The 56,005-nt window shown below is 66.2% G+C and carries 53 protein-coding genes (2 of these 53 only partly in view); 21 read left to right on the top strand and 32 right to left on the bottom strand.

Annotated elements, in window-relative coordinates; genetic code table 11:
• From Q9Q95_RS02545 to Q9Q95_RS02510, 8 genes are all read right to left on the bottom strand, one after another.
• Positions 1-2,414: the 5' portion of a 2-oxoglutarate dehydrogenase E1 component gene (locus Q9Q95_RS02545; protein WP_306093489.1), read on the bottom strand. 517 nt of this gene lie to the left of the window's left edge; 2,414 of the gene's 2,931 nt are visible here — the first part of the coding sequence; the start codon lies at positions 2,412-2,414; its stop codon lies off the left edge, out of view.
• A gap of 168 nt (positions 2,415-2,582) precedes the next feature.
• Positions 2,583-3,467 (bottom strand): succinate--CoA ligase subunit alpha, encoded by an 885-nt coding sequence (gene sucD / locus Q9Q95_RS02540; RefSeq protein WP_306093488.1) that lies wholly within the window; start codon positions 3,465-3,467, stop codon positions 2,583-2,585.
• A 4-nt stretch (positions 3,468-3,471) separates the two neighbouring features.
• Entirely contained in the window at positions 3,472-3,762 is a 291-nt protein-coding gene (locus Q9Q95_RS02535; protein ID WP_306093487.1) for a hypothetical protein, read from the bottom strand.
• Positions 3,763-4,725, bottom strand: a complete 963-nt coding sequence (gene mdh, locus Q9Q95_RS02530) for a malate dehydrogenase (RefSeq protein WP_306093486.1) — start codon at positions 4,723-4,725, stop codon at positions 3,763-3,765.
• Between the two features lie 310 nt (positions 4,726-5,035).
• Positions 5,036-6,148 carry a cell division protein ZapE gene (gene zapE, locus Q9Q95_RS02525; RefSeq protein WP_306093485.1) on the bottom strand — a complete coding sequence of 371 codons (1,113 nt, stop codon included), beginning with the start codon at positions 6,146-6,148 and terminating at the stop codon, positions 5,036-5,038.
• 121 nt (positions 6,149-6,269) lie between these two features.
• Positions 6,270-6,722 (bottom strand): PaaI family thioesterase, encoded by a 453-nt coding sequence (locus Q9Q95_RS02520; protein WP_306093484.1) that lies wholly within the window; start codon positions 6,720-6,722, stop codon positions 6,270-6,272.
• On the bottom strand, positions 6,719-7,501 hold the full coding sequence (locus tag Q9Q95_RS02515) for a succinate dehydrogenase iron-sulfur subunit (protein ID WP_306093483.1): 783 nt from the start codon (positions 7,499-7,501) through the stop codon (positions 6,719-6,721). Before Q9Q95_RS02515 ends, Q9Q95_RS02520 begins: the two co-directional genes overlap by 4 nt.
• 83 nt (positions 7,502-7,584) lie before the next feature.
• Complete coding sequence (locus Q9Q95_RS02510) at positions 7,585-7,878, bottom strand: helix-turn-helix transcriptional regulator (protein WP_306093482.1); 294 nt, start codon at positions 7,876-7,878, stop codon at positions 7,585-7,587.
• 139 nt (positions 7,879-8,017) lie between these two features.
• Between Q9Q95_RS02510 and Q9Q95_RS02505 the strand changes: the two genes are divergently transcribed.
• Positions 8,018-8,761, top strand: coding sequence for an SDR family NAD(P)-dependent oxidoreductase (locus tag Q9Q95_RS02505; protein ID WP_306093481.1), 744 nt, complete (start codon positions 8,018-8,020; stop codon positions 8,759-8,761).
• A 127-nt stretch (positions 8,762-8,888) separates the two neighbouring features.
• Here Q9Q95_RS02505 and Q9Q95_RS02500 read toward each other — a convergent pair whose 3' ends face one another.
• Both Q9Q95_RS02500 and Q9Q95_RS02495 read right to left on the bottom strand, forming a co-directional pair.
• Positions 8,889-9,464, bottom strand: a complete 576-nt coding sequence (locus Q9Q95_RS02500; protein ID WP_306093480.1) for an ATP-dependent Clp protease proteolytic subunit — start codon at positions 9,462-9,464, stop codon at positions 8,889-8,891.
• Between the two features lie 38 nt (positions 9,465-9,502).
• Positions 9,503-10,474: a C13 family peptidase gene (locus Q9Q95_RS02495; RefSeq protein ID WP_306093479.1), complete on the bottom strand. Its 972-nt coding sequence runs from the start codon at positions 10,472-10,474 to the stop codon at positions 9,503-9,505.
• Positions 10,475-10,610: 136 nt separating this feature from the next.
• On the opposite strand from Q9Q95_RS02495, the gene Q9Q95_RS02490 reads away from it, so the two are divergent.
• A complete protein-coding gene (locus Q9Q95_RS02490; protein WP_306093478.1) occupies positions 10,611-10,862 on the top strand; it encodes a hypothetical protein in 252 nt (83 codons plus the stop codon).
• Positions 10,856-11,176: a type II toxin-antitoxin system PemK/MazF family toxin gene (locus Q9Q95_RS02485; RefSeq protein WP_306093477.1), complete on the top strand. Its 321-nt coding sequence runs from the start codon at positions 10,856-10,858 to the stop codon at positions 11,174-11,176. Before Q9Q95_RS02490 ends, Q9Q95_RS02485 begins: the two co-directional genes overlap by 7 nt.
• 40 nt (positions 11,177-11,216) lie before the next feature.
• Here the strand turns inward: Q9Q95_RS02485 and Q9Q95_RS02480 are convergent, their stop codons facing one another.
• Genes Q9Q95_RS02480 through sdhC form a run of 4 tightly spaced genes read right to left on the bottom strand, consistent with a single transcriptional unit; the run spans position 11,217 to position 14,203 of the window.
• Positions 11,217-11,570, bottom strand: a complete 354-nt coding sequence (locus tag Q9Q95_RS02480) for a hypothetical protein (protein WP_306093476.1) — start codon at positions 11,568-11,570, stop codon at positions 11,217-11,219.
• Between the two features lie 26 nt (positions 11,571-11,596).
• Entirely contained in the window at positions 11,597-13,399 is a 1,803-nt protein-coding gene (gene sdhA / locus Q9Q95_RS02475) for a succinate dehydrogenase flavoprotein subunit (RefSeq protein WP_306093475.1), read from the bottom strand.
• Positions 13,399-13,788, bottom strand: a complete 390-nt coding sequence (sdhD, locus tag Q9Q95_RS02470) for a succinate dehydrogenase, hydrophobic membrane anchor protein (protein WP_306093474.1) — start codon at positions 13,786-13,788, stop codon at positions 13,399-13,401. Before sdhD ends, sdhA begins: the two co-directional genes overlap by 1 nt.
• Positions 13,781-14,203 (bottom strand): succinate dehydrogenase, cytochrome b556 subunit, encoded by a 423-nt coding sequence (sdhC, locus tag Q9Q95_RS02465; protein ID WP_306093473.1) that lies wholly within the window; start codon positions 14,201-14,203, stop codon positions 13,781-13,783. Before sdhC ends, sdhD begins: the two co-directional genes overlap by 8 nt.
• Positions 14,204-14,408: 205 nt before the next feature.
• Here sdhC and Q9Q95_RS02460 point away from each other — a divergent pair, with 205 nt between their 5' ends.
• The 4 genes from Q9Q95_RS02460 to Q9Q95_RS02445 all read left to right on the top strand — a co-directional run bounded on the left by Q9Q95_RS02460 (position 14,409) and on the right by Q9Q95_RS02445 (position 18,911).
• Entirely contained in the window at positions 14,409-15,734 is a 1,326-nt protein-coding gene (locus Q9Q95_RS02460; protein WP_306093643.1) for a methyl-accepting chemotaxis protein, read from the top strand.
• A gap of 11 nt (positions 15,735-15,745) precedes the next feature.
• Complete coding sequence (locus Q9Q95_RS02455; RefSeq protein WP_306093472.1) at positions 15,746-17,110, top strand: methyl-accepting chemotaxis protein; 1,365 nt, start codon at positions 15,746-15,748, stop codon at positions 17,108-17,110.
• A gap of 171 nt (positions 17,111-17,281) precedes the next feature.
• On the top strand, positions 17,282-17,980 hold the full coding sequence (locus Q9Q95_RS02450; protein ID WP_306093471.1) for an SDR family NAD(P)-dependent oxidoreductase: 699 nt from the start codon (positions 17,282-17,284) through the stop codon (positions 17,978-17,980).
• Positions 17,970-18,911 (top strand): 50S ribosomal protein L11 methyltransferase, encoded by a 942-nt coding sequence (locus tag Q9Q95_RS02445; RefSeq protein ID WP_306093470.1) that lies wholly within the window; start codon positions 17,970-17,972, stop codon positions 18,909-18,911. The genes Q9Q95_RS02450 and Q9Q95_RS02445 overlap by 11 nt, the downstream gene beginning before the upstream one ends.
• 35 nt (positions 18,912-18,946) lie before the next feature.
• Here Q9Q95_RS02445 and phhA read toward each other — a convergent pair whose 3' ends face one another.
• On the bottom strand, positions 18,947-19,813 hold the full coding sequence (gene phhA, locus Q9Q95_RS02440; protein ID WP_306093469.1) for a phenylalanine 4-monooxygenase: 867 nt from the start codon (positions 19,811-19,813) through the stop codon (positions 18,947-18,949).
• Between the two features lie 43 nt (positions 19,814-19,856).
• On the opposite strand from phhA, the gene Q9Q95_RS02435 reads away from it, so the two are divergent.
• Entirely contained in the window at positions 19,857-20,486 is a 630-nt protein-coding gene (locus Q9Q95_RS02435) for a TIGR02117 family protein (protein WP_306093468.1), read from the top strand.
• Complete coding sequence (locus tag Q9Q95_RS02430) at positions 20,477-21,223, top strand: triacylglycerol lipase (protein ID WP_306093467.1); 747 nt, start codon at positions 20,477-20,479, stop codon at positions 21,221-21,223. The genes Q9Q95_RS02435 and Q9Q95_RS02430 overlap by 10 nt, the downstream gene beginning before the upstream one ends.
• Here the strand turns inward: Q9Q95_RS02430 and Q9Q95_RS02425 are convergent.
• Both Q9Q95_RS02425 and Q9Q95_RS02420 read right to left on the bottom strand, forming a co-directional pair.
• On the bottom strand, positions 21,199-21,483 hold the full coding sequence (locus Q9Q95_RS02425) for a hypothetical protein (RefSeq protein WP_306093466.1): 285 nt from the start codon (positions 21,481-21,483) through the stop codon (positions 21,199-21,201). The genes Q9Q95_RS02430 and Q9Q95_RS02425 overlap by 25 nt on opposite strands.
• Positions 21,484-21,488: 5 nt before the next feature.
• Positions 21,489-22,475 carry a glycerophosphodiester phosphodiesterase gene (locus Q9Q95_RS02420; RefSeq protein ID WP_306093465.1) on the bottom strand — a complete coding sequence of 329 codons (987 nt, stop codon included), beginning with the start codon at positions 22,473-22,475 and terminating at the stop codon, positions 21,489-21,491.
• Positions 22,476-22,600: 125 nt separating this feature from the next.
• On the opposite strand from Q9Q95_RS02420, the gene Q9Q95_RS02415 reads away from it, so the two are divergent.
• Positions 22,601-23,515: an XdhC family protein gene (locus Q9Q95_RS02415; RefSeq protein WP_306093464.1), complete on the top strand. Its 915-nt coding sequence runs from the start codon at positions 22,601-22,603 to the stop codon at positions 23,513-23,515.
• Complete coding sequence (locus tag Q9Q95_RS02410; protein WP_306093463.1) at positions 23,502-24,095, top strand: nucleotidyltransferase family protein; 594 nt, start codon at positions 23,502-23,504, stop codon at positions 24,093-24,095. The genes Q9Q95_RS02415 and Q9Q95_RS02410 overlap by 14 nt, the downstream gene beginning before the upstream one ends.
• Positions 24,096-24,137: 42 nt before the next feature.
• Here Q9Q95_RS02410 and Q9Q95_RS02405 read toward each other — a convergent pair whose 3' ends face one another.
• The 4 genes from Q9Q95_RS02405 to Q9Q95_RS02390 all read right to left on the bottom strand — a co-directional run bounded on the left by Q9Q95_RS02405 (position 24,138) and on the right by Q9Q95_RS02390 (position 29,061).
• Positions 24,138-25,343 (bottom strand): ABC transporter permease, encoded by a 1,206-nt coding sequence (locus Q9Q95_RS02405; protein ID WP_306093462.1) that lies wholly within the window; start codon positions 25,341-25,343, stop codon positions 24,138-24,140.
• Positions 25,344-25,456: 113 nt separating this feature from the next.
• Complete coding sequence (locus Q9Q95_RS02400) at positions 25,457-26,146, bottom strand: ABC transporter ATP-binding protein (RefSeq protein WP_306093639.1); 690 nt, start codon at positions 26,144-26,146, stop codon at positions 25,457-25,459.
• Positions 26,147-26,162: 16 nt separating this feature from the next.
• The gene (locus Q9Q95_RS02395; protein WP_306093461.1) at positions 26,163-27,584 is read right to left on the bottom strand and encodes an efflux RND transporter periplasmic adaptor subunit; all 1,422 of its coding nucleotides are present in this window, start codon (positions 27,582-27,584) and stop codon (positions 26,163-26,165) included.
• Complete coding sequence (locus tag Q9Q95_RS02390; RefSeq protein ID WP_306093460.1) at positions 27,574-29,061, bottom strand: efflux transporter outer membrane subunit; 1,488 nt, start codon at positions 29,059-29,061, stop codon at positions 27,574-27,576. Before Q9Q95_RS02390 ends, Q9Q95_RS02395 begins: the two co-directional genes overlap by 11 nt.
• 167 nt (positions 29,062-29,228) lie before the next feature.
• Between Q9Q95_RS02390 and acs the strand changes: the two genes are divergently transcribed.
• On the top strand, positions 29,229-31,166 hold the full coding sequence (acs, locus tag Q9Q95_RS02385; protein WP_306093459.1) for an acetate--CoA ligase: 1,938 nt from the start codon (positions 29,229-29,231) through the stop codon (positions 31,164-31,166).
• A 111-nt stretch (positions 31,167-31,277) separates the two neighbouring features.
• On the top strand, positions 31,278-33,317 hold the full coding sequence (locus Q9Q95_RS02380; RefSeq protein ID WP_306093458.1) for a M13 family metallopeptidase: 2,040 nt from the start codon (positions 31,278-31,280) through the stop codon (positions 33,315-33,317).
• 494 nt (positions 33,318-33,811) lie between these two features.
• On the opposite strand, the gene Q9Q95_RS02375 is transcribed toward Q9Q95_RS02380, so the two are convergent.
• Both Q9Q95_RS02375 and Q9Q95_RS02370 read right to left on the bottom strand, forming a co-directional pair.
• Positions 33,812-34,216 carry a GFA family protein gene (locus tag Q9Q95_RS02375; protein ID WP_306093457.1) on the bottom strand — a complete coding sequence of 135 codons (405 nt, stop codon included), beginning with the start codon at positions 34,214-34,216 and terminating at the stop codon, positions 33,812-33,814.
• Position 34,217: 1 nt separating this feature from the next.
• Entirely contained in the window at positions 34,218-36,011 is a 1,794-nt protein-coding gene (locus tag Q9Q95_RS02370; RefSeq protein WP_306093456.1) for a peptide MFS transporter, read from the bottom strand.
• Positions 36,012-36,354: 343 nt separating this feature from the next.
• Between Q9Q95_RS02370 and Q9Q95_RS02365 the strand changes: the two genes are divergently transcribed.
• Together Q9Q95_RS02365 and Q9Q95_RS02360 are read left to right on the top strand one after the other, a co-directional pair.
• A complete protein-coding gene (locus Q9Q95_RS02365) occupies positions 36,355-36,954 on the top strand; it encodes a nitroreductase (protein ID WP_306093455.1) in 600 nt (199 codons plus the stop codon).
• Between the two features lie 18 nt (positions 36,955-36,972).
• Complete coding sequence (locus tag Q9Q95_RS02360) at positions 36,973-37,329, top strand: GntR family transcriptional regulator (RefSeq protein WP_306093454.1); 357 nt, start codon at positions 36,973-36,975, stop codon at positions 37,327-37,329.
• A gap of 133 nt (positions 37,330-37,462) precedes the next feature.
• Here the strand turns inward: Q9Q95_RS02360 and Q9Q95_RS02355 are convergent, their stop codons facing one another.
• Entirely contained in the window at positions 37,463-38,671 is a 1,209-nt protein-coding gene (locus tag Q9Q95_RS02355; RefSeq protein ID WP_306093453.1) for an LL-diaminopimelate aminotransferase, read from the bottom strand.
• 127 nt (positions 38,672-38,798) lie between these two features.
• Between Q9Q95_RS02355 and phaC the strand changes: the two genes are divergently transcribed.
• The 3 genes from phaC (at position 38,799) to clpS (ending at position 41,908) form a co-directional block, all read left to right on the top strand.
• Positions 38,799-40,532, top strand: coding sequence for a class I poly(R)-hydroxyalkanoic acid synthase (phaC, locus tag Q9Q95_RS02350; RefSeq protein WP_306093452.1), 1,734 nt, complete (start codon positions 38,799-38,801; stop codon positions 40,530-40,532).
• 114 nt (positions 40,533-40,646) lie between these two features.
• On the top strand, positions 40,647-41,399 hold the full coding sequence (locus Q9Q95_RS02345; RefSeq protein WP_306093451.1) for a phasin family protein: 753 nt from the start codon (positions 40,647-40,649) through the stop codon (positions 41,397-41,399).
• Between the two features lie 176 nt (positions 41,400-41,575).
• Positions 41,576-41,908, top strand: a complete 333-nt coding sequence (gene clpS / locus Q9Q95_RS02340) for an ATP-dependent Clp protease adapter ClpS (RefSeq protein ID WP_271240972.1) — start codon at positions 41,576-41,578, stop codon at positions 41,906-41,908.
• Positions 41,909-41,912: 4 nt separating this feature from the next.
• Here the strand turns inward: clpS and Q9Q95_RS02335 are convergent, their stop codons facing one another.
• Positions 41,913-42,623 (bottom strand): Crp/Fnr family transcriptional regulator, encoded by a 711-nt coding sequence (locus Q9Q95_RS02335; RefSeq protein WP_306093449.1) that lies wholly within the window; start codon positions 42,621-42,623, stop codon positions 41,913-41,915.
• A 151-nt stretch (positions 42,624-42,774) separates the two neighbouring features.
• Between Q9Q95_RS02335 and murA the strand changes: the two genes are divergently transcribed.
• Positions 42,775-44,058: a UDP-N-acetylglucosamine 1-carboxyvinyltransferase gene (gene murA / locus Q9Q95_RS02330; RefSeq protein WP_306093448.1), complete on the top strand. Its 1,284-nt coding sequence runs from the start codon at positions 42,775-42,777 to the stop codon at positions 44,056-44,058.
• 223 nt (positions 44,059-44,281) lie between these two features.
• Here the strand turns inward: murA and Q9Q95_RS02325 are convergent, their stop codons facing one another.
• The 3 genes from Q9Q95_RS02325 to Q9Q95_RS02315 form a co-directional block, all read right to left on the bottom strand.
• Positions 44,282-45,778: an OprO/OprP family phosphate-selective porin gene (locus Q9Q95_RS02325; protein WP_306093447.1), complete on the bottom strand. Its 1,497-nt coding sequence runs from the start codon at positions 45,776-45,778 to the stop codon at positions 44,282-44,284.
• Positions 45,779-46,134: 356 nt separating this feature from the next.
• Complete coding sequence (locus Q9Q95_RS02320) at positions 46,135-46,989, bottom strand: outer membrane protein (RefSeq protein WP_306093446.1); 855 nt, start codon at positions 46,987-46,989, stop codon at positions 46,135-46,137.
• Positions 46,990-47,308: 319 nt separating this feature from the next.
• A complete protein-coding gene (locus Q9Q95_RS02315) occupies positions 47,309-49,633 on the bottom strand; it encodes a GH92 family glycosyl hydrolase (protein WP_306093445.1) in 2,325 nt (774 codons plus the stop codon).
• Positions 49,634-49,827: 194 nt separating this feature from the next.
• Here Q9Q95_RS02315 and Q9Q95_RS02310 point away from each other — a divergent pair, with 194 nt between their 5' ends.
• Both Q9Q95_RS02310 and Q9Q95_RS02305 read left to right on the top strand, forming a co-directional pair.
• Positions 49,828-50,721, top strand: a complete 894-nt coding sequence (locus Q9Q95_RS02310) for an iron-containing redox enzyme family protein (RefSeq protein ID WP_306093444.1) — start codon at positions 49,828-49,830, stop codon at positions 50,719-50,721.
• Between the two features lie 60 nt (positions 50,722-50,781).
• Positions 50,782-52,524 carry a bifunctional UDP-sugar hydrolase/5'-nucleotidase gene (locus Q9Q95_RS02305; RefSeq protein ID WP_306093443.1) on the top strand — a complete coding sequence of 581 codons (1,743 nt, stop codon included), beginning with the start codon at positions 50,782-50,784 and terminating at the stop codon, positions 52,522-52,524.
• Positions 52,525-52,614: 90 nt separating this feature from the next.
• Here Q9Q95_RS02305 and Q9Q95_RS02300 read toward each other — a convergent pair whose 3' ends face one another.
• The 4 genes from Q9Q95_RS02300 to Q9Q95_RS02285 form a co-directional block, all read right to left on the bottom strand.
• Positions 52,615-53,925 carry a cystathionine gamma-synthase family protein gene (locus Q9Q95_RS02300; protein ID WP_306093442.1) on the bottom strand — a complete coding sequence of 437 codons (1,311 nt, stop codon included), beginning with the start codon at positions 53,923-53,925 and terminating at the stop codon, positions 52,615-52,617.
• Between the two features lie 94 nt (positions 53,926-54,019).
• Complete coding sequence (gene pgeF, locus Q9Q95_RS02295) at positions 54,020-54,781, bottom strand: peptidoglycan editing factor PgeF (RefSeq protein ID WP_306093441.1); 762 nt, start codon at positions 54,779-54,781, stop codon at positions 54,020-54,022.
• On the bottom strand, positions 54,778-55,290 hold the full coding sequence (locus Q9Q95_RS02290) for a GNAT family N-acetyltransferase (RefSeq protein ID WP_306093440.1): 513 nt from the start codon (positions 55,288-55,290) through the stop codon (positions 54,778-54,780). Before Q9Q95_RS02290 ends, pgeF begins: the two co-directional genes overlap by 4 nt.
• 110 nt (positions 55,291-55,400) lie before the next feature.
• Positions 55,401-56,005 carry the 3' portion of a class I SAM-dependent methyltransferase gene (locus tag Q9Q95_RS02285; protein ID WP_306093636.1) on the bottom strand. It continues 385 nt past the right edge of the window, so 605 of the gene's 990 nt are visible here — the last part of the coding sequence; the start codon falls outside the window, past its right edge; its stop codon occupies positions 55,401-55,403.

Below are 56,005 nucleotides of genomic sequence, written 5' to 3'. Positions count from 1 at the left end.
GGAGTCATCTGCACCAGAGGCTTGCGGAAGTTGCGATGCATCTGGCGGCGCAGCAGGTGGAAATAATTCGACGGGGTCGTGATGTTGACCACCTGCATATTGTCCTGCGCGCACAGCTGGAGGAAACGCTCGGGACGTGCCGAGCTGTGCTCGGGACCCTGGCCTTCATAGCCGTGCGGCAGCAGCATCACGAGCCCGTTGGCGCGCAGCCACTTGGCCTCGCCCGACGCGATGAACTGGTCGATCATGATCTGCGCGCCGTTGACGAAATCGCCGAACTGCGCCTCCCAGAGCACCAGCGCCTTGGGATCGGCCGAGGCATAGCCATACTCGAAGCCGAGCACGCCATATTCGCTGAGCGGGCTGTCGAGCACTTCGAAATTGCCGTGCGGAATCGTCTGGAGCGGCACATATTTGTGCTCGTCCTTCTGATCGACCCAGACGGCGTGACGCTGGCTGAACGTGCCGCGACCCGAATCCTGCCCCGAGAGGCGGACGCCGAAGCCTTCGGAGAGCAAAGCGCCGAACGCGAGCGCCTCGCCGGTCGCCCAGTCGAAATTCTCGCCCGACTTGAACATCTCGCGCTTGGCGTCGAGCACGCGGCCGAGCGTCTTGTGGATCTCGAGGTCGGCGGGGACCTCGGTCAGCGTGCGGCCGAGGCTGTCGAACAATTTCTTCTCGATGCCGGTATCGACGCTGCGCCGCGCGGTCTCGGCATCGACCGGCGCGCCGAGGCCCGACCAGCGGCCGGCGAACCAGTCGGCCTTGTTGGGCAGATAGGACTTGCCCGCCTCGAACTCGCCTTCGAGCAAATTGGTGAACTGCGTGGTCTTTTCGTCGACGAAGCCCTGATCGGCGACGCCCTCGGCGGCGAGGCGCTTCGCATAGACTTCGCTCACCGGCGGGTGCTGCTTGATCTTGGCGTACATCAAGGGCTGGGTGAACGAGGGCTCGTCGCCTTCGTTGTGGCCGAAGCGGCGATAGCACCACATGTCGATCACGACGTCGCGCTTGAACTTCTGGCGGAACTCGATCGCGACCTTGCAGGCGAAGGTCACAGCCTCGGGATCGTCGCCGTTGACGTGGAGGATCGGCGCCTGGACGCCCTTGGCAACGTCCGACGGATAGGGCGAGGAGCGCGCGAATTGCGGGCTCGTCGTGAAGCCGATCTGGTTGTTGATGACGAAGTGGATGCAGCCGCCGGTATTGTAGCCGCGGATACCCGAGAAGCCGAGGCACTCCCAGACGATGCCCTGGCCGGCAAAAGCGGCGTCGCCGTGGATGAGGACGGGGAGGACCTGCTCATGCTCGGCGAGATCGCTGCGCAGCGTCTGGAGCGCGCGCGACTTGCCGAGGACGACGGGATTGACCGCCTCGAGGTGCGAGGGATTGGCGACCAGCGACATATGGACGCTGATTCCGTCGAATTCGCGATCGGTGCTGGTGCCGAGATGGTATTTCACGTCGCCCGAGCCGGCGACGTCGTCGGGATTGGCGCTGCCGCCGCCGAATTCGTGGAAGATCACGCGAAACGGCTTGGCCATCACGTTGGCGAGGACGTTCAACCGGCCGCGATGCGCCATGCCGTAGACGATCTCGCGGATGCCGAGCTGGCCGCCATATTTGATTACCGCCTCGAGCGCGGGGATCATCGATTCGCCGCCGTCGAGCCCGAAGCGCTTGGTGCCGACATATTTCTTGCCGAGGAAGCGCTCCCACTGCTCGGCTTCGATCACCTTGGAAAGGATCGCCTTCTTGCCGTCGGGCGTGAACTGGATGGCCTTGTCCTTGCCCTCCATCCGCTCCTGGAGGAACCGCCGCTCCTCGACATCGGCGATGTGCATATATTCGAGGCCGACATTGCCGCAATAATTGGCGCGCAGGATGTCGACGATCTCGCGGACCGTGGCGAATTGCAGGCCGAGCACGCCGCCGAGATAGATCGGGCGATCGAGATCGCTGTCGGGGAAGCCGTGATATTCGGTGCGCAGATCTTCGGGCAGATCCTGGCGGGCAAGGCCGAGCGGATCGAGATTGGCGGCGAGGTGCCCGCGCACCCGATAGGTGCGGATCAGCAGCATCGCGCGGATCGAATCGCCGGCCGCCTTGACGATGTCGTCCTGCGAGGGGGCCGCCGCTACGGGCTTGGCCGCGGCGCCGGGCCTGGCCGGCTTCGGTGCGGGCTCCATCTGGGTCGGATCGAGCCCGGCGGTGAGCGCGTCGGTATCGGTCAGCGGCCAGCGCGGATTGGCCCAGCTCGGGCTGGAAGCGGTGTTCTCGAGGCCCTCGAACCATTGCCGCCAGCCCGGCTCGATCGCATTGGGATCGGTCTGGTAGCGGCGGTACAATGTCTCGACGAAGGCGGGGCTCACGCCGCCGGCGATGTCGTCGAAGTCGAGGCCCTCATAGCCCATAACGTCTCTTCCTCTTTTCCCTCTCCCCTTGTGGGAGAGGGAGGGGCCCATCGCGCCAGCGATGGGGGGTGAGGGGGATTTTGGAAACGAAGTCCCCCTCATCCAACTCCGGCCAGGCAGCAAGCTGCAAGCCTTCGCATCCTTCTCCCACAAGGGGAGAAGGTTTGTTTAACCCTTCAGCACCTCGACCAGCGTCTCGCCGAGCAGCGAGGGGCTGGCCGAGACGCGGATTCCGGCGGCTTCCATCGCCGCGATCTTGCTCTCGGCGTCGCCCTTGCCGCCCGACACGATCGCGCCGGCATGACCCATGCGGCGGCCCGGAGGCGCAGTGCGGCCCGCGATGAAACCGGCCATCGGCTTCTTGCGGCCGCGCTTCGCCTCGTCGATCAGGAACTGCGCGGCCTGCTCCTCGGCGTCGCCGCCGATCTCGCCGATCATGATGATCGACTTGGTCGCTTCGTCCGCGAGGAACAGTTCGAGCACGTCGATGAAGTTGGTGCCGTTGACCGGGTCGCCGCCGATGCCCACCGCAGTGGTCTGGCCGAGCCCGGCATTGGTGGTCTGGAACACGGCTTCATAGGTAAGCGTGCCCGAACGGCTTACAACGCCGACGCTGCCCTTGGAGAAGATGCTGCCCGGCATGATGCCGATCTTGCACTCGCCGGGGGTGAGCACGCCGGGGCAGTTCGGGCCGATCAGCCGCGACTTCGAGCCGGAAAGCGCGCGCTTGACCTTGACCATGTCGAGCACGGGGATGCCTTCGGTAATCGCGACGATCAGCGGGATCTCGGCGTCGATCGCCTCGAGGATCGAGTCCGCGGCGAAGGGCGGCGGCACGTAGATCACCGACGCGTCGGCGCCGGTCTTCGACTTGGCCTCGGCGACGGTGTTGTACACCGGCAGCCCGAGATGCTCGGTACCGCCCTTGCCGGGCGTCACGCCGCCGACCATCTGCGTGCCGTATTCGAGCGCCGCCTTGGTGTGGAAGCTGCCGGTCTCCCCGGTCATGCCCTGGGTGATGACCTTGGTGTTCTTGTCGACGAGGATGCTCATCGGGCTATTCTTCCTTCGTTACGGTCCACGTCATCAAGAAGTCCGGGTCGGTTATGACCTCGCCGGTGCTTCTCAACCTGTACTCGCCCGGCGCAGCCCGCTCCAACGAGCGGGCATCGAACGGGTAGTTGCGCGTTTCGCCATCGTTGCACACCAACGTGACGAGGCTGTACGAGCCCTTGTCGCTGATACTGGCAGTGCCGGCATATTGTTCCTGCGCGTGGCTGCCATCGTCCGTCACACGCGTGATGCCGATCAGAAGGGTTTGCCCTTCCAGTTCGGCAGGCTCGATCACTTAGTTCAGGCTCTCGTCGATACCCTTGCACGCGACCAGCAATTCCTTGACCGCGTCGACCGAGACCGTGAGATTGGCCTTGGCTTCGTCGCCGAGCTTGATCTCGACCACCTTCTCGACGCCGCCCGCGCCGATGATCACCGGCACGCCGACATAGAGATCGTCGACGCCATACTGGCCGGTGAGATGCGCCGCGGCGGGCAGGACGCGCTTCTGGTCGTAGAGATAGCTCTCCGCCATCGCGATGCCCGAAGTGGCGGGCGCGTAGAAAGCCGAGCCGGTCTTGAGCAGGCCGACGATCTCGCCGCCGCCGCTGCGGGTGCGCTGGACGATCGCGTCGATGCGCTCCCGGGTCGAGAAGCCCATCTCGATCAGATCGGGGACGGGGATGCCCGAGACGGTCGAATATTCGATCACCGGGACCATCGTGTCGCCATGCCCGCCGAGCACGAAACTGGTCACGTCCTTGACCGAGACCTTGAACTCCTCGGCGAGGAAGTGGCTGAACCGCGCGCTGTCGAGCACGCCGGCCATACCGACGACCTTCTGGTGCGGGAGCCCCGAGAACTCGCGCAGCGCCCAGACCATCGCGTCGAGCGGGTTGGTGATGCAGATCACGAAGGCGTCGGGGGCGTTGGCGGCGATGCCTTCGCCGACGGCCTTCATCACCTTCAGATTGATGCCGAGCAGATCGTCGCGGCTCATGCCGGGCTTGCGGGCGACGCCAGCGGTGACGATGATCACGTCGGCGCCGGCGATGTCGGCATAGTCGTTGCTGCCGATGATCTTCGCGTCGAAGCCTTCGACCGGGCCGCACTGGCTGAGATCGAGCGCCTTGCCCTGCGGAACGCCCTCGACCACGTCGAACAGAACGATGTCGCCGAGCCCCTTGAGTGCGGCGAGGTGGGCGAGCGTGCCGCCGATGTTACCGGCGCCGATCAGCGCGATCTTCTTGCGAGCCATGGAATCTCCTTAGCGCTAGTCAAGCAACCGCGGGGTGCAGCTGGGGCACCCCAGAAACGCGGGCGGCTTAGGCCCATAATAGAGCGGCCGCAACCCGAGACTGGCGTCGTCAGGAGATTATCTTTGCAACTAATTCGCAACTGCAATAAGCGGTTGGCCGAACTGCCGCGCGCGCCGCGTCCGCAGGGGCGCGCGCGTGCCGGTGCGGGTTCAACTCGCAGGCGCGTCGGTTGGATCCTGATGAAGACGGGATGCCGGGGTTGCCGGGCGGGCACGGAACGGAACGGGGGCGCGGCTGGGCGCGCATCGTCTAATGCTCGCCATGCCCTTCGGCCAGATAGGCGTCGGAGGCCATTTCGTGGAGCCGAGAGGCGGTGCGCTCGAACTCGAATGCGCCATCGCCGGCGATGTAGAGATCGTCGGGCGCGGCATCGGCGGCGGCGAGCAATTTGACCCGGTTCTCGTAGAGCGCGTCGACCAAGGTGACGAAGCGTGCCGCCTCGTTGCGATTCTCCGGGCCGAGCCGCGGGATGCCGACGAGGATGATCGTATGGAAGCGGTGGGCGATCGCGAGGTAATCGGGCGCCCCCCGCGCCTCGCCGCACAACCGCTTGAACGAGAAGACCGCGACGCCCTTGAGGCATTTCGGCACATGGATCTCGCGGCCGCCCTGCACGGGCAGGTCGCACGCCGGTACCCGCGCCGCGTCCTCGACCGGATAATCGGTGAGTCGGAAAAAGGCGGCGGAAAGCTGGGCGGTCGCCTCGGGGCCGTTGGGGACCAGCCAGGTCTGCATGCTGCCGAGCCGATCGAGCCGGTAATCGACCGGGCCGTTGAGCGTGCGCACGTCCATCCGCGATTCGATCAAGGCGATAAAGGGCAGGAAGAGCTGGCGGTTGAGCCCGTCCTTGTAGAGATCGCCGGGCGCGCGGTTCGACGTGGCGACGATCGTCAGGCCGTGCCCCATCATCTCGGTGAACAGCCGCGACAGGATCATCGCGTCGGCGGGATTGTTGACCACCATCTCGTCGAAGGCGAGCAGGCGGATGTCCTCGGCCAGCGCATCGGCGACCGCGACCACGGGATCGGCGGTCTCCTTCCGGCGCTCGGCGTTGAGGCGCGCATGCACCTCAAGCATGAATTCGTGGAAATGGACGCGGCGCTTGCGGCGAATTTGGACGCAGTCGAACAGCAGGTCCATCAGCATGGACTTGCCGCGGCCGACTCCGCCCCACAGATATACGCCGCGCGGCGGCTCGGGCCGGCGGCCCAGCGCGCGCCACAGGATGCTGCCCTTTTTGGGGACCGCCTCGAGCTGCTGCGCGAGCTGGTCGAGCCGCTCGGCGGCCGCTTCCTGCTCGGCATCGGCGCGGAGCTCGCCGGCGGCGACGAGCTCGTTATATTGAGCGAGGACCTTGCTCACCTATTTCCCTCGTCATCCCCGCGAAAGCGGGGACCTATCTCGGAGCGCACCGGACCTATTCCACCGCGCCTTTCGGAGATGGCCCCCCGCTTTCGTGAGGGCGACGGAAGGGAGGGGTATGTCATCTGGCGCTCGGCTTGCGGATCGTGCCGAGGAAGCTGGCGACCATCACGTCTTGCTGGACCACCACGCCGCGCAGGAACAGCAGCCGGCCGGTCTCGCGGAGCAGCTCGATATGCGCCTCGGTCGCCACCCCGATCGCGCCGCCGGTGATGAACTGAATCGACATGTCCAATGTCGAGGCCGGGCCGCTGAGCACCCCGAAGCTACGCCCCGCGGCGAACAATGCCATGTCGATGAAACCGGCGAGCGCGCCGCCGTGGACATGATCGCGCAGGTTCGAATGCTGGTGGGCGAAGGTCGTGCGCACCCGCGCGACCTTGCCGTCGAGCCGGACCGACAGCGCGCCGATGAAGCTGTTGAAGCGGCCAGAGTCGAGGATCTGCCAGCGTTTCCAGCCGGGCAGATCGGGATCATCGTCGTAACGGAAATACGTCTCGACGAATTCGCTCAAAGCGCCCGCTCGGCTTCCATCTTCTTGATCTCGGCGATCGCCTTCGCCGGATTGAGGCCCTTCGGACAGACGTTCGCGCAATTCATGATCGTGTGGCAGCGATAGAGGCGGAACGGATCCTCGAGCTGGTCGAGCCGCTCGCCGGTCATCTCGTCGCGGCTGTCGGCGAGCCAGCGATAGGCCTGCAGCAGGATCGCCGGGCCGAGGAACTTGTCGCTGTTCCACCAATAGCTCGGGCACGAGGTCGAGCAGCAGGCGCACAGGATGCATTCGTACAGGCCGTCGAGCTTGTCGCGCTGCTCGGGGCTCTGGAGGCGCTCCTTGCCCGAGGGAGTGGTGCTGACCGTCTGCAGCCACGGCTTGATCGAGCTGTATTGCGCATAGAAATGCGTGAAATCGGGGACGAGGTCCTTGATCACGTCCATGTGCGGCAAGGGCGTGATGCGGATGTCGCCCTTGATGTCCTCGATCGCGGTGGTGCAGGCGAGGCCGTTGCGGCCGTCCATGTTCATCGAGCACGACCCGCAAATGCCTTCGCGGCACGAGCGGCGGAAGGTCAGCGAGCTGTCCTGCTCGGACTTGATCTTGATCAGCGCGTCGAGGACCATCGGGCCGCAGGCGTCGAGATCGACTTCGAAATTATCGTAGCGCGGGTTCTCGCCGCTGTCGGGATCATAGCGGTAGATCTTGAACTTCTTGACCCGCGTGGCGGACGCGTCGGCCTTGTGATCCTTGCCCCTGGTGATGCGGCTGTTCTTGGGCAGGCGGAAGTCGGCCATTCCTGAGAGTCCTCGAGACACGTGTTCGCTGCGCGGGCTATGCCTTTCGCAATCGCAGCGCAACCCCGTAGGATGCGCGAGGGTCAGGCTTTGTTGGCGAGCACCGATTCGAGCAGGCCCGGAAAGCGCGCGTTGAAATCCACGCACCGCAGCCGATTGATCCGCTCGCGGCCTTCGACCGAGGTCTCGATTAGCCCCGCGGCGCGGAGCACGTTGAGATGGTTGGAGATCGTGCTCTTGGGCGTTCCCTGCGCGCAGGCCGTGCTGGCATTGAGGCACGGGCATTCGACCAGCTTGGCGACGATGTCGAGCCGCACCGGGTCGGCGAGCGCGTGCAGCGCCGCCGCCAGGCTCACATCCTTCAGGTCGGGGTGCACCAAGCGATCCATGCCCCCGATATAGAAACACTTTGTCGTTTCCATAGTTCGGGAATATTGAACTATCTTTGTCGTTCCCCAAGTTTCGCTTCGTCCCGGCAGCCGGCGAAGCGATCGGCTGGGGACCGGAGATTTGAACATGTCGAAGAAACTCGCAGGCAAGCGCGCACTGGTGACCGGCGGATCGCGTGGGATCGGCGCGGCGATCGCCAAGCGGCTCGCCGCCGACGGCGCCGATGTCGTCATCACTTTTGCCGGCAATCATGACGGCGCCAATGCGACCATCGCCGCGGTCGAGGCCGAAGGCGTGAAGGGCAAGGCGATCCAGGCCGACGCCGCCGATCCTGTCGCGGTCAAGGCGGCGGTCGACGAAGCGGCGGCGGCGCTGGGCGGGATCGACATCCTCGTCCACAATGCCGGCGTCGCGGAACTGGCGCCGCTCAGCGAGGAATCGCTCGAAAGCTATCGCCGCGTCTTCGGCGTCAATGTCGAAGGGGTGCTGGCGGGAACGGTCGCGGCGCTGCCGCATCTGAGCGACGGCGCGCGCGTGATCCTCGTCAGCTCGGTGAGCGGCTTCACGGCCGGCTTCGCCGGAAACAGCGTGTACGGCGCGAGCAAGGCCGCGGCGTCGATGTTCGCCAAGGCCTGGGCGCACGATCTGGCGCCGCGCGGCATTCTGGTGAATGCGATCCAGCCCGGGCCGGTCGGCACCGACATGAACCCCGACGACGGCGAATTCGCCGATCAGATCCGGGCGCTGACCGTGCTCAAGCGCTATGGCCGGCCCGAAGAGATCGCCGGCGTCGCCTCGTTCCTCGCGAGCGACGACGCGTCGTACATCACCGGCGCGACCATCGACGTCGGCGGCGGCATCTTCGTCTAGCGCCATCGATCCTCCCCGCCAGGGGGAGGTGTTGGTGCAGCCCGGCGGAGGGGGCGGAATCACCGAGGTAGTGATTCCGCCCCCGCCGTCGCCTTCGGCGCCACCTCCCCCCTGGGCGGAGGATTCTCTAGATCAGATCGAGCACGAGGCCGAGGTCGCGCGCCTCCTCGGCCTCGATATACCAGTTCGAAGACGCGCGCTTCTGGACTTCCTCGAAGGTGACGTGCGAGCCGGCGATGATGTCGCGGAATCCCTCTTCCTCGATGCGGACCGATTCCTCGATCTCGTGCAATTTGGCCTTGAGATTGGCGACCTGCATCTTGAGCGGTCCGGACAGATCCACCGACGCCGTCATCTGGCGCTCGTGGATCATGATCCGCGTGCCGCGGGTAAGGAAGCGCCGGTCGACCGGGAAGGTCGCCATGAAAGTGGCGCCGGCCGAATAGACCGCGACCTTGCCGAGGAACAGCGTTTCGCGACCGGTATAGTCGCGCAACAGCCGGAGTTCGTCGCCCATCAGCCGCGCGACCTCGGGATCGCCGCCCAAAGTCGAGATCGCGATCACCAGCGGCCCCTCGGCCGGGGCATCGGCGAGTTGCTGGCGGAAACGCGCATACATGTCGTGATCGACCGTGCCTTGCAGGGCGATGTGCGGTTGGCTGAGCAGCGGGTAGCGGGTGGCGCGGTTCTCTGTGTCGGTCATCGCCTGCGCAACCGCTGTCGCGCGCCGCGGTTCCGTGGTCAGGGTTTGAGCGCGTCGGTCGCCGGCGCGCCGACGCGCGGCGTGGCGGTCCTGGGCATGCGCGCCTCGAGCGGGCGGAGCCACGCCTCGACGCCTTCGCCGACGGTCACCTGTGGATTGGAGGAGGGCAGGCGGTTCGATGTCTCCCAGTCGCTGATCAGTTCGCGGGCCTCGATCATCGCATCGTCGAGCGGCTGGGGCTTCCGGAGCGCATGGTTGATCAGCGCGTCGCCGAAAAAGGTCCAGTCGTTCTCGGCACGACAGCCGAACGAGGTGCGGTCCGACGAAGCGGCAGTGAACAGCGCGGTCTCGTGGTTCGACAGCAACGGCACGAACACCCCCGAATAGCAGGCCGAGAGGATCAGCAGCCGGTTGCGGATGCCGAGCTCGTCGAGGATCCCGGCGAGGCGATCGGGCGAGAGGATGCCATAGCCTTCGTCGCCGTCATGATAGGCGATGCCGATCTTGGCGCCGTGACTGGTGACGTAGAGGACGAGTACGTCCTGCTTCTTGTCCATCAACTCGGCGACGCGCGCGAGGGCGAGGGAAAGCGCTTCGAGACTGCCGGCGGGCGCGTCGCCGTTGCGCGCGAGCAGGAGCGTGCGGCCGGCCGCGTCGTAGCGGCGCGAAAGCACCCTGGCGGTCTCGCGGGCTTCGCGGCCGAACACCGGATCGCTGTCGAGCGCGATCGACACGACATAGGCATCGACCAACCCGGCGCGTTGCGGCTGGAGCGCGTCGAGCGCGCGGGCCAGCTTGCGCCGGTCGGCGAGCAGCCATTGTGCCGGCCGCCCACGCTCGAGCTGCGGCCCGAGCGCCAGCGCCGCGGCCATTTCGGACTGGCTCGCGCCGCCGAGGATCTGGGGCCATTCCTTGGTGTGGGAGGCCTGGGTCAGTTGGGCCGGCGCGGGCGCGGCCCCGAGCGACATCATCGCGCCGGCGGCAAACCATGTTTGGAACGCAAAACGCATACGCCTGCCCCCTATACTTTGGCCAATCTCGCTAGGGTCCGGCGCAAGGTCAAGGCGGTCTTTACCTCAGGTACGAATGTTATAACATTGTGCTTACGGTGACGGGGCCCTAAATCCGTACCGAAAGGATTTGCGCATGCAAACGTCGCTTCGGAAAATGGGCAATTCGACTGGCTTGATCGTGCCGCGCGTATTGCTGGACGAGATCGGGGTCACCACCGGCGCCACGATGGAGTTACGCGTCGAGGACGGCAGGCTGATTGCCACGCCCGTCGTGACGCCTCGGCGAGCGGATTGGGCGGTTGCCGCGGAGCGGCTCGCGAGCGAGGACGCGGCGGACGAATGGCGCGGCTTCGCCAATGAGAGCGACGCAGACCTGACATGGTGAAGCGAGGCGAGATCTGGCTCGCGGCGCTTGACCCGACGGTCGGCAGGGAGATTCAGAAGGCGCGGCTCTGCGTGGTGGTTTCGCCGGACGAGATGAACGCGCACCTGCGCACGGCGATCGTCGCACCGATGACAACGGGCAGCCGGCCCGCGCCGTTTCGGGTCGCCATGACCTTCCAGAAGAAGCAGGGTCTGATCCTGCCCGATCAGGTGCGTACGATCGACCGGGCCAGGCTGGTGAAGCGAATGGGCAGGCTGGATGCCGCGACGATGCGGTTGGTGCTCGACGTCCTGGGCGAGATGTTCGCTCCCTGAGACCAGGGGACGCGGCAACGCAAACCACCACTTCGGCCCTCTAGGTTCGGATGAGGACGACCAGAAGCATGACGACCTGCAACAGCCCAAGTGCGGATGTCGCCCAGATCAAGCGCTGCTGACGCAGAGCAAAGCCCGCCTGAAGTACCGTAAAGGCCTGCGCCATTTCCTCACGCGTAACGCTCGCCAGACTCAACGCGTCGATCTTCTCGTGCAGTGCTGCCACCGGATCTGGCGCCGCTGGTCCAGCAACCTCCGGTGCTTGCGTTTCGGCGCCGAAAATCTTGCCGTAGATGCCGCCGCCTAATCGACGCGCAGCGGCTATAGCCCATTGCTGCGCCGTTTCATTCTGCGCGACAGCCTGCGCTGCCGTCAGAATTGCCCCCAATGCCATCGATGCCTCTCCCCGATAGAGGCCTTTTAATACACCCGCTTCTTCGGCTTGATATACTCGATCTCGTCGGTGAGCGTGTAATCGTGCACCGGGCGATAGTCGATCGCGACGCCGCCCTGTTTGCCGCCCCAGCCCTCGAAGGTGGCGACGGTGTGCTTCATCCAGTTCGCGTCGTCGCGGTTGGGGAAGTCCTCGTGCATGTGTGCGCCGCGGCTTTCCTTGCGGTTGGCGGCGCACTGGATCGTCACCACTGCCTGACCGATCAGATTGTCGAGCTCGAGCGTCTCGACCAGATCGGTGTTCCAGATCAGCGAGCGATCCTGGATGCCGACATCCTGGAAGCTCTTATAGACCTCGTCCATATGAGTGACGCCCTCGGCGAGCAAAGCGCTGTCGCGAAACACGGCGCAGTGGCGCTGCATCGTCTTCTGCATCTCGCGGCGCACATCGGCGGTCGGGCGCGCGCCGCTCGCGTTGCGGAAATGGTCGAGCCGGGTGAGCGAAAGCTCCTCCGAACCCGCGGGCAACGCCGCGTGCGCGGTGCCGGGCTTGATGATCTCCTTCAGGCGAAGGCCGGTGGCGCGGCCGAACACGACGAGGTCGATCAGCGAATTCGAGCCTAGGCGATTGGCGCCGTGGACCGAGACGCAGGCCGCCTCGCCGACCGCGAACAGGCCGGGGACGACGCTGTCCGGATTGCCGTCCTTGTTGCGGACGACCTCGCCGTGATAATTGGTAGGGATGCCGCCCATGTTATAGTGCACGGTCGGGACCACCGGCAGCGGCTGTCGGGTCAGGTCGACGCCGGCGAAGATCTTGCCGGTCTCGGTGATGCCTGGCAGACGCTCGTGCAGGATCTTCGGGTCGATATGGTTGAGGTGAAGGAAGATGTGATCCTTCTCCTTGCCGACGCCGCGGCCCTCGCGGATCTCCATCGCCATCGAGCGCGCGACGACGTCGCGGCTGGCGAGGTCCTTCGCGCTCGGGGCATAGCGCTCCATGAAGCGCTCGCCCTCGGAGTTGGTGAGGTAGCCACCCTCGCCGCGCGCACCCTCGGTGATCAGCACGCCCGCGCCGTAGATGCCGGTCGGGTGGAACTGGACGAACTCCATGTCCTGGAGCGCGATGCCCGCGCGCAGCGCCATGCCGTTGCCGTCGCCGGTGCAGGTGTGCGCCGAGGTCGCCGACTGGTAGACGCGTCCGCCGCCGCCGGTGGCAAGGACCACGGCGTGGCTGCGGAAGCGGTGGATGCTGCCGTCTTCCATGCAGAGCGCGATCACGCCGCGGCACTTGCCGTCTTCCATGATCAGGTCGAGCGCGAAATATTCGACGTAGAAGTCGGCGTCGTACTTCAGGCTCTGCTGGTAGAGCGCGTGGAGCATCGCATGGCCGGTGCGGTCGGCGGCGGCGCAGGTGCGCTGCACGGGCGGGCCTTCGCCCATATTCTGCATATGGCCGCCGAACGGGCGCTGGTAGATCGTGCCGTTTTCGTTGCGGCTGAACGGCACGCCGGCATGTTCGAGCTCGTAGACCGCGGCGGGCGCCTCGCGGACCATATACTCGATCGCGTCCTGGTCGCCGAGCCAGTCCGATCCCTTGACCGTGTCGAACATGTGCCACGACCAGTGATCGGGGCTGTTGTTGCCGAGGCTCGCGGCGATGCCGCCCTGCGCGGCGACGGTGTGGCTGCGCGTCGGGAATACCTTGGTGATGCACGCGGTCTTCAGGCCCGCCTCGGCGCAGCCCATCGTCGCGCGCAGCCCCGAACCGCCGGCGCCGACGACGACGGCGTCATAGGTGTGATCGATGATCTTGTAGGCAGCAGGCATCAGAGCGTCGCTCCGGCAGTGAAGGCGATCTTGAGGATCGAGAAGATCGCCAGCGTGGCGGTCGCGATCGTGAAATATTTGAGCAGGAGCAGCAGCACGAAGCGGGTGTGATCGTGCTGATAATCCTCGATCACTACGGTCAGGCCGTGGTGGAAGTGATAGAAGACGCTGAACACCAGCAGGATCAGCGGCACTGCGGCGAGGGGCTGGGCCAGCCATGCGCTGATCGTGGCATAGTCGTAAGCCGGCAGCAGCGCGATCGAGAGCATGAACCACAGGACGAGCGCGAGATTCGATCCCGCGCTGATCTTGTGGTGCCACCAGCCATGAGCGCCCTCATGCGCCGAGCCGAGACCACGGACGCGGCCGAGTTCGGTGCCGTTACCCATTGCTCTTCTCCAGCAGGAATGCCCAGAAACCCGCGGTCAGGACGATCGCTACGACGAAGGTCGCCAATGCGGTGCGCTTGTTGGCGCCGAGCTCGAAATTGGCACCGGCATCGAGGAACAGGTGCCGCACGCCCGATGCCATGTGCTGGAAGAACGACAAGGTCAGCCCGATCCCGAACACATAGCCGGCGATGTTGAGCGCGCCCGATTGCAGCGTGAACAGGTCGACGAACGCGCCATAGGCGGCCGGCCCCGAAGCCAGTGCGCTCAGCCACCAGACGAACAGGATCGTGCCCACGGTCGCCATGCCCGAACCGGTGGCGCGATGGACGATCGAGACCGCCATCGAGGGGCCCCATTTCCAGATCGAGAGGTGCGGCGAGAGCGGTCGCGCGGAGTTGCGGACGTTGGCCAAATGGCATTCCTTTCGGGTCGACGCCGCTTCCTTAGTCCCCGATGCAACGGATGCAAGTCGGATGCGCAGATCTGGCGGGGTCCTAACCCGCTCTTAACCACTCCCGCGGCATAGCGGAGGGGATAGCGGCCAAGCGTTTCCGCGGCCGCTCCAAGGGGACCTGTTTACTGTGGCTTCGACCAAGGACCTGCCGGCACCCGGCACGATGAGCGCCCGGATCGACATTCGCGCACGGCTGCGCGTGTTCGACGTCGAGGGATCGCTGGTGCGTTCGAGCCGCGAGGCCTGGGAAGCGCTCGAGCCCGAGATCCATGCGGTGTCCGAGGCATATTGGCAGCAATGGCTGCGCTGCTTCGCCGACGAGCGCAGCTGGGCGACCGACGACACCGCCAAGATGATCGATGTCGGCGTGATCTTCCTCAAGAACCGCTTCCTCGACACCCAGGGCAGCGCGTGGATCGAATCGATCGAGCGCTCGGTCGCCGCGGCCTATGATTCGGATGTGCCGCCAATGGCCTTGCTGTCGATGATCAGCGCCAGCGACCGCGCCGCATTGCAGGTGCTGACGCGCCGGCTCGCATCGGACGATGCCCGCCTCGTCGGGCTGATCGATACGCTGATGCGTCTCTCCGCGCTCGAGGGCGACATCACCGTCGAGCTCTACAACATGTATCGCGAGCACAGCGCGCAGACCGCGCGCGACCGGCTCGCCGCCGAATTCCGCGACTCGATCGGGATGACCGTCGAGAGCGCGTCGCGCGAGGGCGATCAGCTCCGCGTCCAGGCGGTGCATACTTCGGCATCGGCGCGCGGGATGCTCGGCAAGGCCAGCGAAGTCGCCGCCGCCGCCGAGCAATCGGCCGTGGCGATGCGCGAGGCGGCGCAGACCGCCGCGGGCCTGATCCGCGCGATCGAGGATGCCCGGATGGAAGTCGAGGCCGCGGCCGAAATCGCGACGCGCGCCTCGGGCCAGGCCGGCGCCGCGGTCGGCATGTCGGAGATGCTCTCCGATCACGCCAAGTCGATCGAATCGATCCTCGGATTGATCCGCGACATTGCCGGCCAGACCAATCTGCTCGCGCTCAACGCGACGATCGAGGCGGCGCGCGCCGGCGATGCCGGCCGCGGCTTCGCGGTGGTCGCGCAGGAAGTGAAGAGCCTCGCCAACCAGACCGCACGCGCGACCGACGACATCGCCGCCAAGATCGCCTCGATCCAGTCGGCGACGCGCAGCACGGTCGAGACCAACGCCTCGATCCGCGAGACCGTGAGCGAGGTGCAGGAAAGCGCCAACCGCATCCGCACCGCGATGGAAGTCCAGGCCCAGACCGTGACTGCGATCACCGCCGCGGTCGACGAGACCGCGCTCGCCGCCGATTCCATGTCGGCGACGATCGGCGCGATCCGCGAGGACACCGAGACCGTGGCTTCCGAAATCGACCGGGTGGGTCAGGGCTTCGCCGCTCTCGATAGCCAGCTCGGCACCCTGAAAGGCAGCGCCAGCGACTTCGTATCGAAAGTCGCGGCCTAGGAGAGACGCACATGGTGGGACGGCGCGAACCGGGACGTTGGAGCGGGGGCACCCGCTCGGTCGAGGAGCATCGGCGGGTCTATGATTGGGACGAGGCGGTATTGCCCGCCTGCGCGGAGATCAGCCAGCTGCTCGAAGGGCATCACGAGGATATCGCACGGGCTTTCTGGAAGCATTTTCTCGTCATGCCGGCGAGCGCGCCGATGCGCGCCGCGTTCGAGGACGCACGGGCTTTCGAGGAGCAGGTCCAGCTCGGCGCGCGTTATGCGCGGCTGAAATTCGGCGCGCCCTTCACCGAAGAATGGGTCGAGATGGCGTGCGGCTATGCCGCGCAGACCTATGCCGGCGGCGTGCCATTGCCCGCCGTGCTCGCCTCCTTCGCTTATGCGCACAGCGCGACGATGGCGGTGCTGCGCGAGAAGATCAGCGACGCCGATCGACTCGGCCGGTTCTGCGACGTGGTCCAGCGGCTCGCAATGGCCGAGGCCGATCTGATGGCGGGCCATCTCGGCGCGACCGATGCGGCCCATGTCAGCGAGGAGCGGCGCGACAGCTCGGCGCGCTTCCGGGCGAGCATCAGCGAATCGATCGAAGGCGCGACCGCGCTCGGCAACCGCATCCGCATCCAGGCGCAGGGCGCATCGAGCTCGGCGCGCGGGATGCTCGGCAAGGCCAGCGAAGTCGCCGCCGCCGCCGAGCAATCGGCCGTGGCGATGCGCGAGGCGGCGCAGACCGCCGCGGGCCTGATCCGCGCGATCGAGGATGCCCGGATGGAAGTCGAGGCTGCCGCCGATATCGCGACGCGCGCCTCGGGCCAGGCCGGCGCTGCGGTCGGCATGTCGGAGATGCTCTCCGATCACGCCAAGTCGATCGAATCGATCCTCGGGCTGATCCGCGACATCGCCGGCCAGACCAATCTGCTCGCGCTCAACGCGACGATCGAGGCGGCGCGCGCCGGCGATGCCGGCCGCGGCTTCGCGGTGGTCGCGCAGGAAGTGAAGAGCCTCGCCAGCCAGACCGCACGCGCGACCGACGACATCGCCGCCAAGATCGCCTCGATCCAGTCGGCGACCAGATCGACGGTCGAGACCAACGCGTCGATCCGCGAGACGGTCAACGAAGTCCAGGAAAGCGCCAACCGCATCCGCACCGCGATGGAGGTCCAGGCGCAGACCGTGACGGCGATCACCGCCGCGGTCGACGAGACCGCGCTCGCCGCCGATTCCATGTCGGCGACGATCGGCGCGATCCGCGAGGATACCAAGACGGTGACCAGCGAGATCGACACGCTCCAGCACGACGTCGCCGAAGTCGACGACCGGCTCGGCCAGCTGCGCGCCGCGGCGGAGACCTTCTCGAATTCGGTCGCCGCCTGAATCTGTTCTCCTCCTATCCTGTTCCCTTCCCGCTTGCGAGAGGGGCTAGGGGAGGGCCTGGCGTGCGTGAGTTAGCCTCCCCGTCGGCCCCTCCCCCGACCTTTCTCGCAAGCGGGAGGGGAGCGCATGACCGAGGGTGACGGACTTCGCCGCACCGGCTAGTGCCGCCCGATGACCAATATCCTTCTCACCGGCGCCAGCCGCGGGATCGGTGCCGCCATTGCCGAATCGCTCTCGGGCGAAGGCCTCCGCCTCGTCGGACAGGGCACGCGCAGCGGCATTCCCGCCGACTTCACCGATCCCGCCGCGCCGCACGCGCTGTGGGACAAGGCGCTCGACGCGCTCGACGGGCGGGTCGACGTGTTGATCAACAATGCCGGCATCTTCGAAGCCACGCCGCTCGACCTCGATCACGACGATTGGGTCCATGGCTGGGAGAAGACGATGCGGGTCAATCTGACCGCATCGGCCGAATTGTGCCGTCTCGCGGTGCGCCACTGGCAGGCTGCGGGACATCCCGGCCGGATCGTCAACATCGCCAGCCGCGCGGCGTATCGCGGCGACAGCCCGGCGCACTGGCATTATGCCGCGTCCAAGGCCGGGATGGTCGGCATGACCAAGAGCATTGCCCGCGGCTATGCCGGCCAGGGTATCCTCGCCTTCGCGATCTGCCCGGGCTTCACCATGACCGGCATGGCCGAGGACTATCTGGCGAGTCGCGGCGGCGACAAATTGCTCGCCGACATTCCGCTCGGCCGGGTCGCCGATCCCGAGGAGGTCGCGAAGCTCGCCCGCTTCTGCGCGCTGGAGGCACCGCCTTCGATGACCGGCGCGGTGCTCGACATCAACGGGGCCAGCTATGTCCGTTGAGATCGACAGCTGGAAAGTGACCTTGCCGTGTACCCGCGCCGAAGCCGAGGCGATCGATGCCGGCGCGTTCGCGCTCGACGCGGTGCTGATGACCACCGAGGAGGTCGAGGACGACAAGGAGCGCTGGCGGCTCGACGCCTATATGGAGCACGAGCCCGATGCGGCGATGCTCGATGCATTGCGCGCGCTTGCGCCCAGCGCGGCGGGCGTCGCGCCGGCGATCGAGGCGCTGACCGCCGAGGACTGGGTGAAGATGAGCCAGGCAGGGCTCGAGCCGATCCATGAGGGACGCTTCGTCGTCCATACCAGCGCGCACCCGATCGAAGCGCCCGAGGGCGGCCGGGCGTTCCTGATCGACGCCGGCCGCGCCTTCGGCACCGGGCATCACGCGACGACCTCGGGATGCCTGCGGATGCTCGATTCGATGGCGGCGCGCGAATTCGCCAGCGTGATCGACGTGGGGACAGGCACCGGGCTGCTCGCCTTCGCCGCGGCGCATCTCTGGCCTGACGCGAAGATCGCCGCCACCGACATCGATCCCGCCGCGATCGACGTGACCCGTATCAACGCCGCCGACAATCATATCGAGGGACTTGAGCTGATTGTCGCCGACGGTGCGCTCAGCGATGCGATCGCCGCGCTGGCGCCCTATGATCTGGTGATCGCCAACATCCTTGCCGGGCCTTTGGTCTCGATGGCGCCCGAGCTTGCCGCGATCGCCGATGCGGGCGCGACGATCGTGCTGGCGGGGCTGCTGGAAACGCAGCGCGAGCAAGTGGTGGCGGCGTTTGCGGATTGCGGATGCGCATTGGCGGAAGTCGATCGTCGCGGCGACTGGACGATCCTGCGGCTGACCGCCGGCGAGACCCGCTACGTGCCCGCCTCGCCGCCCGACCCCAAGGGCCGGGACGGCTGGGCGCTGGATATTTAGCCTATAGTGCTCCTGCGAAAGCAGGAGCCCGGAGATCAGCCTTTCGACCGCGCATATTCCTGCGTGCCGCGGGTGATCACTTCGTCCTCGGGAAGGATCTCGGCGATCGGAATGTCGGGCTGCGGCAGGATTTCCTCGTAGAGCGGCGCGAAGTCGGTCTCGACCGTCACCCGCAGCAATTCGTCGAAGCTCGGGATGACGAAGTAATTCTGCTGGAAATCGTCGATCCGGTAATCGGTGCGCATCACGCGCCTGAGATCGAAGCCGATGCGGTTGGGGCTGGGATCCTCCAGTGCGAAGCGGCTCTCGGCCGAGCTCGACACGATCCCGGCGCCGTAGATGCGCAGGCCCTCGGCCTCCCGCACCAGCCCGAATTCGACCGTGTACCAATAGAGCCGGCCGAGCTGCTTGAGCGCGCCCAATTCCATCGCGCGGACACCGCCGCGGCCATAGGCCTCGAGATAATCGGCGAAGACCGGATCGGCGAGCATCGGCACATGGCCGAACACGTCGTGGAAGGCGTCGGGCTCCTGAAGATAATCGAGCTGGTCGGGGCGGCGGATGAAGTTGCCGGCGACGAAGCGGCGATTGGCCATATGGTCGAAAAAGACTTCGTCGGGGACGAGCCCGGGCACTGCGACGACCTGCCAGCCGGTGAGCTTCATCAGCCGCTCGGACAATTCCTCGAAATCGGGGATCCCCGATTCGGACAGGCGCAGCGCATCGAGCCCCTTGAGATAGGCTTCGGAGGCGCGGCCTGGCAGGAGCCTGGCCTGGCGATCGAACAGCGTGTCCCAGGTGGCATGTTCCTCGGCGGTGTACGCCTGCCAATTCTGCGGTATCGTCCAGTCGGACGACGCGCCTTCGGGGGGCCGCTCGAGTACGTGCGTATCCTTTGTCATCGGAACCGATATAGCATTGTCACAAATGATACGAAATGGCCTCGTGCGGTTGCTGCTGGGCCTCGCGGCAGTCGTTCTGTGCTACCTCGCCGCCGCCTTCCTGGGAAGCGCAGTCGCCGCGAATCGCGACTGGAAGCCGCCGGCGCAGGGCGTGACGATCTACGTGATCGACAACGGCATCCATACCGATCTGGTGCTGCCGGTATCGGCGGAAGGCGTCGACTGGGGCGACCTGATCCGGCCCGGGCATCTCGCCGATCCGAACCGGGCGGCCGCCAGTCATCTCGCCTTCGGCTGGGGCGATCGCGATTTCTATCTCAACACGCCGACCTGGTGGGACGTGAATCCGGTCCGGGTCGGGCGGGCGTTCGTCGGCGCCGGTGCGACGGTGGTCCATGTGTCGCACATCGCGGCGCCGCAGATCGGCCCGAATGCGCGGGCGATCGTGTTGCGTCCCGAGGAATATCGCCGGCTCGCGGGGTTCATCCGAAACACGTTCGGCGAAGGGCCGCCGGCACGGGGCTATGGCGCCGCCGACGCGTTCTACGTCGCACGCGGCAGCTACAACCTGTTCCGCACCTGCAATGCGTGGACCGGCGAGGCGCTGGCCGCGGCGGGGGTGCGGGTCGGCAAATGGACGCCTTTTCCTTCGGGAGTGATGCAATGGTTCTGAAACTGGCCGTCCCCGCTTCCGCCGAGGTTCCGCCGCCGCCGCTCGCTTTGCTTTCGGAATGGCCGCGCGCCGCCTGGGGACTCGGACGGCTGATCCGCGAGTGGAAGACGCTCGACGATGTGCCGCGCGGCGACGGACGCCCGGTGATATTGCTGCCGGGGCTGGTCAATTCGGACCGCTCGAATTTCGTGATGCGGCGTTATCTGAAGCGGCTCGGCTATCGCGCCGAGGGATGGGCGCTCGGCCGCAATCTCGGCGTGCGCGCGATCGGCCCCGAAGGCGAGCGGCTGATGGCGCGGATCGCGGCGCTCCACGCCGAGACCGGCGAGAAGGTCACGCTGATCGGCATCTCGCTCGGCGGGATCATGGCGCGGGTCGCGGCGCACCGGCACCCCGAGCATGTCCGCGAAGTGATCACGATCAGTTCGCCCTTTGCCGGGCCGCCGACCTCGACCAATGTCTGGCGCCCGTTCGAATGGCTGACCGGCGAGAAGATCGACGATCCGGCGCTTGCGGCGCGATTGGAAGAAGCGGCGCGACCGCTGCCGGTTCCCGCCACCGCGATCTGGAGCCGCAGCGACGGGCTGGTCAACGGACTGATCTGTCGCGAGCCCGAGGGTTCGGAAGGCCGCGCGATCGAGATCAGCAGCAGCCATTTATGGGTGCAGATGAAGCCCGAAGTGCTGCGCGCGGTGGCGCAGGTGTTGGGCGATCAGTCGGGATCGCCGGCGCGATAGCCGTCATAGGATTGGCAGGCGTCCGGATTCTTCCGGCATTCCTTCTCGCGCTTGCGGCGCTCCTTGCCCTCTCTGGCTTCCTTCTCGCGCATCTTCTTGCCGTAGTTGCGGTCGGATTCTTCCTGGCTGGTGGTGGTCCAGTCGACCGCCTGCGAGCCGGCCTTGACCGGCAGCGTCGCGACGTCCCACGCGGTCTTGGCGATGCAGCCGCCCGACAGCAAAGGCAGGGTGGCGATGATCGGAACGAGCAATTTGCGCATGAGTCTTACCTTCGATGGGCGGGCGAAGCCGAGGCCGACGCACGCGCTGATACAGCTATATAGGGGTAATCGCTGAACAAACCGTCCACGCCAAGTCCGATGAAATACGCGATTTCTTCGGCGAGCCGACCGTGTTCGGCGGGGCCGCCGGCGATGCGATAGGCCGGCAGCAGGAAGAAATTCTCGGCGCGGAAGGTCCAGGGATGGACCTTCAGGCCCGCGGCGTGCGCGTCGGCGACGAGCGTGGCAGGGGGCAGGAGCATCGCCCGTTCGGGGCCGATGCCGGTGGCATATTCGGCAATTCGCGCGAGTCCTGCGGGAGTCGCCATCGCCTTGTAGCTCGGCTCGGCGCCGTCGGCGGGGCCGCCGCTCGCGCTCATCAGCTGGATCAGCGGCACCTGCGTCATCGCCTTGAGCTGCTTCAGATTGGCGACTTCGAACGACTGGATGAACACCGGCGCGTCGGCGCGGTCCCAGCCCGCTTCGCGCAGCTTCGCCACCAGCCGTTCCTCGAGCGGCAGGCCGATCGAAGCGAAATAGCCCGGATGCTTGGTCTCCGGGTAGATGCCGATCGTCCGGCCGGTGTCGCGCGACGCCCGTTTCGCCAGCGCGATGATCTCGTCCAGCGTCGGAATTTCGGCCTGCCCGTCATAGCGGGTGTTGCCGGGGCGGAATTGGGGCAGGCGCTCCTTTGCGCGGAGCGTCTTGAGCTCGGCGAGGGTGAAATCCTCGGTGAACCAGCCGCGCACCGGCGCGCCGTCGATCTGCTTGCTGGTCTTGCGGCCGGCGAATTCGGGATGATCGGCGACGTCGGTGGTGCCCGAAATCTCGTTCTCGTGGCGCGCGACCAGCACGCCGTCTTTGGTCGGGACGAGATCAGGTTCGATGAAATCGGCGCCCTGATCGATCGCGCGCTGATAGGCGAGCAAGGTGTGCTCGGGGCGTTCGCCGCTGGCGCCGCGATGCGCGATGACGATGGGCGAAGCGGCCATGCCTCTCTCCTGCACGCCGGCACAGCCCTGCACCAGCAGCGAAGCCGCGATCGCCAGCGATCTTGCCACGAAACTTTTCACCGGCCAGGCGTTATCGGGCGGTTGTGACGGGAGCGAGGCGAAGCGTGGCGGAAAACGACAGGGTGTTGGCAGCCGCACGCGCCTGGGCCGGCGCGCCGATGGCGCTCGCCACGGTCGTCTCGACCTGGGGCTCGGCGCCGCGGCCGCGCGGCAGCCACATGCTGGTGCATGCCGATGGCCGGTTCGAGGGTTCGGTATCGGGCGGCTGCGTCGAGACCGACATCCTGGCGACTGCCGCCGAGGTGATCGCGGGCGCGCCGGCGGTGGTGAAAAACTACGGCGTCGCCGATGCCGCGGCGTGGGAAGTGGGGCTGCCGTGCGGCGGCGAGATCGCGGTGTTGGTGCAGCCGGTGTCCGCAGAGGGGTTTTCCCCGCACTTGTTCGAGGCGATCGAAGCCGCGCGGGCAGAAGGCGCCGCCTTTGACGTGGCGACCGATCTCGAAACCGGCCGGAGCGCTCCGGGCTCGGCGGGCGCGTTCGTCAATCGCTACGATCCGCCACGGCGGCTGCTGATCGTCGGCGCGGTGCAGATCGCCCAGCATCTCGCCGGACTGGCGCGCGAACTCGGCATGGCCACCTATGTGATCGATCCACGGGGACGATTCCTCACCGAGGCGCGTTTCCCGGGCGTGATTCTCGACGACCGCTGGCCCGACGAGGCGATAACCGCTTTGCGCCCCGATCCCGCCACCGCATTGGTGACGCTCAGCCACGATCCGAAGATCGACGATGCGGCACTGCTCGCCGCGCTCGCTTGTCGCACCGGCTATGTCGCGGCGCTGGGATCGCGCAAAAGCCATGCGGCGCGGCTCGAACGGCTGGCTGCGGCGGGTGCCGCCCCGGACGCGCTGGCGCGGATCGAGGGCCCCGCCGGAATGCATATCGGCGCGATCGGACCGGCCGAGATCGCGCTTTCGATCGCGGCTTCGATGGTGAGGAGTTTTCATGCTGACGCCTGAACGTACTGCACTGATCCTGCTCGCGGCGGGGCGTTCGCGCCGCTTCGACGGCGACAAGCTCGCCGAGCCGTTCCTCGACAAGCCGCTGGCCTATCATGTCGTGACCGCGCTGGAGAATGTGCCGTTTCTGACGCGGATCGCGGTGGTGTCGGACACCAGCCTCGACTTCGCGGCGCTGGGATACCGCGTCGAGGAGAATCCCGATCCGTCGCTGGGGCAGGCGCGCTCGCTATGCCATGGCGTGACGATCGCGCGGGAGGCCGGCGCCGAGGCAGTCCTGGTCGCTTTGGCCGACATGCCGCGAGTGACCGCCACCCATGTCTATCGGATGTTCGACGCCGCCGACGGCGCAGGCACGATCGTCGCGTCGAGCGACGGGGTGCAGCCACGGCCGCCGGCATTGTTCGGACGCGACCTGTTCGACGATCTGCTCGATCTCAAGGGCGACGAAGGCGCACGCGAGCTGATCAAGCGCGGGCATCATGTTGTGACCAGCCCGGCGGAGCTGGTCGATGTCGACACCCGCGCCGATCTCGAGGAATTGCGCCAGCTCTACGGGCTGGAGACCGACGGGAAGTAGCCGCACAATCCTCCCCCGCTGAGCGAGGGAGGATTCTGGTCTCTATTCATGTCTCAGCGCGTCAATCGGATTGAGGCTCGCCGCGCGCTGGGCGGGAAAATAGCCGAACACCACCCCGATCAGCGCCGAGATCATGAACGCGATGAAATTGATCTGCGGCTCGAACATCCATTCGACCCGCATGAGCGGCGCGAGGCCGAGCACGACGAGCTGCGCGACCAGCAGCCCGACCAGCCCGCCCAGGCAGGACAGCACTACCGCTTCCATCAGGAACTGCATCAGCACTTCGCTCGCCACCGCGCCGATCGCGAGGCGGATGCCGATCTCGCGGGTCCGTTCGGTCACCGAGACCAGCATGATGTTCATGATGCCGATGCCGCCGACGACGAGGCTGATCGCCGCCACTGCGGTGACGATCTGGGTCAACAGGGTGGTGATCCCGGTCAGCGCCGCGCTGATCTGGGCAGTGTCGAAGATGTTGAAATCGTCTTCCTTGCCCCCAGTGATCCGGCGCCGCTCGCGCAGCACCTGCTTGATCGATTCCTGGACCTGGGTCCCGTCATAGGCCGGATCGACTCCGACCAGCATCAGCCGGATCTCGCGATTGCCGGTGAAGCGGCGCTGGACCTGCTTGATCGGCATGATGATCACATCGTCCTGGTCGCCGAACCCGCCCTGGCCGCGCGTCGACAGCGTGCCGATCACGTCGCACGAAATCCCGTTGACCCGCAGCCGTTCGCCCACTGCCTCGCCGCCGCGAAACAGGTTGGTGCGGATCGTGTTGCCGATGATGCAGACGCCCTTGCCGGCCTGTTCCTCGGCACGGGTGAAGGTGCGGCCCGAAGCAAGCGGCCATGGCTGGACCTGAAAGAAGGCGTTGGTGGTGCCGTTGATCGTGGTCGACCAATTGGCGCCCTGATAGATCACCGTCGCGGTCGACTGGGCCTGCGGCGCGACTGCGGTCACCCCGGCCACTTGCCGGGCCACTGCCTCGACATCGGCTTCCTCGAAATCGGGGGGGCGCGGGCCGCCGCCGCCGCGGCCAAAGCCTTGGCCGGGGCGGATCTGGAGCACGTTGGTGCCGAGGCTGGCGACCTGCGCCTGCGCCGCCTTGGTGGTGGCATTGCCCAGCGTCACCATCGCCACCACTGCGGCGACGCCGATGATGATCCCCAGCGTCGTCAGGAACGAGCGCAGCTTGTGCCGGAAGATCGAGCGGATCGCGAGGATGAAGGTCGTGCCGAACATCTAGCGTTGCGTCCCTGGCGGCATTCGAACCACCGTTCGTGTCGAGCGAAGTCGAGACACATTGCTTCTCGACTTCGCTCGAAGCGAACGGGAGACGGATCCGCTGTCGTTTCTCACGCCACCACCTCGCCTTGCGCATGGTTCTCGACGCGCTCGACCAGCCCGTCCTTGAAATGGATGATCGTCCGCGCGAACGCGGCCATGTCGGGCTCGTGGGTGACCATCAGCACGGTGATCCCGCTGGTCTGGTTGAGTTCGGTGAGGAACTGCATGATCTCGATCGAGCGCTCCGAATCGAGATTGCCGGTGGGTTCGTCGGCAAGGAGCACGTCGGGATTGGTGACGATCGCGCGGGCGATCGCGACACGCTGCTGCTGGCCGCCCGAAAGCTCGGCCGGCGTATGGTCCCACCATTGCTTGAGCCCGACCTTGTCGAGCGCCGCCATCGCCGCCTCGCGCCGTGATCTCTTGGGATCGCCGCGATAGAGCAGGGGCAATTCGACATTCTCGAGCGCCGTGGTGCGCGCGAGGAGATTGAAGCCCTGGAACACGAAACCGAGATATTTCCGCCGCAGCAAGGCGCGCTCGTCGCGCTTGAGCTTCTCGACATGCACGCCCTTGAACAGGAACTCGCCGCCCGAAGGCACGTCGAGGCAGCCGAGGATATTCATCGTGGTCGACTTGCCCGAACCCGACGGGCCCATCACCGCGACGAAATCGCCGGCAGTGATGTCGATGTCGATGCCTTTCAGCGCCTGGAACGCGGTCGGCCCCTCGCCATAGACCTTGGTGACGCCGCGCATCCGGATGATCGGGGAATCACTGGCCGCCACGCTGGCCTCCCGAGCCGCCGCCCTGCGCGCCGCCGCCCTGGCCGCCACCCTGACGCCGCTGGCCGCCGCCCTGGCGGCGCTGGCCGGTGCTGCCGCTGGCGAGCTGGCCGGTGATCACTTTCATCCCGGGCTTGAGATCGCCGCCGGTGATCTCGGTGACGGTGCCGTTGGTATCGCCGATCGTGACCTGCACGGCCTTGGGCAGATTATCCTCGCCGAGGATGTAGACGGTCTGGCCCGCGCCGCGGCTGACCGTCGCCGCTTTCTCCGCCTGACCGCGGCGTCTGCGCGGTGGCGCGAGCGCCCCGGTGATTCCGCCCGAACTGCTCGCCGCCGGAGCGCCGTCGCTCGGCCGGAAGCGCAAAGCCGCATTGGGAACGAGCAGCACGTTGGGCTTGGCCTTGGTGATGATCTCGGCGGTCGCGGTCATGCCGGGGCGGAGCTGCTGGTCGGCATTGGCGACGCTGAGCGTCGCGGCATAGGACACGACCTGCGACTGGGTGGTGGTGCTGCTGGTCGTCGTGGTCGACTGAGCCGACAGGTTCGAGCCGAGATCGACGCGGGTGATCGTCGCCGGGAAGGTCTTGCCCGGGAAGGCATCGACCGTGAAGCTGGCGAGCTGGCCGTTCTTGACCGAGCCGACATCGGCTTCGTCGATCGCGACCTGCAACTCCATCGCCGACAGGTCCTCGGCGATCACGAACAAGGTGGGCGTGTTGAACGAAGCGGCGACGGTCTGGCCGGCATCGATCTGACGCGCCAGCACCACGCCGTTCACCGGCGACCGGATCACTGCCTTGTAGCGCCGCGTCTCGTTCGAAGAGAGCGCCGCGCGCGCCGCCACGACATTGGCCTGGGCGGCGGCGAGCGCGGCATTGGCGCGCTGCACTGCCGCGCGGGCCTGTTCCATCTCGACCTTGGCGGGCACCCGCCCGCCCGAAAGCCGGCTAACTTCCTCGAGCCGCGAAAGCTGTGCGCGCGATTCGGCGACGGTCGCCTGGGCCTGCGCGACCTGCGCCTGCTGGGCATTGAGCTGGGCACGGCCCTGGGTGATGTCGTCGTCGAGCTGCGACGTGTCGAGCACGGCGAGCGGCTGGCCCTTCACGACGCGGTCGTTGACGTCGACGGTGACCGTCTCGACCAGCCCCGAAAGCTCCGAGCCGACCTGGACCTGATTGGTCGGAGCGAGCTTGCCCGTCGCCGACACGGAGACCGTCAGATTGCCGCGCTCGACTTCGTCGGTGGAATATTCGGTGGCGGTCGCGCCGCCGAAGACGCAGCGCGAGAGCAGCAATGCGCCGAGGATCACCACCACGCCGATGATGATCCACTTCAGCCAGCGCCGCCACCACGGCCGCGCCGGCGTGCCGAGGAACTCGTCGAGATTCTTGTTGGGATCAGTTGCCATCCGCGGTGCCGCCTGTGGTCGAGGCCCGCGCCGGGGCCGTGGGAGTGACATTGCTGTCCCAGCCGCCGCCGAGCGACAGATAGAGCTGGATCAGCGCGGTCGATTGGTCGGATTGCGCGCTCACCAGCCCGTTGCGGGCGGAGAGCAACTGGCTCTCCGCCTGGTTGAGCGTGGTGAAATCGGTGAGGCCCGAGCGATATTGCATCCGCGCGAGCAGCGCCTGATTGTCCGCCGCCTCGAGCGCGATGCGGAACTCGGCTTCGCGCCGCTGCGCCGCCTGCAGCGCGACGACGGCATTCTCGATATCCTCGAGCCCGGTGAGCACGGTCTGCTTGTACGAGAGGAATGCGCCGTCCGCCGCCGCCTGCGCCGAACGGACCTGGCTGCGGGTGCGGCCGGCGTCGAAGATGGTCTGGGCGATGTTGCCGAACAGCCGTCCGGTGATCACGTCGAAGATCGAGCTGAGCGCGCTGCTGCCCGCATCGATGCTGCCGCCGATCGACAGTGAGGGATAGAGCCGCGCCTCGGCGACGCCGATCTGCGCGGTCGCCGAGGCGAGGTTGCGTTCGGCGGCGCGGATGTCCGGGCGCTGACGCAGCGCCTCGGCCGGAATGCCGGCGGCGACTTGCGCGGGGCCGCGCGGGATCGGCTTGACGGCCTCGAGTTCGACCTTGAGCGCGCCGGGCGCCTGCCCGGTGAGCACGCCGAGCCGCGAGACGAAGCCGTTGTAATTCGCTTCGAGGCTGGGGATCGTCGCTGCGGTCTGCGCGCGTTGCGCCCGCGCTTGCTCCTGATCGATCGTCGAGACGAGGCCCGCCTGCACGCGCCATTGCGCGATCTGGAGATTGTCGTCCTGCAGCGCCAGCGAATTGCGCGCATTGGCGAGCTGTGCCTGCGCCGCGCGGGCGAGGACATAGTTGCGCGCGGTCTCCGCCTCGATCGAGATCAAGACCGCGGCATAATCGAAGCCCGAGGCTTCATAGCCGGCACGCGCCGATTCGACGCCGCGGCGGACGCCGCCGAACAGGTCGACCTGATAGCTCGCGTCGGCGCCGAGCGAGAAGCTGTTGCGGCCGCCGGTCGAGAAGGACGTGACGCTGCCGTCGGGCAAGGTGGTGGTCGTGGTGCCGCCGCGAAGCGATTCGCTGCGCGACGCGCCGGCCGAGGCGCTGACGCTCGGCAACAGCGATGCGCGCTGCTGGACCAAAGACTCGCGCGCCTGCCGCAGCCGGGTCACCGCCTGCGCCACGTCGAGGTTCGACGCCTGGGCGCGCTGGACCAGCGATGCGAGCTGCGGATCGTCGAATTTCTCCCACCAGCGCGTCATGTCCTCGCGGGCGCGTTGGTCTGCCGGCACCGACCAGGCGTCGGGCACGCCGAGCTCGGGTGCGGTGCGCGGGCGATAGTCCGGCCCCGCGGCGCAGGCGGCGAGCGGCAGTGCGAGGAGGAGCGTCAGGGCGATCGGGCGTCTGGCCATGGGTGGCAAGATGGCTGGCGAGGGCGATCGGTTCCACCGAAAATATGTCGCAGTTTGTCGCACTCCTTGAAAAACTGGAGCTCGGAGCGGTGCCGTAACGGATTCTGCCGCTTGCGTGCCGGCGCCGGTTGGGGACAAGGGGCACGAGCACAAGGAGCGGATTCACGATGAGCGACAGCCTGTACCCCGTATCCGAGGAATGGGCGCGCCGCGCGCGGATCGATGCTGCCGGCTATGAGAAGCTGTACGGGCGCAGCCTCGCCGATCCGGGCAGCTTCTGGCTCGAACAGGCGAAGCGGCTCGACTGGATCCGCCGCCCCGAGCTCGCCGGCGACTGGTCGTTCGACGAAGAGGATTTCCACATCAGCTGGTTCGCCGACGGCAAGCTGAACGTCGCCGCCAATTGCGTCGACCGGCATCTGGCGAGCCGCGGCGGCGCGACCGCGATACTCTGGGAGCCCGACGAGCCCGGCGAGGAGCCGCGGCGCTACACCTATCTCCAGCTCTATGACGAGGTCTGCCGCTTCGCCAATGTGCTCAAGGCCGAAGGCGTCCGGAAGGGCGACCGCGTCACCATCTACATGCCGATGATTCCCGAGGCGGCGTTCGCCCTGCTCGCCTGCGCGCGGATCGGCGCGGTGCATTCGGTGGTGTTCGGCGGCTTCTCGCCCGAGGCGCTGGCGGGGCGGATCACCGATTGCGACAGCGCCTTCTGCATCACCGCCGACGAGGGACGTCGCGGCGGCAAGCGCGTGCCGCTCAAGGCCAATGTCGATGCGGCGGCGAGGCATGCGCCGGTGCTCGAAAAGGTGATCGTGGTGCGCGCGACCGGCGGCGACGTGGCGATGCAGCCGGGCCGCGACGTCTGGTATCACGAGGCCGCGGCGAACGTCTCCACGGATTGCCTCGCCGAGCCGATGGCCGCCGAGGATCCCTTGTTCATCCTCTACACCTCGGGCTCGACCGGCAAGCCCAAGGGCGTGCTCCACACCAGCGCGGGCTATCTGCTCTGGGCCAGCTACACCCACGAGCTCGTCTTCGATTACCGGCCGGGGCAGGTCTATTGGTGCGCCGCCGATATCGGCTGGGTCACCGGGCACAGCTATATCGTCTACGGCCCACTCGCGAACGGCGGCACCACGCTGATGTTCGAGGGCGTGCCCAACTGGCCCGATGCCTCGCGGATCTGGCAGGTCGCCGACCGCCATCAGGTCGAGATCCTCTACACCGCGCCGACCGCGCTGCGCGCGCTGATGCGCGAGGGCGACGATTATGTGACGCAGACGTCGCGCAAGTCGCTCAGGCTGCTCGGCACGGTCGGCGAGCCGATCAACCCCGAAGCGTGGCGCTGGTACCACGAGGTGGTCGGCGAGGGGCGCTGCCCGATCGTCGATACGTGGTGGCAGACCGAGACCGGCGGGCAGATGATCAGCCCGCTGCCCGGCGCGACTGCGCTCAAGCCGGGTTCGGCGACCTTGCCGCTCCCCGGAGTCGATCCGCAGATCGTCGATGCCGAGGGCAATGTCCTGCACGGGGCCACCGAGGGCAATCTGTGCATCGCGCGCAGCTGGCCGGGGCAGATGCGCAGCGTCTGGGGCGATCATGCGCGCTTCTTCCAGACCTATTTCACCACCTATAAAGGCAAGTATTTCACCGGCGACGGCTGCCGCCGGGACGAAGACGGCTATTACTGGATCACCGGCCGGGTCGACGACGTGATCAACGTCTCGGGGCATCGCATGGGCACCGCCGAGGTCGAGAGCGCATTGGTGCTCCACCCCAAGGTCGCCGAGGCGGCGGTGGTCGGCATGCCGCACGACATCAAGGGGCAGGGCATCTACGCCTATGTCACGCTCAATGCCGGCGAGACCGCGTCCGACGGCCTGCGCGACGAACTGTGCAAATGGGTGCGCCAGGAGATCGGCCCGATCGCCACCCCCGATGCGCTCCAGTTCGCCCCCGGACTGCCCAAGACGCGCTCGGGCAAGATCATGCGGCGGATCCTTCGGAAAATCGCCGAGGGCGACGTGACGTCGCTCGGGGACACCAGCACGCTCGCCGATCCTTCGGTGGTCGACGATCTGGTGGCCAACCGGGTGGGATGAAGCCGCTCCCTCCCTGAAAGGGAGGGGGAATATGGCTTTCATTTGCCCGTTGCACCCGCCCCGACCCGGCGATACACTAAGATAATACACTGGGTTACGGGGAATTCCTTCATGAAGATCAAGGCTTTGGCGCGCCTCGCTGCGGGCGTCGCGCTGGTGGTGGCGACGGCGCCGGCATTCACGCAGTCGACCTCGGGCGGCGCGCGATACGGCGCGTTCGGCGTCGATCTCACCGCGCAAAAGGCCGGAGTGAAGCCGGGCGACGATTTCTGGACCTTCGCCAATGGCGGCTGGAACGAGCGCACCGAGATCGCCGCCGATCGCGCCGCGGCGGGCTATGGCACGCTGCTCACGGTCGAGGCCGAGGCCAATGTCCGCGCTATCCTCGACGATATGGCGAAGAACCCCGCGGCCTATGGCGCCACCGGCAAGCAGGTCGGCGATTTCTACGCCAGCTGGATGGACGAGGCGGGGATAGAGGCGCGCGGCACCGCGCCGCTCAAGCCCTATCTCGGCAGGATCGCCGCAGTGAACGACCTCGCCGGGCTGCAGACCTTGTTCGCGAGCACCGGCTATGCCTCGCCGGTCGAACTGGGGGTGATCCCCGATCTCGCCGATCCGACCCGCTACACCGCGGTCGCCGGCCAGGGCGGCCTCGGCATGCCGCGCGATTATTATCTGCTCGACGGCGACAAATATGTCGCGTTCCGCACCGCCTATCGCGCCTATGTCCAGAAGATCCAGGAACTGGCCGGCATCTCCGACGCCAGCGCCAAGGCGGACGCGATCGTCGCGCTCGAAACCGCGATGGCGAAGCAGCAATGGTCGCCCGAGCAGAGCCGCGACATCGCCAAGCTCAACGATCCCCAGCCGCTTTCGGGGCTCGAAGCCAAGGCGCCCGAGTTCGATTGGGCATTGATGCTCAAGACCGCGGGTCTCGATTCGTCGCCGACGGTGCTGATGACCCAGAACACCGCGATCGCCGCGATGGGCAAGATCCTCGTCGCGACGCCGCTCCAGACGTGGAAGGATTATCTGGCCTATCGCTTCGTCAGCGATCACGCCCAGTTCCTGCCCAAGGCGTTCGACGATACCCGGTTCGACTTTTATTCGAAGACGCTGAACGGCGTGCAAATCCAGCGCGATCGCTGGAAGCGCGGGGTGCAGCAGACCAATGGCGCGCTCGGCGAGGCGGTCGGCGCGATCTACGTCGCCAGATATTATCCGCCCGCGGCCGCGAAGCAGATGGGGGAGCTGATCGAGAATCTCCGCGCCGCCTATCAGGAACGGATCGCCGGCTCGACCTGGATGGACGATGCCACGCGCAAGGCCGCCCTCGCCAAATTGGCGGCGTTCGAGCCGCGCATCGGGCACCCCGACAAATATATCGATTATGCCGCATTCAAGGTCGAGCGCGGCGACGTGCTCGGCAATGCGATTCGCTCGGGCGAGTTCCAGCACCAGCTCGAGCTTCAGCGTTTCCCCAAGCCGGTCGATCGCTCGCTGTGGAACATGACCCCGCAGACGGTGAACGCCTATTACAACCCGCTGGCCAACCAGATCACCTTCCCCGCCGCGATCCTGCAGCCGCCTTATTTCGATCCGAACGCCGATCCGGCGGTCAATTACGGCGCGATCGGCGCGATCATCGGCCACGAGATGGGGCATGGCTTCGACGATCAGGGCAGCATGTTCGGCCCGACCGGCAAGTTCGAGAATTGGTGGACCGACGCCGCCAAGAAGGGCTTCAAGGATCGCACCGCCGCGCTCGCCGCACAATATAATGCGTTCGAGCCGATTCCCGGCACCAAGATCAATGGCGCGCTGACCTTGGGCGAGAATATCGGCGATCTCGGCGGGGTCGAGGCGGCCTATGCCGCGTATCAGAAATACCAGGCCAAGCACGGCAAGGCGAAGGTGATCGGCGGACTGACCGGCGATCAGCGCTTCTTCCTGTCCTATGCCCAGGCGTGGCAGGCCAAGGTGCGCGAGGGCGCCCAGCGCCAGCAATTGCTCACCGATCCGCACTCGCCGGCGATGTTCCGGGTCAACGGCATCGTCCGCAACGTCGATGCCTGGTATGCCGCGTTCGACATCAAGCCGGGCGACGCGCTCTATCTGCCACCCGACCAGCGCGTGCACATCTGGTAAGCGCTGCCTTTTGGAAATGAGGATCGCCCCGACAGCAATGTCGGGGCGATTTCCTTACGGTTGCAATTCGTGCAACCGGCCTCCGGAAACATTGCATTTGCGGGAAACCCCGCTGCGACCCAAATGCGTCCTATGCTGCATTGCAGCACAGACTTTCATAAGGGTATTACGATGTTTTCGCTGATCGCGCTGTATCTCTCGCACCGCCGCAACGCGCGCGCCGCCTGAGCCGACCTGCCAGTCGGAAAAAACGGGGAGCGGCGACGCTCCCCTTTTTTGTGCCTGGGGTGCGTACTCAATAGGCCATACCCGTCATCCCGGATGTTAGACTTTCCCGGAAAACCGCAGGTTCTACGCTGGAAAGTCTTACAGTCCGGGATCCACCTCACCGCTGGATGCCTGCCGCACGGTGGATCCCGGACAGCTCGATTTTCTATTCAAATCAGAGATTTGAAGAAAATCGGCTTCCGGGATGACGGTAGTTGAGGCCAGTCCTAGCCCGTGGCAGTCCGCGGAAAGTGCGGCACGTCCGGGTTCGAGCGGATCCACGACAGCCGCTCCCCGGTCCAGATCTCCTTCTCGGGCGGGAACAGCTCGGGATCGTCGAGCGTCGCCGTGGTCACGTCGAACAGCCCCGGCCGGCTGGCGCGGCGATAGGTGAGGGTGCTTCCGCACTTCGCGCAGAACCCCCATTCGACTCCCGGCGAAGTTTCGTGGACCGCCAGTTCTCCCGCGACGATCGCCACATTGTCCTCGGGAAAGATCGCCCAGGCGAGCGTCGGCGCGCCGGTCATCCGGCGGCAGTCGCTGCAATGGCAATGCGTGGTGGCGGCGGGCGCGCCGGCGACGCGGTAACGCACCGCGCCGCACCGGCAGCCGCCTTCTGCGGTGCGCTCCATGCTAGGTGACTCCATGCATCCACTTCTTGAGTGGCCAGCTGAGCAGCAGCAGGAGCACGCCCAGCCCGATCGCCCACCAGGCGATCAGCGTGAACACATGGACATAGACGTCGAGGCTGACCTTGAGGTTGGTCACCTGCCCGCCGACGGTGTCGACGCTGGCGACCTGGGCGATCATCCCGGCGACATATTGCGCCACCGAGATCGACAGGAACCACACCCCCATCATCATGCCGACGATGCGTGCGATCGACAGCTTGGTGATCATGCTGAGGCCCACCGGCGAGATGCAGAGCTCGGCGAAGCTGTGCACGAAGTACAGCCCGGCGAGCCACCAGATCCCGACCTGGAACCCGGCATCGGCGAAGCTGGCGCCCCAGACGAGCAGCAGGAAGCCCACCGCAACGCCGATCAGCGCGATGCCGAACTTGACCGGGATCGAAGGCTCGAGCCCGCGTTTCGCCAGCGACGTCCACAGGATCGACATGAACGGCGCGAGCAGCACGATGAACGCGGCGTTGAAGAACTGGGTCTGCGGGGCGGTGATGCTGAACAGTCCGAATACCGACAGATCGGTGTTGCGATCGGCGAACAGCGTCAGCGAAGAGCCAGCCTGCTCGAACAGGGTCCAGAACACGACGTTGAACACGATCAATGTCATCGCGGCGAGCATCATCTGGAATTCCGCGCGGCTCCCCGCGACGAATGACCAGATCAGGATGCCGGGCACCGAAATCAGGAAAGTGCCGAACAGGAACTTGCCCATGATCGGCAGCGACGCGACATAGCCGATGATCCCCGATCCGGGCGCCGGCTCGACCGAATTCATCAGATTGACGTAGAGGAAATAGAAGACCGGGACGATCAGCAGCGCGCCGGCATAGATGAACCATTGCTGGCGCTCGACCTCGGGTCGTGCGGGCGGCTCGCCAAAGCCGGCGAGCGTGTTGCCGTTGAACTGGATCAGCGCCCACGAAACCATCATGCCGATCGCGGCGAGCCCGAAGCCCGCCCACCAGCCGAACACCACTGCGAGCAACGGACACAGGATCTGCGAGAAGAGCGATCCGATGTTGATCCCCATGTAGAAGATCGTGAAGCCGGCGTCGCGTCGGCGGTCGCCGGGTTCGTAGAGCTCGCCGACCATCGTCGAGATGTTGGGCTTGAAGAAGCCGTTGCCGGTCGAGACCATCGACAGGCCGATCAGCATCACCATCACGTAGAAGGGGCTGCGGTCTGCGTCCGATTCGAACCCGCCCTTGGCGATCTTGCGCACCGGCGCGCCATTCTCGAGCAGATCGACAGTGCCATCGTCATTGCCCTTGATCTCGAGTTTGCGCGCGCCATCGACGACGTAGCGGATTTCGCGCTCGCCCACCTTCTCGATCGACACTTCGTAGCGCTGGCCGTCGATGCTTGCGTGCGGCTGCGCGGTCGGCCCGCCGAAGCACAGGATCAGATAGCCGAGCGACATCACGATCGCGCCGAACTTCACGGCGCGCTTCGAGCCGAGGAACTGATCGGCGAGATAGCCGCCGACCAAAGGGGTCAGGTAGACGAGCGCGGTGAACCCGCCATAGATCCCGGTCGCCTGCCGGTCGCCGAACATGAAATGCTGGGTGAGATAGAGCGTGAGCAGCGCGCGCATGCCGTAAAAGCCGAAGCGTTCCCACATCTCGGTGGTGAACATCCGGGCGAGCTGGCGCGGGTGGCCGAACCAGGTCTTCTCCGCGGCGGGATTGACGTGGCTGATATCGGGTTCTGCCGGGCTATCGGCGGTTGGGGTTTCGACCATGCGGGAGGTAGACCTTTTATAGTTCGGTTTCCGGGGCTTGGCCCGGCGCATGGGCGGTCAACCTAGAGCGAATGGCGCGGGTGTAAAGCGGCAGGCCGGTCCTGCCCTTCGGCGACCGCCGGAGGCTTGCAATATAGGACTTCGTCTGCTTGCCTGTGCGGGCGGCAACCGGCCGCTCTTTGATCTTGTCGACAGCTCCCGCGAAATTGCGGCTCGCGAAAGAGAATTGCGCAATCGATCGCGTTTCCGTGAATTTAGTCAATTTAGTCTCGGTAGAAGCCCGGCGCGTGCCGCGTGCAAAGCCGAGCTTGGCGCGTGCGGATTCGCTCCCTAGATCGCAGCCATGACCTTCAACGATCGCGCCACGCCGCTCAGCCTTCTCAAGACCCGCCGCTCGGGCAAGCCGCGCGACATGGCGCCGCCGGGGCCGAGCCCGGCGCAATTGCGCGAGATGGTGGCGATCGCGGCGCGGACCCCCGATCACGGCAAGCTCGCGCCGTGGCGCTTCGTGATCGTGCCCGACGACGCACGTGGGGCGCTCGCCGAAAAGCTGGTCGCGATCCAGCGCGCCGAGAAACCCGATTGCAATGCGCGCGACGAGGAAGCGACGGTGCAGTTCGTGACCCAGGCGCCGGCTTTGGTCGTGGTGCTTTCTGCGCCGGTGATCCCGCACAAGATTCCGCTCTGGGAGCAGGAATTGTCGGCGGGGGCGGCGTGCATGAACCTGCTCCACGCGGCGCATGCGATGGGGTTCGTCGGCAGCTGGCTGACCGGCTGGGCGGCCTATTCGGACGCGGTGCGCGATCTGTTCGGCGCAGCACCGCAGCGGATCGCCGGGTTCGTCTTCATCGGCACGCCCGGGCGCGATCTCGAAGAGCGGCCGCGGGGCGAACTGTCCGAAATCGTACACGAATGGAATCCGGGGTATGGACCCGATCGCTAATTGGTGTATTAAGGCAGCATGACAGCGCTCGAGCACGAAGACTCACCGGTGTATCTCAAGCTGCGCGCCACCATCGCCGCGGCGATCCTGCGCGGCGAATATCGCGCGGGGGACCAACTGCCGTCGGTGCGCGCGCTCGCCGCCGAGCACGGTGCCAATCCGCTGACCGTCGCCAAGGCCTATCAGAGCTTTCAGGACGACGATTATGTCGAGGTCCGGCGCGGGGTCGGCATGTTCGTGCTGCCCGGCGCGGTCGAGCGGCTGCGCCTCGCCGAGCGCGAGCGCTTCCTCACCGGCCATTGGCCGCGGGTGCGCGAGCATATCGCCTTGCTCGGGCTCGACCTGAACGAGCTTCTCGATCGCGAGATCGCCTGAGATCAGCTTCTGCTTCGTCATCCCCGCGAAAGCGTGGACCCCTCCTGGACCGTCCCCCTAACGCACGGGTGCGTTCTGCTGCGCGCTTGGGAGGTGGGCCCCCGCCTTCGCGGGGGGTGACGATAGAGAGTGGTCAGCCCGCCTTGGCGCTGGGCGTATTGACCCCCATCGACTGCAGATACTTCCGCACGTTGCGCGCCGCCTGCCGCAGGCGCTGCTCGTTCTCGACCATCGCGATGCGGACATAGCCCTCGCCATTCTCGCCGTAACCCACCCCGGGCGCGACCGCGACCTTGGCGTGGCTGAGCAATTGCTTGGAGAATTCGAGGCTGCCGAGATGCGCAAGCGCCGGCGGCAAGGGTGCCCAGGCGAACATCGAGGCGCGCGGGGAGGGGATGTCCCAGCCGGCGCGGCCGAAGCTCTCGACCAGTACGTCGCGGCGCTTGTGATAGAGCTGGCGGTTCTTCTCGACGATGTCCTGCGGGCCGTTCAATGCGGCGCATGCGGCCGCCTGCACCGGGGTGAAGGCGCCGTAATCGAGATACGACTTCACCCGCGTCATCGCCGCGATGAGATCCTTGTTGCCCACCGCGAAACCGATCCGCCAGCCGGCCATCGAATAGGTCTTGCTGAGCGAGGTGAATTCGATCGCGACATCCTTGGCGCCCTTGACCTGCAGGATCGAGACGGTCGGATTGCCGTCATAATAGAGCTCGGAATAGGCAAGATCGGAAATGATCCACACCTTGTTCTCGCGCGCCCAGGCGACCAGCCGCTCGTAGAATGCAAGGTCGACGGTCTCGGCGGTCGGGTTCGACGGATAATTGACCACGAGGATCGACGGGCGCGGCACGGTGAAATTCATCGCGCGCTCGAGGCTCTCGAAATAATGTTCGTCGGGCGTGGTCGGCACCGCGCGGATCGTCGCGCCGGCGATGATGAAGCCGAAGGTGTGGATCGGATAGCTCGGATTGGGCGCGAGGATCACGTCGCCCGGCGCGGTGATCGCGGTGGCGAGGCTGGCGAGCCCCTCCTTCGATCCCATGGTCACCACGACTTCGGTTTCGGGATCGACCTCGACTCCGAAGCGGCGGCCATAATAATTGGCCTGGGCGCGGCGGAGTCCCGGAATGCCCTTGGACTGCGAATAGCCGTGGGCGTCGGGCTTCGACGCGACTTCGCAGAGCTTTTCGATCACATGCGCCGGCGGCGGCAGATCGGGATTGCCCATGCCGAGATCGATGATGTCCTCGCCCGCCGCGCGCGCCGCTGCCCGCATGCCGTTGACCTCGGCGATGACGTAAGGCGGCAGCCGCTTGATGCGGTAGAACTCTTCGGACATTTCCACTTCTCGCTCGTGTTGGAGGCGGCACCCTTTGTGCCGTGTCGGTGGTTCTAGGGCATAAGGGCGCTCGCGGAAACGGCGAGTTGCATCTAGAACGTCGAAGCGTTCGCCGGAGAGGATCTGCATGGCCGATACCACGACCCCACAGCCGAACCTCGAAGACCTCCAGCACTGGACCTGGGTGCTGGGCAAGGCGCAGCAGATGATGCTCGAACATGGCATCGACCTGATGGAGCAGGTACCCGCGGCACCGGCGTTCGGCGCGATGTTCGATCCGGCCGCGCAGATGCGGGCGAGCGCCAATTTCTGGGCCGACACGATGCAATTGTGGCAGCGCTTCCTCGACCCGACCAACGCCGCGCCGTTCGAGGAGACGCCCGAACAGGCCCGCGACAAGCGCTTCAAGGCGCCGCAATGGCGCGAGGAGCCGGTGTTCGATTTCCTGCGCCAGAGCTATTTCGTCATCGCCGATCACCTGCTGAAGGGCGTCGATGCGCTGGAAGGCGTCGATCCGCGGCAGAAGGAACAGATCCGCTTCGCGACCAAAGGCTTCATCGACGCGGTGAGCCCGACCAATTTCCCCGCGACCAATCCGCAGGTGCTCGAGAAGATCGTCGAGACCAAGGGCGAGAGCCTGCTCAAGGGCCTGCAGAACATGCTGTCGGACCTCGCCAAGGGGCAGATGACGCAGACCGCCGAGGGCGCGTTCGAGCTCGGCAAGAATCTCGCGATGACGCCGGGCAAGGTGGTCAAGCGCACGCCGCTATACGAGTTGATCCAATACTCGCCGGCGACCGAAGCGGTGTACGCCACCCCGCTGATCATCTTCCCACCCTGGATCAACCGTTTCTACATCCTCGATCTCACGCCCGAGAAGAGCTTCATCCGCTGGGCGGTCGAACAGGGGCTGACGGTGTTCGTCGTCTCGTGGAAGTCTGCGGACGCCAGCATGAAGCATGTCGTCTGGGACGATTATGTCGAGCGCGGCCAGATCGACGCGATCGACACGGTACGCGACCTGCTCGGCGTCGAAGGCGTGCATGCCATCGGCTATTGCGTGGCGGGCACCACGCTGGCGGCGACGCTGGCGGTGCTCGCGGCGCGGAGCGAGGCGGAGAAGGTCAAGAGCGCGACCTTCTTCACTGCGCAGGTCGATTTCTCGGAAGCCGGCGATCTGACCATGTTCGTCGACGACGACCAGCTGGCACTGATCAAGAGCCTCGGCGCCGAAGGGTTTCTCGACGGGCGCTATATGGCGGCGACCTTCAACCTGCTGCGCGGGCGCGACCTGATCTGGAACTATGTCACCAACAATTATCTGATGGGGCAGGATTATGTGCCGTTCGACCTGCTCCACTGGAATTCGGACGTCACCAACCTGCCTTCGACCTGGCATCTAAGCTATCTCTCGGACCTGTACCGCGACAACAAGCTCGTCACGCCGGGGCTGCTGTCGATCGCCGGGACCCCGATCGATCTCGGCAAGGTGACGACGCCGACCTATGTCCAGGCCGGCCGCGAGGATCATATCGCGCCTGCAGCAAGCGTGTGGAAGATCACCCATCACTTCAAGGGGCCGCTCAAGTTCGTGCTCGCGGGGTCGGGGCACATCGCCGGGGTGGTCAATCCGCCCGCGGCGGGCAAATACCAATATTGGGTCAACGACCGGAAGGTCGAGACGCTCGCCGAGTTCATGGCCGGTGCGGAGGAGACGAAGGGCAGCTGGTGGCCCGATTGGGCGGCATGGGTCCATAGCGTGGATGACCGGAAGGTGGGTGCAAAAGGTGCACGCGTGCCGGGCAAGGGCAAGCTCAAGGCAATCGAAGATGCTCCGGGGAGCTATGTCCGCACGCGTTGAGGCCGCTCGTTCCGTAGCGTAAACGAGTTTTGTGCAGTGCACAATATTCTTCTTGCAATGCGCGCAACAGGCTCCTATATGCTGCATTGCAGCAATAGTCAGGGACCGAGTCACATGGCCACCAAGGGACCGAAAGCGCCGGCGAAGCCGATCGCTCCGACGCCTGCGGCGCGCGCCAAGCCGGCAGCGCCCAAGGCTCAGGCTGTCGCAGTCAAGGCTGAGAAGAAGCCCGCGCCGGAAGCCGTCATCGAAGCAGCAGCTCCGGTGAACGCGTCCGGACCGGCTCCGGTCGTGGCAGCGTCGCAGGAAGCAGTGGAAATCGTTCGACCCGTGGCAGAGCAGGCCCAAGCCGCCGCCGCGGAAACCGTCAAAATCGCCGAGGCCGTCGTCGAGACCGCCCCGGAAATCCTCGTCAAGGAAACCAGCACCATGGCTACCAATTTCGAAAACAACACCGTCAAGGCTCAGGCTCTGTTCGCCGACTGGAACGATCGCACCAAGGCAGCCGTCGAGAAGTCGACCAAACTGGTCGAGGAAGCCAACGAGTTCGCCAAGGGCAATCTCGAGGCCGTCGTCGAGTCGGGCCGCATCGCCGCCAAGGGCTTCGAGACCCTCGGCCAGGAAGCCGCCGAATATGGCCGCAAGTCGTTCGAGAGCGCGACTGCCGCGCTGAAGACCTTCGCGACCGTCAAGTCGCCGACCGAATTCTTCAAGCTGCAGAGCGACTTCGTTCGCGGCGCGTTCGACTCGTATGTCGCCGAAGCTTCGAAGAACACCGAAGCCGTGCTCAAGCTCGCCGGCGACGCCGCGCAGCCGATCTCCAGCCGCTTCGCGGTTGCGGCCGAGAAGGTGAAGACCACCGCTTGAGCGCGCGCAGCGCTCCAGTAAACGCGTAGATGGGCGGCTGCCGCAGGGCGGCCGCCCTTTCTTTTTGACAGCGCGGGCTTTTTTTGAAGATTAATGGCGCGGTTGCGGCCTTGCCTCGACTCCGGTGAACCCATATTTTCAGCGCGATGTCCGAAACCAGCAAAATCATGATCCGTATGGCCGAGGACGGCGACGACGATACGGGGACCCGTGATCCCTCGGTCGGGCTCGCGACGCGCACGCGCACCCGCACCAAGAAGCCGACGCCCTACCGCGTGCTGATGCTCAACGACGATTACACGCCGATGGAATTCGTCGTGCTCTGCCTGCAGCGCTTCTTCCGGATGAACATGGAAGAGGCGACGCGGGTGATGCTCCACGTCCATCAGCGCGGCGTGGGGGTCTGCGGCGTGTTCAGCTACGAAGTCGCCGAGACCAAAGTCAGCCAGGTGATCGACTTCGCCCGGCAGAACCAGCACCCGCTTCAGTGCACGCTCGAAAAGGCCTGACCGGCTAGCTTCGCGGGCGGGGCAGCCAGCCCAGATCGAGCCCCTGATAGCGATTCACATAATTGGCGGCCCGGGCAAGCGCGGGTTCGTTACGGAGCGTGACGCGACCCGATTCGCGGGTGATCAGCCCATCTTCCTCGAGCTGGCGGAGCATGCGGTTGACATGGACCGCAGTGAGGCCGGTCGCGTCGCCGATCTCTTCCTGGGTCAGGCCGAGCGCGAAGGCGCTGGCGATGCTCTTGTCGGTGGTGCGCAGGCGATTGCGCAGCTCGAGCAGCAGCGCAGCGACACGCGCCTTGGCGCTGGTGCGGCCGAGCGCGGCGAGCCGGTCGGTCAGCGCGACCCGCTCGATCTGGCAATAGACCAGGATCAGCGCGGAGAGTCGCGGATGCTCGCGCATGATATCGGCCAGCGCGGCGCGGTCGAACGGCGAGACGACGCAGTCGGAAAGTGCGGCGAGCGTCTCGGGCGCCTCCTGATAGACCGCGCTCGACACGCCGAGCATGTCGCCCGGAAACAGAAAGCGGAGGATCTGGCGGCTGCCGTCGTCGAGCAGCACATAGCTCATCATCAGCCCCTTGCGGAGGATGAAGAGCTCGTTGCACGGCTCGTTCTCACGCTGCAGCACCGCCCCGCGGCGCACCGGCCGCTGGCGTTCCTCCAGTTTTTCGAGCGCGTCGCTCTCCCCGTGGGACAGCTCGACGAGCTCGCTCAATATGTCCGCGAAACAACTACCCGACACGAATTCGAATTCCCCCCACGCCCGATGCAAAGCAGTGCCGCGGAATCAATGCATTAAAGTCGATCAATCCGTTTCACGGCCCGTCGCGCTTGCACCGGCGTCACGAGAAGCTAGAAGCTCGGCCATGGACCGTATCCTCATCCGCGGCGGAAACCGCCTCTCGGGAAAAATCGCCATTTCGGGCGCGAAAAACGCCGCCCTTACGCTGATGCCCTGCGCATTGCTGACCGACGAACCCCTCACGCTCAGAAACCTGCCACGGCTCGCCGATGTCGACAGCTTCGGACATCTACTGAATGAGTTAGGCGCCTCCACTGCGATCGAGGGGACGCGTCCGAACGATTTCGGCCGCGTGCTGACCACCCGCGCCGGCAAGCTGACCTCGACCGTCGCGCCCTATGACATCGTGCGCAAGATGCGCGCCTCGATCCTCGTGCTCGGCCCGCTGCTCGGCCGCGCCGGCGAGGCGACGGTGTCGCTGCCCGGCGGCTGCGCGATCGGCAACCGGCCGATCGACCTCCATCTGAAAGCGCTGCAGGCAATGGGCGCGGAGATCGAGGTCGCCGCAGGCTATGTGAAGGCGAGCGCGCCGGGCGGACGGATCGCGGGCGGGCGCTTCCGCTTCCCGGTGGTGTCGGTCGGCGCGACCGAGAACGCGCTGATGGCGGCGGCGACCGCGCGAGGCACCACGGTGCTCGAGAACGCGGCGCGCGAGCCCGAGATCGTCGACCTGTGCAATCTGCTGGTCGCGATGGGCGCGCGGGTCGACGGCATTGGCAGCGAGACGCTGACGATCGAGGGCGTCGACCGGCTGCACGGTGCGACCTATGCAGTGATGCCCGATCGCATCGAGGCGGGCAGCTATGCCTGCGCCGCGGCGATCACCGGCGGCGATCTGGAGCTGGTCGGCGCGGCGGCGGGCGACATGCGCGCGACGCTCGACGCGCTGGTCGATGCCGGCGTGACGGTGGAGGAGACGCGCGATTCTGTCCGCGTCGCCGCGCCGAACGGGATCAAGCCGCTGACGCTGTCGACCGCGCCGTTCCCGGGCTTCGCCACCGACATGCAGGCGCAGTTCATGGCGATGCTGTGCAAGGCGGACGGCGCCAGCGTGCTCACCGAGACGATTTTCGAGAATCGCTACATGCACGTTCCCGAGCTGGCGCGGATGGGCGCGAACATCGATGTGCGCGGGCGTACCGCAGTGGTCCACGGCGTCGATCGACTGGTCGGCGCGCCGGTGATGGCGACCGACCTGCGCGCATCGATGAGCCTGATCCTCGCCGGGCTGGTCGCCGAGGGCGAGACGCAGGTCCAGCGCGTCTATCATCTCGACCGCGGTTACGAGCGGCTCGAGGAGAAGCTGCAGGGCGTCGGCGCCGATATCGAGCGCGTCGGCGACGGTTGAGGATTGCGCCGCCTAAATTGACAAAGTTCACCGAAACGCGATTTATCTCGCAACATGGTTTCGCGCGGTGCGGCCAAGTTGCGACGAGTGAAAGAGCGGCGGCGCATCATCCATCGCCGCGAGCCAAGCAGGCGAAATCCTATATTGCAAGGCAGATGTCGCGGACAGAGATCGCGGCCGTCGCTTCTCCGGGAAGCGACGGCCGTGTTCCTTGGCAAAGGCGTCAGAAGGTTACGCCGAACCCGGCGCTGACGGTCTCGCCGCTGTCCTTGCCGGTATAGGCGCCGGCGCGGTTGTTGGTGTTCCAGTGGATGACGTTGAACTGGAGGCGGATGATGCTGTCGAGATACCAGTTCACGCCCGCAGTCGCCGCGCTGCCCTGGCCGAGAGTCGGCAGACCCGAATAATCGACATTCTCGTAGCGCGCGAGAAGCTCGATCGCGCCCGGGCCGCCGTCGAACACCGGCCGCAGCACGCGCGGCTGGGCGAAGGTGCCGAGACGCGGATTGTACGGCGGCAGATCGCCGGTGAGGAACCAGCCGGTCGACAGGCTCCACGCCTTGCTCTCAAAATCGGGACGTCCGGCGTCGAGGCGCGCCTTGCGCTGGCCGGCTTCGCCCATCACCCAGAACGGGCCGGCATAGCCGCCGACTTCGGCGCCATAGCCGGTGGTGCCGGTGCCGCCGACCAGAGTGCCGGTCGAGACGCGCAGCGCGCTGTTGAAGCGGCCGCCGATCACGGTGTTGCGCGTCAGCGTGCCGGGGCCCTTGGCCAGCGCCTCGTCGAAGCCCCACAGGCCGAGATGCACCATCGAACGATCGGTCTTGTACGGGTTCCAGTGGATGCGGCCCAGCACGGTGCGGCTGTCGCCTACCGCCTGGCTCGCATCGACGGCGTCACCGCTGATCGTGAGCGAGGCATGGCCGGTGTTCCAGAAGATCCGCGGCATCAGCGCGATGCCATAGAAACCGCGCTGCGGGATGATCGAGATGGCGACGACGTTGCGCTCGAGGAACGGCGGCGCGTCCGAACCGCTCGAGCCTTCGAAGCTGCGGTCGTTGAACATGTTGCCGAAGCGGACGTCGTACGAGATGGCGCCGACCGTGTCGCGCCAGCCGACGAACATCGTACCGACGTCGGAGGTGTTGTCGGCGAAGTCGTTTTCGAACTGATAGAAGAAGTGCGGGCCGACCGCGCCCTCGATGCCGATGCGCAGCGCGCGGGCACCGGTGGTGGTGATGTTGCGGCCTTCATAGTCCGACCCGAAAGTCGTGCTGGCATGGTTGATGATGCGGCCACGAATCTTGAACATGTACTTGCCGTCGGCCGAGCGGAAGATCGGCGCGCCGCCGCGCCATTCGGTGGTGACGTTTGCCGGGTTCATCGCGGCGCGGGCCTGGGCGACGTCCTGATCGGCGGGGCCGGGCGGGACGATCTGCGGCGCGAACGAATCCCGGACGTTCTCGTCGTTCGCGACCGCGACGCGATTGACGGCTGCAACTTGCGGAGCCGGCGCGGCTGCGGTTTCGCCGGCAGCGGCGGTCACCGGGCGAGCGCCATCGATCTTGTCGAGCCGGGCGCGCAGCGCGGCGATTTCGGCCGACTGCGCCTTGATCAGCGCCACGAGTTCGGACTGATCGGTGGTCGTGCTTTGTGCATATGCCGGCGTGGCAAGCGCGATCGCGACGAGCCCCGCACCCGATAGAAGCGTTCTTTTCATCAAATTTAGCCTGTTAGAATAGAGATTTACGATCGCCATGCGGCCCGTCGTAATCATAGGATGCTCACGGCATCGCCACGCGGGTAAGGGCGGGAAATATTTCAGGAGCGGATCACCCGGAGGCTTTGCTTCGGCCTACGCGTCTGCCGCGCCGCTGCGATGCGCCCACGAGAAGATCGAAATTCGACCGCCCAGTTCAGGCCGAGCGGTGACTCCGGAGAATCCCCGGGATGGGCGGCCGCGAAACCGGGAATGCGTCGGCGCTCGCCCAATTGCAGGACCTGCGGCAGCGGCCGGCTGGCTATCGGCCACCTTCGAGAGAGACAGCCTGTCGGCTGAGTATCGGTTGCAGCCGTCTAGAAGCGGGCGCCAAGTGCCATGCTGAAAGTATGCGACCTGCTCTTGATGCGGACGGGGGCGAGTCGCGCAGTCGACTGGAAGGTCGTCTCTCCATAATCGGCATAGCCGTAGCGGGCGACGAGCGAGTATCGGCCGGTTATCCGCTGTTCGAGGCCGACGCCGACGATCGATCCCGTCATGCGGCGCGTCTCGGATACCTGCTCTGCTGGCAGCGTCGTCCTCTGGGCGAGTTCCAGGATCTGCACACCGGGTGGCCCGAGCGCGTACCGGTAGACCGGCGGGATTGCCGTGTTCACGGCCGGCAGATCGTGCGCAGCATGAAGCCTTTGCCTGACGACGCCGCCGAACCCCCATATTCTGGTTGGACCAAAACGAAGGCCCGCGCGGGCCATGAGCGCGACTGACGGCCCGGTTCGCACGTTGAGAGCAAGGTGCTGCGTCTCATCGAAGACCGTGGTGGTTTCGGAGATGGACGGGGGCCCCGCGCAGCCGCCGACAGCGAATGGATCCGGGTAGCAGATATAGACCGTTTGCGTGGCCGTCGCGCTGGCGCGGGCGTCCAGACGCTGGTCCAGATTCCCCAGCCCCAAACTCGCTTCGATGCCCAGGAACAATGAGCCGCCGATCGGAAGGTCGTAGCCGAGACTCGCAGTGCCATCGATGCGATCACCTTTGGTTTCCTCATCGAAGGGAGTCACGGGCGCGAGAGATCCGAGAAGGGCGCCTGACGCGGCTAGCTTCTGCGTTCGGTTTTCGGCCCCGATCGTTGCGAAGAACCCGCCATCCTGAGCCTGCGCCGGACAGGACGCGATCGACGCGCCGAATAAGAAAGATAATGCACGATGAGGCATGATCTTATTCCCCCTCCGAGTCGAAATAATCGACCAGCGGAAGTATGACGGGAATTGATCCAGAAAGCGAGTTTCATGCGGAGGCGCGCAATACTTGAAAGGATTTCATGTTTCGATGTCTACATGGATATTGATCGGATCACGGTGAATGCAATAATCGGCGGATCAGCCATCTCTTTGGATTCGCGCGATCTATCATTGATCGCAACCAGAGGGGTGCGTTGATGGGAAGCCGACAGGCAATTTGGTATCGGCCGGAACTGCGTTTCGGGCTGACGGTCCGCCAACCACCGCTCCCGCCTATTTTCGTGCAGCCCCTCTAGCGCACCGTGCTCGTCGAGAGCGGGCGCGCCGCGCGGGTCGTCGCCCAGCGCAGATCGGGCTTCGCCTGCATCGTGAAGCGCAGCTCGCCGCCGGCGGTCAGTTCGTCATGCGTGATATAACTGCGGTCGAGCGGCTTGCCGTTGAGGGTGGCCTTGCCGACATAGTCGTTGCTCGCCGACAGCCCCTCGGCGAGGACGGTGAAGCGCTTGCCGTTCGGCAGGCGGAGCGTCGCGCGGTTCAGGAAGGGGCGACCGATCACATATTGGTTCGATCCCGGCGCGACCGGATAGAAACCGAGCGCCGTGAAGACGAGCCAGGACGACATCTGGCCGAGATCGTCATTGCCCGACAGGCCGGCGGGGCCTGTCTTATACTGGCTCTCGACGATCTGCTTGAGCCGCTCCTGCGTGCGCCACGGCTGGCCGGCATAATTGTAGAGATAGGCGACGTGATGGCTGGGCTCGTTGCCATGGATATATTGGCCGATGAGCCCGGCAATGTCCTCGGCATGGCTGTAGTCGAGCTTCGAATTGTCGAAATCGAACATCGCGTCGAGCTTCCTGACCGCGGCCTTGTCGCCGCCGAGCAAGGCGAACATCGCCGCCTGATCGTGCGGCACGAACCACGAATATTGCCAGGCATTCCCCTCGGTATAGTCGCTGCCATAGTTGATCGCGGTGGCGTCGAACGGCTCGCGGAAGCTACCGTCGGTCTTGCGTGCGCGCAGGAAGCCGGTCCTGGCGTCGAAGCTGTTGCGCCAATAGCCGGCGCGCTTCTCGAAGCCGGCGGCGACATCGTCCTTGCCGAGCGCGCGTGCCATGCGGGCGATCGTCCAGTCGTCATAGGCATATTCGACGGTCTTCGACGCCGCCTCGGGCTCCTTGTCGATCGGGGCGTAGCCGAGCTTCATATAGTGATCGAGGCCGCCATAGGGGCCGTAGCTGGCGCTCTTGACCATCGCATCGAGCGCGGCGCCGGCGTCGAAGCCGCGCACGCCCTTGAGATATGCGTCGGCGATCACCGGGACGGCGTGATAGCCGATCATCGTCCAGGTCTCGCGGCCGTGGAATTGCCAGACGGGGAGGATGCCGAACGGGCTCGCTTTCTGGCTGGCGAGCAGCGAATTGACGAAGTCGGCGTTGCGGCGTTCGGGCTGGACGAGCAGCAGCAAGGGATGCTCGGCACGGAAGGTGTCCCACAGCGAAAAGGTCGAGTGGAAGGTGAAACCCTCGGCCTTGTGGACCTGATCGTCGGGGCCGCGATAGCGTCCGTCGGCGTCGGAGAAGACGCTGGGAGCCATCAGCGCATGGTAGAGCGCGGTCGAGACCATGGTTTTGGTCGGCGCGGGCGCCTCGATCTCGATCGCGCCCAGCGCCTGCTCCCAGGCGGTGCGGGTGCCGGCGCGGATCGCGTCGAAATTGCCGGGCTCGCTGTCGAGATTGGCGATCGCATTGTCCTCGTCGACGCTCGACAGCGCGACCTTCAGCTCGAGCGGCTTGTCGAGCTTGCCGAAATCGAGCCGGGCGACGAGCGCGCGGCCTTGCAGCTGGTCGGGATCGTCGCGGCCGCGGCCGGGGCCCTGAAAGCCCTTATATTCGACCTTCTCCTCGCGATTGAGAAAGGCATGATCGGTCAGCGGCGCCGAGGGGCGGATCGCGAAGAACAATTTGCGTGCCGGCGCCCAGCCGCGGGTCTCGCGCGATCCGGTGATCGTGCCGTCGGGGCGGATGCGGATCGACGACCACAAGGTCTTGCCGGGATAATTGTAGAGCCCGCTGCGCAGATCGAGGACCAGATGCGCTGGCGCGCCGGCGGGGAAGGCGTAGCGATGGACGCCGATGCGGGTGCCGGCGGTCAGCTCGGCTCGGATGCCCGAATCCGCCAGCGTCACGCCGTAATAGCCCGGCTGCGCGGTCTCGGTGTCGTGGCTGAAGCGCGAGCGATAGCCCGAACCGTGGGTGCTGGCGTCGCCTGGTTCGAGCAGCACATTCTCGCCGGCCGCGGGCATGATCAGGAAGTCGCCGAGGTCCGAATGGCCGGCGCCCGAGAAATGGGTGTGCGAGAAGCCCTGGATCGTCGGATCGTCGTAGCGATAGCCGGCGGCGTGGCCGTAGCATTCGCGGATCTTGCAGCCGGTATCGGTGTCGGGGCTCAGCTGGACCATGCCGAACGGGGCGACGGCGCCGGGGAAGGTGTGCCCCTCGCCGCCGGTGCCGATGAACGGGTCGACGCTTTCGTATGTCGTCTGCGCGGCGAGCGGCGTGGTGGCGAGGGAAAGGGCGGCGAGCGCAGCCGGGGCGCGGGGGAAGCTACTGGGCATGGCGCGGGGTTAAAGCATGGCGCGGCGAGAGTGCCAACCGCTTAGGCCAGGCAGTCATCCGGCCGCACGACGAACGCGCCGGCAATTGGATTGATTTGGGTTAAATATCAGCCTTTTGAAGGCTCTTATAGCCTGGATTGGGGAACAATCGCGGGTGCCTGCCGGTTTGAACAACGGCAGGAGAGCACAGCAACATGGCTACACGTCCGAGCGACTTCGCGAATGATGCGGGTTCGCAATTTCTTACTGACAGCTTCCAGCGCGGACTCGCGCACTGGAATCGCGAGCGGCTCGAGCCTGGCTTTCCCGGCGACTGGAGCCGGATGTTCGAGCGCGACATCAAGATGCAGCGGCTCGAAGGCGGCTTCGTCGAGGAGCTTCGCGCGGAGATCGCCGACGAGGCGGCCGCGGCGCCGACCGACGTCGAAGGCTTCATCGCCTGGTTCGAGGAACTGAAGCAGGTCGGTCCGGGTCAGGGCGATCCCTTGTTCCCGTGGCTTGCAGAGGAAGCGGACCGCGACCAGCTTCGATGGTTCTTCGAGCAGGAAGCCGCCGGCGAGGCGGGGTTCGACGATCTGGTGGCGATGACGCAGGTCAAGCTGCCGGTCCGTCCCAAGCTCGAGCTCGCGCGCAATTATTGGGACGAGATGGGTCACGGCACCGCCAAGGGCATGCACGGGCCGATGCTCGACGCTTTGGTCGAGACGCTCGAAGTCGAGCCGGTGATCGAGAATACCGTGTGGGAGAGCCTTGCGCTCGCCAACGCGATGACCGCGATGGCAGTCAACCGCCGCTATGCGTGGCACTCGGTCGGCGCGCTCGGGGTGATCGAGCTCACTGCGCCGGGACGCGCGGCTCTGGTCGCCGAGGGGCTCAAGCGCGTCGGGCTGAGCCCCAAGGAAGCGCGCTACTTCACGCTGCACGCGGTGCTCGACATCAAGCATAGCGAGGACTGGAATCGCGAGGCGATCCGGCCGGCGGTCGAGGAGGATCCGCGCCGCGCGACGGCGATGGCCGAGGGTGCGCTGATGCGGCTCAAATGCGGCGAGCGCTGCTTCGCTGCCTATCGCGAACGCCTCTGGGGCTGACGCGCGCGGACATTGCGCGGTAACATCTCCCCGCCACGGGCGTGGCGGACGGAGATGGCGATGCGGATAGTGATCGGAATGCTGGCGGCGGCGACGCTTGCGGGATGCGCGGGGCGCGTGCCGCCCGGGGCCAAGCCAGTCGCGCCGGTATCGGTCCAGATCATCGCGTTCAACGATTTCCACGGCAATCTCGAGGCGGGCAAGCTCGCGGTCGATGTCCCCGGCGAAAGCGGCGTCACGCGCGTGCCGGCGGGCGGCGCGGCCTATTTCGCCTCGGCCGTAGCCAAGCTCCGCGAAGGGCATCCCAACAGCGTCACGGTCTCGGCGGGCGACATGATCAGCGCGAGCCCTCTGGTTTCGTCGATGTTCCTCGACGAGCCGACGATCCACGCGATGAATCTGGTCGGCGTCGATTTCAACGCAGTGGGCAACCACGAATTCGATCGCGGGCAGAAGGAACTGCTGCGGCTTCAGAATGGCGGCTGCGCGAAGAACACCAAGCGCCAGCCCTGCGCGGTCGAGCCGTTCACGGGGGCGAAGTTCGGCTATCTCGCCGCCAATGTCGCGAAGCGGGGCGGCGGCACCCTGTTCCCGAGCTATGGCATCCGCAGTTTCGGCAAGGGCGCGCGGCAGGTGCGGGTGGCGTTCATCGGCATGACGCTCAAGGGCACTTCGACGCTGGTGATGGCGAGCGGCGTCGCGGGGCTGAAGTTCGAGGACGAGGCGGACACGGTCAATGCGCTGGTGCCGAAGCTCAAGGCCGAGGGCGCCGACGCGATCGTCGTGCTGATCCATCAGGGCGGCTACAGCAAGCGCGCCTTCGACGCGAACAGCTGCGAAGGCATGACCGGCGACATCTTCCCGATCCTCGAACGGCTCGACCCACGCGTCGATCTGGTCGTCTCGGGGCATACCCATAACGCCTATATCTGCGACTATGGCAGCAAGGACCCGACGCGGCCGCTGCTGCTGACCAGCGCCGGTTATGGCGGGACGCTGCTGACCGACATCACGCTCGACGTGGACCCGGTGGCGGGCAGGGTGGTGGCGAAGCGCGCGGCCAACGTGCTCGTGCAGGGCGAGCCGTTCACCAGCGCCAGGGGACCGGTCGCGATCTCGGATCGTTATGCGCGCTTCGCGCCGGAGCCGCGGGTGGCGGCGCTGGTCGCGCGCTATGCCGCGGCGGCGAAAAGCTATGCCGAGCGGCCGATCGGCAAATTGACCGCACCGGCACCGCGCAGCGACGAAGACATGCGCGAGCAGGTGCTCGGCAACCTGATCGCCGACGCCCAGCTCGCGGCGACCGCGGCGCAAGGTGCGCAGATCGCGCTGATGAACGCGGGCAGCGTCCGCGCCTCGCTCACCCCGCGCGCCGACGGCACGATCACTTTCGGCGACCTCTATGCCGCGCAGCCGTTCGGCAATGTGCTGGTGATCAAGCAATTCACCGGCAGGCAATTGCGCGCGGTGCTCGAACAACAGTTCGACGAGAACAAGGCGGGCGGGCGCAATCTGCTGCTGGTCTCGCGCGGCTTCGGCTTCGGCTATGATCTCGGCAAGCCGGTGGGGCAGCGGGTGGTCGACCCGAAGCTCAACGGCGCGCCGCTCGTGGACGAGCAGGTCTATCGCGTCGTGATGAGCAATTTCCTCGGCAATGGCGGCGATGGTTTCAGTATGCTGATCGGGGGGAATGAGATGCCGACCGATACCGGCGATCTCGACGCGCTGGAGGCATATTTCGCGGGCGGGCCGGTGACGCCGCCGGCAACCGATCGGACGCGGGATGTGACGCTGCGCAATTAGTCTCGGTGCTCCCGCGAAAGCAGGAGCCCAGAGTCGCGAGCAACGACCTTTGTAACCCTGGGCTCCTGCTTTCGCAGGAGCACCGAGGCCTCACACCGCCTGTAGCGCCTCTTCGAAATCGGCGATCAGGTCGTCGGCATCCTCGACTCCGATCGAGATGCGGACGAGATTGTCGGTGATCCCGAGCGCCTGCTTGCGGGCTTCGGGCACCGACAGATGCGTCATCCCCGCAGGATGGCTGGCGAGTGTCTCGGTGCCGCCGAGGCTGACTGCGAGCTTGGCGATCTTGAGCGCGTCGAGGAAGGCGAACGCTTCCTTCTCGCCGCCCTTCAGGTAGAGCGAGAAGGTCGATCCGGCGCCGGTGCAATGGCGGCGATAGATGTCGGCCTGGCGGCTGCCCTCTTCGAGGAAGCCGAGATAGCCGACATGCTCGACCTTGGAGTGTTGGCGCAGGAATTCGCAGACCCTGGCGGCATTCTCGCCCGCGCGGCTCATGCGCAGTTCGAGCGTCTCGAGGCTGCGCAGCAGCATCCACGCGGTGTTGGGATCGCAGATCGTGCCGATCGTGTTGCGCATCAGCCGGATCGTGTTGATGTGCTCCTTCGAGCCGAGCACGCCGCCGGCGACGAGATCCGAATGGCCGCCGGCATATTTGGTGAGGCTGTAGACGACGATGTCGGCGCCCTGCTTGAGCGGCTGCGCCCAGAGCGGCCCGAGAAAGGTGTTGTCGATCGCGATCGGGGGCTTGTTCGCCCCCTTGAAGATCGCGTCGCGGCTGGCCGCGACGGCTTCGACATCGACGAGCGCGTTGGTCGGATTGGCGGGGCTTTCGAGATAGATCAATGCGACATTGCCGCTCGCCGCCCGCGAGAGCACCGCGTCGATCTCCTCGCGCGTCGCACCGGCCGGGAAATCGAGCCAATGCACCCCGAAGCGGCCGAGGATGCGCGCGATCAGCGTCTCGGTCGCGGCGTAGAGCGGGCCCGAATGGACGATCGTGTCGCCGGGTTTGACCATCGACAGGAACAGGGTGGCGATCGCCGACATGCCGCTGGAGAAAGCCAGTGCGTCCTCGGCGCCTTCCCAGATGCCGAGGCGGTCCTCGAGGATTTCCTGATTGGGACCGTTGAAGCGCGAATAGACGAGCCCGTCGGCGCCGCCGGGGCGCTTGCCGGTGACGCCCTCGAAGTGGCGCTTGCCCGCGGCGGCATTGGGGAAGACGAAGGTCGAGGTCAGGAAGATCGGCGGCTTGAGCGAGCCTTCCGACAGCACCGGATCATAGCCATGCCCCATCATCATCGTCGACGGTTTGAGCTGGCGGTTGCCGACCTTGTCGACGCTGACCCTGGGGCGGCGGCGCGGCGCTACGCCGGTCAGATCGGCTTCGGTTTCGTCGGTCATGGGGCTCTCCGGATCTATAGTTGGTATCGTCTGTAACGAGTTGGCCAGCTGGGCGCACCCCTAATCCTCCCCGCTGCGCGAGGGAGGATTTTCCTCACAGTCCGATGATGCTGATCTGGCGGCCGTAATCGGGCTCGCCGCGATGCGTCGCGCGGCGGAAGCTGTAGAAACGATCCTCGTTCGAATAGGTGTCGCGCCCGAGCGCCTCGACGGTGAGGATGCCCGCCGCGGCGAGACGGTGGGCGACATAGGCTTCGAGGTCGAATTGACAGTGATCCGGTCTGCCATCGGCGAAGAAACGTTCGTTGGCCGGATCGGCTTCGGCGAAGCGGCGGAAAAAGCCCTGATCGACTTCGTAGCTGGCGCGGGCGATGCACGGGCCGATCGCGGCGGCGATGCGCTCGCGTCTGGCGCCGAGGGTCTCCATCAGCGCGATCGTCGAATCGGTGACGCCGCCGATCGCGCCTTTCCACCCGGCATGCGCCGCGCCGACCACCCCGGCTTCGCGGTCGGCGAGCAGCACCGGCGCGCAATCGGCGGTGAGGATGCCGAGCGCCAGTCCGGGCCGGTCGGTGACCAAGGCGTCGGCGCGCGGGCGGAGGCGCTCCTCGAACGACTCGATCACCGCGACCGCGTCGGGCGAATGGACCTGATAGAGCGTGACGAGACGGCCGCCGGGCAAAACCGCCTCGCTGGCGCGGCGGCGGTTCTCGGCGATCGCTTGCGGGTCGTCCGCCGAGCCGGTGCCGACATTGAGCCCGGCGACCAGGCCGGTCGAGATTCCGCCGCGCCGGCCGAGAAAGCCGTGCGCCACGCCGTCGAGCGCGCGGGAGCGAGTGACTTCGACGGGGTTCACAGGTCGAGGCTCATCAATCGATCTTCGTCCGCATGGTCGCCGACCATGAACGCATAACGGCCGCGATCGACGAAGCCGTAGCGCTCGTAGAAACGTTTGGCCCGGTGATTGTCGATATAGACCGACAGCCACAGGGTGGCCGCGCCGCGGGCGCGCGCGGTATCGAGCGCCCAGTCCATCAGCGCCTGCGCCGCGCCGCTGCCCTTGCCGCGTTCGCGCAGATAGAGCTGGCGCAACTCGATCGGATCGGGGCCGGGCGCGACGGGGAGGGTGACCGGGCCGATCTTGCAATAGCCGATCGGTCCCTGCGTGTCCTCGGCGAGGCGAAGCGCGACGCCGGGGGCGGCGAGCTCTTCCCCCCATGCCTCGGGCGTGAACTTGGCGAGGAAGGTGGCGAGATTCTCGGGGCTGTAGAGATGGCCGAAGGTCGCGACGAAGCTTTCGCGGAAGAGGGCGTCGATTTCGGGGAGATCGGCGGGGGTGGCGTCGCGGTAATGGATCACCGTCATTCTGCCGTCACCCTCACCCTTCCCACCGCCTTCGGCGGCGGGCCCCTTCCCTCTCCCGACGGGAGAGGGAGAGAGGCGCGAAGCGCCGGAAGGGTGAGGGTGATCTGAATTCATGCGAACCCCGCAGGAATGGGCCAGCCCGGCGCGGTGAGCGCGATGACCTTGAACAAGTCGCCCATCTGCCCGGGGTCGACCAGCCGGTCGCGATCGAGGGCGAGCGCTTCGGCGCGATCGGGGGCTGCTCGGGCGAGCGCCTCGGTACGCGCCTCGATCCCCAGCGCGTTGAGGAACGCGCCTTGCGTCACGGGGCCGTGGACGATCAGCCCTTCGGCCTCGGCGGCTTCCTTGAGCGTGGCGAAATCGACATGCGCAGTGAGATCGGCCTCGCCCGGCGTGTCGAACGGATTGGCATAGGCATGGCCACGCACCGCCTGAAGCGTGTCCCCGACCGCCGGGCCTTCATAGCCGTAATCGAGGATCAGCGCGGCCCCGCCTTGCGTGAGCAGGCGGGCGGCCAGGTTGCGCAGGATGGCGACGCCGGCGGGCGAGGTTTCGAGGATCGAACCCGGATCGGCATGGAGCAAGTCGCGCGGGATGATCATGTCGAAGCTGCGATCGCCGGCGATCGGCAGGAACAGGGTGTCCTGACAGGCGACGAGCCGCTCGCGCCAGCCTTCGCCGGTCGCGACCAACTGGCGGATCGGCAGCGCGTCGA

The sequence above is a fragment of the Sphingomonas sp. DG1-23 genome, assembly GCF_030730875.1.
Classification (GTDB): Bacteria; Pseudomonadota; Alphaproteobacteria; order Sphingomonadales; family Sphingomonadaceae; genus Sphingomonas.
Note: the sequence above shows the minus strand (reverse complement) of the source record. Positions and strands in the feature narration are given on the sequence as shown.

Excerpts from the sequence above, each read along its gene's own strand:
- Q9Q95_RS02445 (WP_306093470.1), top strand. The coding sequence starts at position 17,970 with ATGTCCGTTGAGATCGACAGCTGGAAAGTGACCTTGCCGTGTACCCGC.
- phhA (WP_306093469.1), bottom strand. The coding sequence starts at position 19,813 with ATGACAAAGGATACGCACGTACTCGAGCGGCCCCCCGAAGGCGCGTCG.
- Q9Q95_RS02370 (WP_306093456.1), bottom strand. The coding sequence starts at position 36,011 with ATGGTCGAAACCCCAACCGCCGATAGCCCGGCAGAACCCGATATCAGC.
- Q9Q95_RS02430 (WP_306093467.1), top strand. The coding sequence starts at position 20,477 with ATGGTTCTGAAACTGGCCGTCCCCGCTTCCGCCGAGGTTCCGCCGCCG.
- Q9Q95_RS02315 (WP_306093445.1), bottom strand. The coding sequence starts at position 49,633 with ATGCCCAGTAGCTTCCCCCGCGCCCCGGCTGCGCTCGCCGCCCTTTCC.
- mdh (WP_306093486.1), bottom strand. The coding sequence starts at position 4,725 with ATGGCTCGCAAGAAGATCGCGCTGATCGGCGCCGGTAACATCGGCGGC.
- Q9Q95_RS02420 (WP_306093465.1), bottom strand. The coding sequence starts at position 22,475 with ATGGCCGCTTCGCCCATCGTCATCGCGCATCGCGGCGCCAGCGGCGAA.
- Q9Q95_RS02410 (WP_306093463.1), top strand. The coding sequence starts at position 23,502 with ATGCTGACGCCTGAACGTACTGCACTGATCCTGCTCGCGGCGGGGCGT.
- Q9Q95_RS02305 (WP_306093443.1), top strand. The coding sequence starts at position 50,782 with ATGCGGATAGTGATCGGAATGCTGGCGGCGGCGACGCTTGCGGGATGC.
- Q9Q95_RS02455 (WP_306093472.1), top strand. The coding sequence starts at position 15,746 with ATGGTGGGACGGCGCGAACCGGGACGTTGGAGCGGGGGCACCCGCTCG.
- Q9Q95_RS02405 (WP_306093462.1), bottom strand. The coding sequence starts at position 25,343 with ATGTTCGGCACGACCTTCATCCTCGCGATCCGCTCGATCTTCCGGCAC.
- Q9Q95_RS02320 (WP_306093446.1), bottom strand. The coding sequence starts at position 46,989 with ATGCCTCATCGTGCATTATCTTTCTTATTCGGCGCGTCGATCGCGTCC.
- Q9Q95_RS02515 (WP_306093483.1), bottom strand. The coding sequence starts at position 7,501 with ATGGCCGACTTCCGCCTGCCCAAGAACAGCCGCATCACCAGGGGCAAG.
- Q9Q95_RS02485 (WP_306093477.1), top strand. The coding sequence starts at position 10,856 with ATGGTGAAGCGAGGCGAGATCTGGCTCGCGGCGCTTGACCCGACGGTC.
- Q9Q95_RS02395 (WP_306093461.1), bottom strand. The coding sequence starts at position 27,584 with ATGGCAACTGATCCCAACAAGAATCTCGACGAGTTCCTCGGCACGCCG.
- Q9Q95_RS02380 (WP_306093458.1), top strand. The coding sequence starts at position 31,278 with ATGAAGATCAAGGCTTTGGCGCGCCTCGCTGCGGGCGTCGCGCTGGTG.
- sucD (WP_306093488.1), bottom strand. The coding sequence starts at position 3,467 with ATGAGCATCCTCGTCGACAAGAACACCAAGGTCATCACCCAGGGCATG.
- Q9Q95_RS02490 (WP_306093478.1), top strand. The coding sequence starts at position 10,611 with ATGCAAACGTCGCTTCGGAAAATGGGCAATTCGACTGGCTTGATCGTG.
- murA (WP_306093448.1), top strand. The coding sequence starts at position 42,775 with ATGGACCGTATCCTCATCCGCGGCGGAAACCGCCTCTCGGGAAAAATC.
- Q9Q95_RS02300 (WP_306093442.1), bottom strand. The coding sequence starts at position 53,925 with ATGACCGACGAAACCGAAGCCGATCTGACCGGCGTAGCGCCGCGCCGC.
- Q9Q95_RS02505 (WP_306093481.1), top strand. The coding sequence starts at position 8,018 with ATGTCGAAGAAACTCGCAGGCAAGCGCGCACTGGTGACCGGCGGATCG.
- Q9Q95_RS02310 (WP_306093444.1), top strand. The coding sequence starts at position 49,828 with ATGGCTACACGTCCGAGCGACTTCGCGAATGATGCGGGTTCGCAATTT.
- clpS (WP_271240972.1), top strand. The coding sequence starts at position 41,576 with ATGGCCGAGGACGGCGACGACGATACGGGGACCCGTGATCCCTCGGTC.
- Q9Q95_RS02500 (WP_306093480.1), bottom strand. The coding sequence starts at position 9,464 with ATGACCGACACAGAGAACCGCGCCACCCGCTACCCGCTGCTCAGCCAA.
- Q9Q95_RS02365 (WP_306093455.1), top strand. The coding sequence starts at position 36,355 with ATGACCTTCAACGATCGCGCCACGCCGCTCAGCCTTCTCAAGACCCGC.
- Q9Q95_RS02290 (WP_306093440.1), bottom strand. The coding sequence starts at position 55,290 with ATGACGGTGATCCATTACCGCGACGCCACCCCCGCCGATCTCCCCGAA.
- Q9Q95_RS02450 (WP_306093471.1), top strand. The coding sequence starts at position 17,282 with ATGACCAATATCCTTCTCACCGGCGCCAGCCGCGGGATCGGTGCCGCC.
- acs (WP_306093459.1), top strand. The coding sequence starts at position 29,229 with ATGAGCGACAGCCTGTACCCCGTATCCGAGGAATGGGCGCGCCGCGCG.
- sdhD (WP_306093474.1), bottom strand. The coding sequence starts at position 13,788 with ATGGGTAACGGCACCGAACTCGGCCGCGTCCGTGGTCTCGGCTCGGCG.
- Q9Q95_RS02345 (WP_306093451.1), top strand. The coding sequence starts at position 40,647 with ATGGCCACCAAGGGACCGAAAGCGCCGGCGAAGCCGATCGCTCCGACG.
- Q9Q95_RS02460 (WP_306093643.1), top strand. The coding sequence starts at position 14,409 with ATGAGCGCCCGGATCGACATTCGCGCACGGCTGCGCGTGTTCGACGTC.
- phaC (WP_306093452.1), top strand. The coding sequence starts at position 38,799 with ATGGCCGATACCACGACCCCACAGCCGAACCTCGAAGACCTCCAGCAC.
- Q9Q95_RS02400 (WP_306093639.1), bottom strand. The coding sequence starts at position 26,146 with ATGCGCGGCGTCACCAAGGTCTATGGCGAGGGGCCGACCGCGTTCCAG.
- sdhA (WP_306093475.1), bottom strand. The coding sequence starts at position 13,399 with ATGCCTGCTGCCTACAAGATCATCGATCACACCTATGACGCCGTCGTC.
- Q9Q95_RS02355 (WP_306093453.1), bottom strand. The coding sequence starts at position 38,671 with ATGTCCGAAGAGTTCTACCGCATCAAGCGGCTGCCGCCTTACGTCATC.
- Q9Q95_RS02360 (WP_306093454.1), top strand. The coding sequence starts at position 36,973 with ATGACAGCGCTCGAGCACGAAGACTCACCGGTGTATCTCAAGCTGCGC.
- Q9Q95_RS02495 (WP_306093479.1), bottom strand. The coding sequence starts at position 10,474 with ATGCGTTTTGCGTTCCAAACATGGTTTGCCGCCGGCGCGATGATGTCG.
- Q9Q95_RS02480 (WP_306093476.1), bottom strand. The coding sequence starts at position 11,570 with ATGGCATTGGGGGCAATTCTGACGGCAGCGCAGGCTGTCGCGCAGAAT.
- Q9Q95_RS02425 (WP_306093466.1), bottom strand. The coding sequence starts at position 21,483 with ATGCGCAAATTGCTCGTTCCGATCATCGCCACCCTGCCTTTGCTGTCG.
- Q9Q95_RS02325 (WP_306093447.1), bottom strand. The coding sequence starts at position 45,778 with ATGAAAAGAACGCTTCTATCGGGTGCGGGGCTCGTCGCGATCGCGCTT.
- Q9Q95_RS02375 (WP_306093457.1), bottom strand. The coding sequence starts at position 34,216 with ATGGAGCGCACCGCAGAAGGCGGCTGCCGGTGCGGCGCGGTGCGTTAC.
- Q9Q95_RS02390 (WP_306093460.1), bottom strand. The coding sequence starts at position 29,061 with ATGGCCAGACGCCCGATCGCCCTGACGCTCCTCCTCGCACTGCCGCTC.